The sequence below is a fragment of the Geomicrobium sp. JCM 19038 genome (assembly GCF_000698125.1).
Taxonomy (GTDB): Bacteria; Bacillota; Bacilli; order Bacillales; family Marinococcaceae; genus Geomicrobium_A.
In genome coordinates, this window is record NZ_BAXA01000002.1 from 115,344 (window position 1) to 173,014 (window position 57,671).

Below are 57,671 nucleotides of genomic sequence, written 5' to 3' on the forward strand. Positions count from 1 at the left end.
ACGGTCCAACGATTTGTAGATCAAGAAGTGAGACGAGCGATTCCATCAATGGAAGAGAATCAATTTCCATTTGAATTGATTAAGAAAATGGGATCGCTCGGGTTAATGGGGATCCCTGTACCAGAGAAGCATGGTGGCGCTGGTATGGGAATGACCTCCTATATAACGGCTATTCACGAAATTTCTAAAGCGTCGCCATCGCTCGGTGTCATTCTTTCTGTACACACGTCAGTCGGTACACTGCCGATCGTTAAATTTGGGACGGATGATCAAAAGGAACGGTACGTTTCTGATCTTGCTCAAGGAAACAAAATTGGTGCATTTGCGTTAACCGAAGAAAGTTCAGGTTCTGACGCAGGTGCTTTAAAAATGAAAGCCGTTCGTGATGGTGACGATTACGTGCTATCGGGTTCGAAAATGTTCATTACGAATGCAGGAGCGGCTGAGGTATATGTTGTGTTTGCGTCAACTGCACCAGACCGAGGGAGTAGAGGGGTTACGGCATTTATCGTAGACCGTAATACACCAGGGCTCACTGTCGGAAAAAAAGAAGAGAAAATGGGAATGCACGGTACGAACACGAGCGAACTAATCTTTGATAGTGTTCGGATCTCAAAAGAAAACCGTCTAGGTGATGAAAACAAAGGATTGAATATTGCTTTAGCGAACTTAAATGCAGGTCGAATTGGGATTGCCGCACAGGCACTTGGGATCGCAGAAGGTGCGTTACAATTAGCGATTGAATATGCGAAAGGTCGAGAGCAATTTCAAAAGCCAATCCATCATTTTCAAGGGGTGTCGTTTAAATTAGCAGAACTGGCAGCGCAAGTTGAAGCGGCGAGGTGCCTCGTCTATCATGCGGCGAATCGATATGAGAGTGGGCTTGATTGTAAGAAGGAAGTTTCGATTGCTAAACTGCTTGCATCCAAAGCTGCAGTAACGGTATCCACCGAAGCGCTACAACTGTTTGGGGGATATGGCTATATGAAAGAGTATGGCATTGAACGGTATTTCCGAGATGCAAAAGTTACTGAGATTTATGAAGGAACGAGCGAAATTCAACGTATGGTTATTGCAAAACAATTGCTCAACTAGAGGGGGAGTCAACAATGAATTTTCAACTAACAGAAGAACAACAAATGATTCAAAAAACCGTCCGTGACTTTGCGAAACAAGTGGTAGCACCAACGGCTGCTGAACGAGATCATGAAGGGCGTTTTGATCGGGAGATTTTTGAAAAGATGGCAGAACTAGGTTTGACGGGGCTTCCTTGGTCAGAACAGTATGGTGGTGCGGATAGTGGCTATGTAAGTTATGTTCTTGCGATTGAAGAACTTTCTAGAGTGTGTGCAAGTACTGGCGTTACACTTTCGGCACACCTATCATTGGCTAGCTGGCCGATTCATCATTTTGGTAATGAAGAACAAAAGCAAAAATACTTAAAGCCACTCGCAGAAGGGAAATATTTAGGCGCATTTGCACTAACTGAAGCTGGAGCCGGTTCAGACGTGGCGTCAATGAAAACGACTGCCAAAGAAGATGGCAATGATTACATCTTAAATGGATCAAAAATTTTTATTACGAATGGCGGAGAAGCGGACGTTTATATTGCATTTGCCAAAACGGAATCCGATGAAAATCACAAAAGCATTAGCGCATTTATTGTAGAAAGTGGATATGAAGGATTTCATGTCGGTAAAAAAGAAGAAAAACTAGGCATTCGTTCTTCCCCAACGACGGAAGTGATGTTTGAGAATTGTCGAGTTCCTAAGGAAAACCGACTCGGCAATAGTGGTGAAGGGTTTAAAATTGCGATGAAAACACTTGATGGCGGTAGAAATGGCATTGCAGCACAAGCGGTTGGGATTGCACAGGGAGCTCTCGATGCTGCGGTGGATTATGCAAAGGAACGCAAGCAGTTTGGCAAGCCAATTGCCCACCATCAAGGCATTTCTTTTAAGTTAGCGGATATGGCTGCCAAAATCGAAGCAGCGAGGCTGCTGACGTATCAAGCGGCATGGTTAGAAGAGCATGGTGAGCCTTACGGTCATGCTTCTGCACTATCGAAATTGTATGCAGGTGATGCTGCGATGGATGTGACGACAGAAGCTGTTCAAGTGTTTGGAGGCTATGGTTATACACGAGAATATCCTGTGGAGCGCTACATGCGCGATGCTAAGATTACTCAGATTTATGAAGGTACAAATGAAATCCAAAAAATTGTGATCAGCAAAGGATTACTCTCGGGCAAATAAGGAGGAGTGCTGATGGTAAAGCGTTACGTTCCGGCAATGGTCAAAGATGAAATACTCATTAAGAAACGACGAGAGCAAATGGTAAAAGCGGCTGTGAAACTTTTCCAAGAAAAAGGTTTTCATCGTACGACGACGAGGGAAATTGCAAAAGCCGCTGGTTTTAGCATCGGCACGTTGTATGAGTATATTGAATCGAAAGAAGATGTCTTGTACCTCGTATGTGACTCAATTCATGACGGTGTAAAAACGCGATTTACTGAAATGCTCGATCGGAACTTACCTGGTCGAAAGCGGATTGAACAGCTCGTGCGTAGTCTCATTCATGTTATGGATGAATTACAAGATGAAGTATTGATTATGTATCAAGAATCAAAAGCGTTATCGAAAGAATCACTAACGTATGTTTTGAACCGCGACCGTAGTATGACAGAAGGGATCCGATCGGTGCTCATCGAATGTCGTGAACATGGTGAAATTGAGTTATCAGACCTAGAGGCACAATTACTTGCTGAGAACATCATGACCAAAGGCTATATGTGGACGTTTCGCCGCTGGGCACTTCGAAAACATTTTACGCTTGAACAGTATACAGACCTTCAAGTAGAAGAGATAATGAGGTCGTTAAAAACGCCGAAATAAGAGTTTATGAAAGAAAGTCAATTTTTATAGCATAAAGGTTGTTTTTATGTTTATAATGGTAGGTATGCACGCCGCTAACGGTATGAGGAAGCGAGCGCTTACGAAAGGGTGTAGGTTGCATTGACCATTAAAGAACTTAGCAATGATGAAATCCTTGAAATGTCTGCCGTAGAGATTAGCTATATGATGTTGAAAGACAAAAACAATCCTGCGGAATTTCATACTTTCTTTAATGATGTTGCAGATTTGAAAAAAATCCCAAAATCTCAACTCGACGATCGCCGTACGAAATTGTTCACCACGTTAAATATCGACGGTCGTTTCGTACACCTCGGCAACAACCACTGGGGTCTAAAAGAATGGTATCCGGTTGATAAATCGGATGAAGATTTAAGCAACACATTCCAAGCTCCAGAAGAAGAAGTCGAAGAAGATCGTGAATTCGAAGACATTGAAGATGAGTTAGATGAAATTGCAAACGAAGACGATCATGATGAAGATAGTGATGAAGAGTTTGATGAATATGATGATGACGATGATCAAGAAAGCGATGAGGAAGACGAAGAAGATTACGACGAAGAAGATAATAAGTCGTAATAGAGTCTCTTGCTTAACGTCTCTTTAAACTCTTTTAGATTGATGAATTCAATAAGGCGGCCAAAGGGCCGCCTTATTTGTTTAGAAAACAATCGGGTTTGTTTGAGGAGTCGTTACAACACCAGGACCGTTAATCAGGTTGTTGTTAATGACAATTTCAAAAGGAAGTTGAGAACAATGATTGGAATGGTAATAACCACCATCTCGAATCCAATCTCTTTTTGGGTTCCACAAATGATATGGTTGTCTCATCTTTTTCACTCCTTTTTCGTGACGTACCTTTTTACTATATGTCCAAGTTCGATAAAAGCATGTTCTTTTTAACTAGAAGTTGTTAAAAAAGGCAATTTCATTAACTTATTTCGACTGCTTGACTTTTCTATAAGGCGAAGGTAGAATCAATTTTGGGCTTGTCCAAACTGCGTATAAATTTTCTTTGAATGATAGATATTAATGAGTAACAAGCGAGAAGTGTGCCCCCCAAGTTTTGGCGGAGGTGTCACTTTTTTTTATTGAATGAGGATTTTAATTATTGATTAGATGAATGATTGGGAAGGGGCTCATTAAATGGCGGTAAAGTATATTTTTGTTACTGGCGGTGTTGTTTCCTCACTAGGAAAAGGGATTACTGCTGCATCGTTAGGACGTTTGTTGAAAAATCGAGGACTGAATGTAACCATACAAAAATTTGACCCATACATCAACGTGGACCCGGGTACTATGAGCCTTATCAGCACGGCGAAGTTTTTGTCACTGATGATGGTGCAGAAACAGACTTAGACCTTGGGCATTATGAACGTTTTATTGACATTAACTTAAATCAGAACAGCAACGTAACGACAGGTAAAGTGTATTCTTCTGTGATCCGTAAAGAGCGTCGCGGTGATTATTTAGGTGGAACGGTTCAAGTAATCCCACACGTTACAAATGAGCTTAAAGACCGTGTGTACCGTGCAGGTAATGAAGCAAACGTTGACGTCGTTATTACTGAGATCGGGGGAACGGTAGGCGATATTGAAAGCCTTCCTTTCTTAGAAGCGATTCGCCAAATCAAAAGTGATGTTGGACGTGAAAACGTCATGTACATTCATTGTACGTTGATTCCGTACCTTTCGGCAGCAGGTGAGATGAATCTAAACCGACACAACATAGCGTTAAAGAACTTCGTAGCCTTGGTATTCAGCCAAATGTAATTGTCGTTCGTACAGAACAACCGGTTCCTGAAGAAATGAAAGAAAAGATTGCCCTTTTCTGCGACATTAACAAGAACTCAGTCATTGAAGCCCGCAACGCAAACCCACTGTATCAAGTGGCTTTGGATCTTCAAGACCAAAAGCTTGATGATATCGTTTGTAAGCACCTTGAAATTGACTCACCAAAGCCAGAAGCAGATATGAAAGAATGGAAAGAGCTCGTTAATAAAGTGAAGCATCTTTCTAAAAAGACGACCATCGGCCTTGTTGGAAAGTATGTATCGTTACCAGATGCCTATCTTTCAATTGCTGAGTCGTTGAAACATGCCGGTTATGCATTTGATGCTGACATTGAGATTCGTTGGATCGATTCAGAAGGTGTTACTGCTGAAAATGTAAATGATCAGCTAAAAGACGTAGATGGCGTTCTAGTACCTTACGGCTTCGGACATCGTGGGGTTGAAGGCAAGATTACAGCCATTCGTTATGCTCGTGAGAACAAAGTACCGTTCTTTGGTATTTGTTTAGGGATGCAACTCGCTTCAGTAGAGTTTGCAAGACATGCACTAGGACTCGACGATGCTGCATCGGCAGAGATGAACCCTGAGACGACGAATCCAATTATTGATTTGTTGCCAGAACAAAAAGATGTAGAAGACCTTGGTGGAACGCTACGCCTTGGACTTTACCCTTGTAAGCTTAAAGAAGGCACAATTGCTCGCCGTGCATACGGTGAAGAAGTTGTATATGAGCGTCACCGCCATCGTTATGAGTTTAACAACGCATACCGTGAAGCGTTTGAAGAAGCTGGTTTCGTATTCTCTGGAACGAGCCCTGACAATCGTCTCGTTGAGATCGTTGAGCTAAGCGACCATCCGTACTTTGTTGCTGCTCAGTTCCATCCGGAATTCGTCTCAAGACCGACACGTCCACAACCGTTGTTTAGAGAATTCATTAAGAGCTCCTTAGGAGAATAATAAAAAGCTGTTGAATTGGATCGCAATTCAACAGCTTTTTTTAATGGATTCGTGGTACACTGATTCTAAACGTTAAGCGAGCAACTCTTGGATTTGAAACATTAATGCCTGGTACGTGTAAACGATTGCAAGTTCTTCTGGGTACCCGCTTCTTGAACCATCAAGGTTCGGAATAAGGCCCCTCGATTCTATCGTAATATGGAACGGAGGTTCCATCCCATTTACATCGTGTAATGACGGTGCAGTAGGTCCAATGAATACAAGTGGTGTTTCACGATTTAATGCTGTTTGAAGTTGTTCAATTTCTTCCGTCGTCTCTTCTCCATCTGTAATGACAATTAATCGATCAACAGAAGTAAGCTGTGATGATTCTTTTTGGAGATTTAACGAAGCAACACGCGTAACTGTATCTTGGTTATATACGAGCGCTTTAGCAAGTGCATCGTAGCGAGTACCCCCCACTACATAAATCGATCCTTCACCAACGAGCGCTTGGGCGAGTAGTCTTCCACATTCATCGATTTGTTCTTCTTGTTCTTGAATTTTTGTAAACACACGTTGTAGCTGAGTTGTGTACATTTTTAACATTGAACGATCACCTTTCTAGCATATCCTTTCCACAAGTCTAACCGATTATCAATTACCAAAAAAGAGGATATTACTTTGAAGTCTAGAAACCATGTCAAAGAGAAGACGCTAAGAGGTGATTGTTAGAAAGATCATTTTTTGTTCAGAGGTGAGCAAGTTGCAAAGAGTATTAATCGTAGACGATGAAGCAGGAATTCGAAAACTAATTGAAGCTGTCCTAATGGAAGAAGGGTATTATGTTCATCTCGCAAGTAACGGCTACCAAGCATTAGAAGCGATGGAGAAGATGACATTTGAACTCGTGATGTTGGATGTGAAGCTTCCAGGGTTAAGCGGCATCGACGTCCTTAAGAAAATTCGCAAACAAGGATCAGACGTACGTGTAATTATGATGACCGCATATGAAGAGTTGAATTTTGATAAGGAATTACACGAACAAGGCGTAACAGCATCAATTGCTAAACCGTTTGACATTACCGTTATTCGACAATTGGTCGAAAAGGCAATGCTTACATAAGATATCGAAATGAATTTGGAATATGATATAATAGCGGAGAATCATTTACAGTCACTAAGGAGGAACCATTCTTATGCCATTAGTTTCCATGACAGAGATGCTGAAAACGGCTAAGGAAAACCAATATGCCGTTGGTCAATACAACTTAAACAACATGGAGTTTACACAAGCCATTTTACAAGCAGCCGAGGAGGAAAAGTCTCCTCTTATTTGCGGTGTTTCAGAAGGTGCCGCGAAATATATGGGAGGGTTTGAAGCCGTTGTTAATATGGTTAAATCCTACATGACAGCTTACAATGTAACCGTTCCTGTAGCGATTCACTTAGATCATGGATCAAGCTTTGAAACGTGTGCTCAAGCAATCAAAGCAGGTTTTACATCCGTTATGATTGACGGTTCTCACTACCCATTAGAAGAGAACATTGCCTTAACGAAGAAAGTCGTTGAAATGGCACATGCAGTCGGAGTTTCTGTTGAAGCGGAACTTGGACGCATTGGTGGTCAAGAAGACGATATTGTCGTTGATGAAGCAGAAGCGAACTACGCGATTCCAGAAGAGTGCGAGCGCCTTGTTAAAGAAACAGGTGTTGATTGCTTTGCTCCTGCACTCGGATCGGTTCATGGTCCTTACAAAGGTGAACCAAATCTTGGATTTAAGCAAATGGAAGAGATCAACAAGCTTGTTGGTTTAACACCACTCGTGCTTCATGGAGGGACAGGTCTTCCAGTTGACGATGTAAAGCGTGCAATTGAGTACGGTCACGCGAAAGTTAACGTAAACACAGAAAGCCAAATTGCTGCAACGAACGCCGTTAAAGAAGTGTTCGAGAACAGTCCGAACCAATACGACCCAAGAAAATACATGGGACCTGCACGAGATGCAATTAAAGAAACCGTTAAAGGTAAAATGCGCGACTTTGGATCAGCAGGAAAAGCAAACTAAAGGTTAGGTGTGAGAGCATGAAATTTTTCATTGATACAGCAAACCTAGAAGACATTAAAAAAGCCCACGATCTTGGCATCCTTGATGGGGTAACGACAAACCCAAGTCTTGTAGCCAAAGAGGGCATTGACTTTAAAGAACGTCTTAAAGAAATAACGTCCCTTGTAAGCGGCTCTGTCAGTGCAGAAGTGATCGCACTTGAAGCAGATGCTATGATTGAAGAAGGGAAAGAGTTAGCTGCTGTAGCACCGAATGTTACGGTGAAAGTCCCGATGACAGTTGAAGGACTTAAAGCAGTTAAAGTGTTTAAAGAACTCGGCATTGAGACGAACGTAACGCTGATCTTCTCAAGTGTGCAAGCACTTTTAGCAGCACGTGCTGGGGCGACGTATGTATCGCCGTTTTTAGGCCGCGTTGATGATATTGGTGGCAATGGTTTAGACCTTGTTGAAGAGATTGCCGATATCTTCGCAACACATGACATTGATACACAAATCATTGCAGCGTCTGTACGTCATCCTGTTCACGTAACAGAGTCAGCAAAACGCGGTGCAGACATTGCAACGATCCCGTATAAAGTTATTGAGCAACTTGCAGCACATCCGTTGACAGACCAAGGCATTGAGAAGTTTTTAGCAGACTGGGAAAAAGTAACAAACCAAAAAGGATAATGTCTACCTTCCTCTCTTTTTGACAATTCTAGTTAGAAAGAGGGGAAGGTTACGTTCATAGACAGTTGCTTAAAAATTAAGATTTAAACCGAAGGATGAGGAAGTGACGCAGCACATGGATAAGTTAATGGTTGAGGGTGGGCATCCACTACATGGAGAAGTTCAAATCGGTGGAGCGAAGAACAGTGCGGTCGCATTAATACCGGCTGCGCTTTTAGCGGACTCACCAGTGACGATTGACAATTTGCCGAATATTTCAGATGTGGAAGTATTAGCTGAACTCGTTGAGCATATTGGTGGTCGTGTGAACCACAACGGTGATGCAATGACGATTGATCCAAGACAAGTGATGCCAATGCCACTTCCGAACGGGCGAGTTAAGCAGATGCGCGCATCGTACTATATGATGGGGGCAATGCTCGGACGCTTTAAAAAAGCTTCGATTGGTCTTCCTGGAGGCTGTAACTTAGGTCCACGACCGATTGATCAACATATCAAGGGATTTGAAGCACTTGGTGCTGTCGTAACAAACGAACAAGGATCGATTTACTTACGAGCAAATGAGCTAGTCGGTGCGAAGATTTATCTTGACGTCGTAAGCGTTGGTGCAACGATTAACATTATGCTTGCAGCTGTGAAAGCCAAAGGGAAGACGATCATCGAAAATGCCGCAAAAGAACCTGAAATCATCGATGTAGCGACACTTCTATCTAGCATGGGTGCAGATATTAAAGGTGCAGGTACCGATGTAATCCGTATTGAAGGTAAGGAGAAGCTTAAAGGTTGTGCACATAGCATTATCCCAGACCGGATTGAAGCGGGAACATATATTATTGCTGCAGCTTGTATGGGTTCAGATGTAGCTGTTCAAAACGTTATTCCTGATCATTTAGAATCATTAATCGCTAAGCTCGATGAAATGGGCGTTGATGTTGATAGTGATGACGATGCCGTTTATGTAAAAGGAAGTAACAATCGTTTGAAGGGTGTCGACATTAAAACACTCGTACATCCAGGTTTTCCGACAGATTTGCAACAACCGGTTACCTCATTGTTAGCAAAGGCCCAGGGGACGAGTATTATTACAGACACCATCTACAATGCGCGTTTTAAACATATTGATGAGTTACGCCGAATGGGTGCAGACATTAAAGTCGAAGGCCGTTCAGCAATGATCAACGGCGGGAAGCGCCTCGAAGGTGCGCGTGTGAAAGCGAGCGACCTTAGAGCAGGAGCTGCTCTAGTTATTGCTGGTCTTATGGCGGATGGCGTTACAGAAATTACAGGCGTTCATCATATCGATCGAGGTTATGAATCTCTTGAAGAGAAATTAAAAGGACTCGGTGCAAAGCTTTGGCGGGAGAAGATGACTGAGGAAGAGCAAGAGCAACTAAAAAGTTCATAACAAAGGGGCATGATACAATGGAACGTAGCTTATCCATGGAACTCGTGCGTGTTACTGAAGCAGCAGCGCTTTCTGCAGCACGCTGGATGGGGCGGGGAATGAAAGAAGAAGCGGATGATGCAGCCACAAGCGCCATGCGTGATGTATTCGATACCATCCCGATGAAAGGGACCGTCGTCATCGGTGAGGGCGAGAAAGACGAAGCGCCAATGCTTTATATCGGGGAGAAGCTCGGAAATGGTTTTGGACCTCGTGTGGATGTTGCCGTCGATCCTGTTGAAGGTACGAATATTGTAGCTGCTGGCACGTGGAACGCACTTGCAGTTTTGGCAGTTGCCGACGACGGAATGTTGTTGCATGCTCCAGATATGTATATGGAGAAAATTGCTGTAGGGCCTGAGGCCGTTGGAGTCATTAGTCTTGATGCAACAGTGGAAGAGAATTTGAAAGCGGTCGCAAAAGCGAAATCCAAAGATGTTGAGGACCTCGTCGTCAGCATATTACAACGTGATCGTCATAAGCAGTTAATAGAAGAGGTTCGCCAAGCTGGAGCGAGAATTAAGCTCATTCAAGACGGTGACGTCGCAGCGGCAATTAATACGGCATTTGATGAAACAGGTATGGATTTATTAATGGGAACAGGGGGAGCTCCTGAAGGAGTAATCTCTGCAGTAGCATTGAAATGTCTCGGGGGAGAATTCCAAGGTCGTCTATTACCAAAAGACGATGCGGAAGAAGCAAGGTGTCATCAAATGGGGATTGAGGACACATCGAAAGTGTTATTTATGGACGACCTCGTCGGAGGAGATGACTGTATTTTTGCAGCGACTGGTGTTACCGATGGAGAACTATTAAAAGGTGTTCATTATAAAAGTACAAAAGCAACCACTCAATCACTTGTTATGAGGGCGAAATCAGGAACTGTACGTTTTATTGATGGTAAGCATAACGTTGCGAAGAAACCCGATTTTTTCATGAAGAATTAATTCGTAATACTAATACTTCGGAATTCGTTGTTCCCAACTCGTCCAAAAGTATGGTACGTTAGGTACAACGAATTCTCGCTTTATCTGTTTTTCCAAACCTCCCATAACATTCGAAGTTTTCCTTCTAATGTCCTGCCTTTCGTAATGATCCCAAGACAACTAACAATGAATTCAATTGAAATGATAAGTAACTTAAGAAAGTGGTGAAGACGTTTGAGTTATTCATTAGCTGAACTCGAGCAAAAGACACTTCGAGATTTATATAAGCTCGCAAAAGAGCTGAAGATCTCTTACTACAGTAAATTAACGAAGCAAGAGCTTGTTTTTGCAATATTAAAAGGACAAGCAGAACAAGATGGTCTCATGTTTATGGAAGGTGTTCTAGAGATCATTCAGACAGAAGGGTATGGATTTTTACGTCCGATCAACTATTTACCGAGCTCAGAAGATATTTACATTTCTGCCTCACAAATTCGTCGTTTTGACTTAAGAAATGGAGATCGTGTCTCAGGCAAAGTAAGAAAGCCTAAAGACAATGAGCGCTATCACGGTTTATTGCAAGTGTCGGCTGTAAATGGGGACGAGCCAGACCATGCGAAAGAACGCCCGCATTTCCCTGCACTAACGCCTTTGTTTCCGAATAAGAAAATTCAACTTGAAACAAATCCTGGGCGATTATCTGCACGTATTATCGATATCGTAACGCCAGTTGGCTTTGGACAACGTGGACTCATTGTAGCCCCACCAAAAGCAGGGAAAACGTCTTTACTTAAGCAAGTCGCAAATAGCATCTCTGAAAATCATCCTGAAGCAGAGTTAATTGTATTACTGATTGATGAGCGTCCAGAGGAAGTAACGGACATTGAGCGCTCTGTTCAAGGTGAAGTTGTTCACTCAACGTTTGATGAAGTACCAGAGAATCATATTAAAGTGACTGAGCTCGTTTTAGAGAGAGCGATGCGTCTTGTAGAACAACGTAAAGACGTAATCATCTTAATGGATAGTTTAACTCGTCTTGCGCGAGCCTATAACCTTGTTATTCCTCCTAGTGGTCGTACGTTGTCCGGGGGTATTGACCCTGCAGCATTCCACCGTCCGAAACGTTTCTTCGGGGCTGCGCGTAACATTGAAGAAGGTGGAAGTATGACCATTTTAGCAACGGCTCTCGTGGATACAGGTTCACGTATGGATGATGTGATATACGAGGAATTTAAAGGCACAGGGAACATGGAGCTACATCTTGACCGTAAGCTTGCTGAACGACGCATCTTCCCATCCATTGATATCCGCCGCTCATCGACTCGTAAAGAAGAATTGCTCGTACCAAAAGGCCACTTAGAAAGCCTTTGGGCGATGCGTAAGACGATGAGTGATTCCCCAGAGTTTGTGGATCATTTCATCCGTAGGATCAAGGATACGAAGACGAATGAAGAGTTCTTTGAGCGTATGGAACAAGACAAGGCGAGACAACGCACAAAAACAAAGTCCGGCGTTTAATGCCAATTTTTGAAAAGTCTTATTGTAGAACTTGAAAAATAGCTGTCCCATTGTTATAATCTTTTTATGTGTGAAAAGACCTCTGCGTAAGAGGGAGGAGGGAATACTTCATGAAAACGGAAATTCATCCGCAATATCAAAAAGTTGTTTTCTTAGATACAAGCACGGGCTTCAAATTCCTAGGTGGTTCTACGAAATCATCAGCTGAAACAACAGAATGGGAAGACGGCAACACGTATCCTGTCATTAAAGTTGAAATCAGCTCTGATTCTCACCCGTTCTACACAGGTAAGCAGAAGCTTGCTGATGCTGGTGGTCGGATCGATCGCTTCAAAAAGAAATACAACATGTAATGTTCAAGACAAGCCAGGGGGACTCCCACTTGTCTTTTTTTTGTTCAATTTCCTTAGATCCCCGAACATGATAACTAACACTCACGGACAAAATGATAGTGCACAATCAAAAAGATTGTTGTTGGATGACAACCTCCATTTGTAGACGTATGCCACGCCTGCAAATTTTCATTAGGGGAAACATGGGATCAGGATGAACAAGCAAGCCTTATCATAAGGCTTGCTTGTTAGCGTTCACGCCTTCTAAGCGCTTGTTGTAACGGGTCCCAAACACCGTTATAAGGTGGAGCGTAGGCGAGATCTAAATTCTCAATGTCTTCACACGTTAACTTCGAATAAAGTGCAGTAGCTGCGACATCAATACGTTTATCAACGCCTTTACCGATAATTTGTGCACCGAGAAATTGATCGCTCGTATGATCGTAGATAAGGTTCAGGTGAATCGGCTTCTTCTCTTCGAAATAACCAGCAATATGAGAGCCGGTATAGTGAACGGTGCCAACATCGTGTCCAAGAGCCGTAGCTTCTTCTTCAGATAAGCCAGTCATCGCTACATCAAGGTTAAAAAAGCGGAATATACTCGTACCTGTCATCCCTTCATAGCGACGAAGAGGGAGTCGCTCACTCATGTTGATTCCTGCAATACGCCCTTGTTTATTCGCATGTGTTCCTAATGGAGCGTAATCAGCTTCTTCTTTTAGTCGATGATATTGAAGGGCACAGTCGCCAGCAGCATATACGTCGGGCACATTCGTTTGCAAGTACTCATCTACATAAATCGCTCCTTCTTTAGAGCGTGTAACAGAGCAGTCAGATAGAAAGGTTGTATTCGGCTCGATTCCTGTTGCGAAAATGACGAGATCAGTTGATATCTCGCTTTGATCTGTTTTCACAGAATGCACACGCGTTGTGCCTTGGACGGCTTCAATTTGTTCTGATAATCGCAAATCAACATTATGGAGTCGTGCTTCTTCATGTAAGTGTTCGACGAGTTGGTCGTCAATACCAGGAGCCAACTGGTCGTTTCTTTGAATGAGACAAATATCATAACCTTGCGTAACGAGGGCTTCGGTCAGCTCAAGGCCGATGTACCCGCCTCCAACAATGGTGATGTGAGACACGTCTGGAAGGTCTTTTTGTAAGTTTTGTAAATCTGGAATTGTTTTTAATGTATGTGTACCTTTAAGCTCTTTGCCTGGAATGTCAGGAACAATCGGACTCGCTCCCGTGGCGATCAAAAGTGTATCGTAATCAATTGTTTCATGTTTGTTCTCACTTCGTACGTAAACAAATTTCTTCTCACAATCAATGGATGTGACCTCACTATTCGTGCGAGCATCGATGCCATATTGACTTCGAAATGTCTCGACGTCTCGAGCGATTAAATGATCTTCGTGTTCAATTGCTCCTTCAATCACATAAGGAAGACCACATTGAGCATAAGAATAAATCGAACCTTTCTCTATGGTTGTAATTATCGTATCTTCTTTGTCTCTATTTCGTACTAATTCCATTGCCGCGCTCATTCCTGCGGCATCTCCACCGATAATGACGTAACGTTTCATCGTACCCCTCCTAGTAATGTTTCACATGGAACAAGAGCAGAACCCGTTTTGACCAACTTACTTCCTTATACTATACTAAATTTAGAAGAAAAATGAGGTGAAGAGTGTGCTTGAAAAACTTCAAACGGTTGAAGATCGCTACGAGCAGCTAAATGCATGGTTAAGTGATCCTGAAGTCATAAGTGATACAAACAAGCTACGTGAGTATTCTAAAGAGCAATCGAACATAGAAGAGACTGTACAGGCGTACCGCGAATATAAAACAACATCATCTGAATTGAGCGATGCAAAAGTGATGTTGAACGAAGAAGATCTTGATGCGGATATGCTTGAAATGGTTAAAATGGAGATTGAAGAGCTTCAAGAACGTAAAGTTGAAATTGAAGAACGGCTGAAAATCCTCCTTATCCCTAAAGACCCGAACGACGATAAGAACGTAATTATTGAAATTCGTGGTGCGGCAGGCGGTGACGAAGCGGCACTTTTTGCAGGGGATTTATTCAAAATGTATAGCCGTTTTGCGGAGCAGAATCGTTGGAAGACGGAAATCATTGAGACGCATGCGACCGACATTGGTGGGTTCAAAGAAATTATTTTCTCTATTAATGGTGACGGTGCATATTCAAAGATGAAGTACGAAAACGGCGCACACCGTGTGCAACGTATTCCATCCACGGAGTCGGGTGGACGAATTCATACATCAACAGCGACGGTAGCTGTACTTCCAGAAGCTGAAGAAGTTGAAGTAGAGATTCACGATAAAGACTTACGAGTGGACACATTTGCTTCAAGTGGTCCAGGAGGTCAGAGTGTTAACACAACGATGTCTGCTGTGCGAATTACACATGAGCCGACTGGGATTGTCGTGAGTTGCCAAGATGAGAAATCACAAATCAAAAACCGCGATAAAGCATGAAAGTATTACGAGCCCGTGTGTATGATAAGTTCCAAAAGGAAGCGCAAGATGAGTACGCAGAAAACCGCAAAGCTGCGGTTGGAACGGGCGACCGTTCTGAACGTATTCGTACGTATAACTTCCCGCAAAGTCGTGTTACTGACCATCGCATCGGATTAACGTTGCAAAAGCTAGAACAAATTCTTCAAGGGAACTTGAATGAGATTATTGATCAACTCATTGTTGAAGAGCAAGCAAAAATGATGGAGCATACGAGCGAATGAAAGACGTAACATACGTATACGAAGCCCTAAATTGGGCTTCGTCTTTTTTAGAGTCTAAAGAAAAAGAACCGCGTGCTGCGGTCTGGATTATGGAAGACCTTCTTGGCGTAGAGGGGATTGAATTTCAACTGAAACGTCGTGAGGAGTTAAGAGAAGACCAAAAAACGTCGTATCAAGCGGCTATTGAACGGTTTAGTGCGGGCGAGCCAGTGCAATACATTAGTGGCCAAGCAAGTTTTTATGGTCGGAAGTTTAACGTAAACGAACATGTGCTCATTCCAAGACCAGAAACAGAAGAACTTATTGAGCTTGCACTCAAATTGATGCAAGAAAAAGACTTTCGTGCACCGAAGATTGCGACATTGCTACTGGGAGTGGAGCGATTTCAGTGACGCTCTCTTTGGAATGTAAAGAAGCGAAAGTTGTAGCAACAGACATCTCAAAGCGCGCACTTGAAGTGGCCAGTGGGAATGCAAAGAAGCTTGGAGCTACCCGTATAGCCTTTCTAGAAGGAGATTTGACCGGTCCGCTCGTAGGTGAGACGTATAACGTAATCGCCAGTAACCCACCGTACATTCCGATTGCCGAAGTGGAGAAACTCCATGAGCATGTCAAAAATCAAGAACCTCATTTAGCTCGCGGGTGGAGATGATGGACTCCTGTTTTACGTACGCTTAGCAGAGGAACTTCCGAGTGTATTAGCTGAAGACGGGATCGTCTTATTAGAGATTGGTTACGATCAAGGACCTGCGGTTTCTACGTTAATGGAAAAAGCATTTCCGCATGCTCACGTCCGCATACATCAAGACCTCAATGGTAAAGATCGAATCATAAGTATCACATAAGAAATTTGTCGGACGAAAACGAGTTTATCTCTCCCTCCCTCTGACCAAGCTTAACAGTAGAGAGGGAGAGTGAATGATCATGAAACAAGCACTTATTTATACATTTATCTGTTTATTTATGGTCGTCGGTACGTGGGAAAGTCAACAACAATATTGGATGGCGGAAGATAGCATTCCTGAAGATGCAATCCGTTTGCGAATCTTTTCGCATTCTGATGCACTTGTGCATCAACAGATCAAACGAGATGTTCGTGATGAAGTTGCCCTTTATACTCGTGAAATGCTAACAGGGGCGACGACGCAATCTGAGGCAAGAGCTACATTTACAGAGCAATTAACAAACATCGAAGACATTGCAGAAGACATCGTCGAGCGGCATGGTTTTAATCTACCTGTAGATGTTTCACTATCAGAAGACGTGGAGTTCCCAACAAAAGTGTATGGACCACTCGTATACCCGGCAGGATTATATGAAGCACTCGTCATTGAAATTGGTGATGGAAACGGAGAAAATTGGTGGTGTGTCTTGTTCCCGCCACTCTGTTTGACTGATTTAGGAATCGGAACGGATGAAGAAAAAGAAGAAGAGGAAGTTGAGTTATCAACAGAGGGTGTAGACAAAACTGGGGATAATTCAGAGCCGGAATTCACATTTTTTGTGGCAGAATTATGGGACAATTGGTTTGGTGGAAAATCATAAGAGTTATCCTCAACAACAAACACCTATGTGGATAAACCCCTTCGAATTGTGGATAACTAAGCAACGGTGTACACAGTGTCAAAAGCCTTGTTATAAAGGGGAAATTTACATTTTAAGGAGAAATACGTGTGAGTTACCAACATACAAACTGGTTGCCTGTGAATAACTTTCAAGATACTGAAAGCGTTTCAAAGGCAGTGGATATATGGAAAAAAGGCGGTCTTATCGCCTTTCCGACAGAAACGGTTTATGGGTTAGGGGCGAATGGGTTATCCACAGAAGCGGTGGCTAAAATCTTCGAAGCAAAAGGGCGACCGAGTGATAATCCACTCATTCTACATATTGGACACATTGGACAGTTGGATACATTGGTTGTTGAAGTAAATGAAATGGCGACTATTTTGGTTGAAACATTTTGGCCGGGTCCGCTGACGTTAGTCATGAAACGAAAACCCGGGGTACCAGATATTGTGACAGCAGGGCTTGATACTGTCGCTGTTCGTATGCCAGATCATCCATTAGCGTTAACGTTATTGCAATCTGTAAATTTACCGATTGCTGCACCGAGTGCTAATCGGTCTGGTCGCCCTAGTCCAACTCGTGCTAGTCATGTAAAAGCAGATCTTGACGGCAGGATTGATGCCATTATTGATGGTGGTGCTACAGGATATGGACTTGAATCAACGGTTGTTGATGTAAGTGGTGAAAAACCTGTCATCTTGCGACCAGGTGGAGTTACTCAAGAAATGATGGAGGATGCATTAGGGTTCAAATTTGAGCAGAATCGTTCAATCAATTCGAAAGAGGAAGCCCCTCGATCGCCAGGAATGAAATATCGCCATTATGCCCCAAACACGGCGCTCGTGTTAACGACAGGGCTTGAGCATACGAACGACGTCCTCCACGATTTGAAGCGATCAGGAAAACGTACGGCAGTTGCCGTCATTGATGAATGGCGCGAACAAATCACAGCGGATGTTGTGTTTACGCTTGGAGCGGGATCAGATTTGCATGCGATTTCTAGCAATGTTTATCGTGTCTTGCGTGAAGTAGACGATGTAGTGCCGAATGTTGATGTCCTCGTTTTTCAAACGTTTGAAGACAAAGGTCTCGGAAGAGCCATTATGAATCGATTGAATAAAGCTGCATCGAAAGTCTAAAACCCTGCTTGTCTGCATACCCTTGTACAACAGACAAGGGGGTTTTTTATGTTTGAGTGGTTTAGTTTAATTGTGATGGCAGTTGCTCTAGGTATGGACGCATTTTCAATTGCGCTCGTTTTTGGTGTTGGTCCTGGCATTAATCGATCGGGTATGTGGCGAATTGCTACGAGTGTCGGTGTGTTTCATATGATTATGCCTCTTGCGGGAATGGCGCTCGGTGCATGGATCTCTAACTTTTATGGCGCAGGAGTTGCGAGCTTTGTTGCTGGAGTTATTCTGGCGTTGATCGGTATACAAATGATTTTCACAAGTGTAAGCGGGAAAAAGGAGCAATCATTCCAATTAAGAGGGATCGGTGTGCTATTTTTTGCATTTATTGTTAGCCTAGATAGTTTTTCTGTCGGAGTATCACTTGGCGCACTTGGTGCGGAGGCAACAGCTGTCATTCTCATATTCGGCTTCGTAACGATGCTTATGACGCTAATTGGTTTAAGCCTAGGAAGCTTGTTTAGAAACCGGATTGGAGACTACGGTGAACTATTAGCAGGAATTGTTCTTTCTTTATTTGGTGTGTATTCAGCCTATCCCTTTATTCTTCAATTTATTTAACATATGATAGTGGTATAGAGTTTTTATGAGGGGATGGATAGCGTGACGCGCGTATTATTTGTGTGCACCGGAAACACGTGTCGAAGCCCAATGGCTGAAGCACTGCTCAAACACCATACTGCAACAGTCGACGTTCAATCTGCGGGAATCCATGCATTTCCAGGTTCAAAAGCGGCAGATCATTCAGCGATACTCGCAAAGGAATTCGGTCAAAGTTTGGACGATCACTCAGCGCAACAACTCGATGAATCGTTACTAGGATGGGCAGATATTGTATTGACGATGACTGCGAATCATCAAGATGCAATTGCTTCAATCTTCCCAAACGAAAAGCAAAAGGTTTTCACTCTCGGTGAATTTGCAGGTGAACCCGATGCGAACATCCAGGATCCATTCGGTGGAAGCTTAGAGCAGTACCGCATCGCAAAGGAACAAATGGAAAGACTAATACAAGCTGCAAAACCAAGATTAGTGGAGGGAAAGTCATGAAGGTAATTATCGGATCAGACCATGCGGGTCTTCGTTTAAAGAAAGAAATTTTACCACTGTTAGATGAAAAGGGAATTGAATATGAAGATGTTGGTGCTCACGAAATGGACAGCGTCGATTACCCTGATTTTGCAAAACCTGTGTCTGAAGCGGTAGCAAGCGGAGATTACGAGCGAGGCATTTTAATTTGTGGAACAGGAATTGGCATGTCGATCGCTGCGAACAAAGTCAAAGGCATCCGTTGCGCCCTCGTTCATGATTTGTTTAGTGCAGAAATGACACGTCTTCACAATGACTCGAACGTGTTAGCCATGGGTGAGCGCGTTGTTGGACCTGGTCTTGCAACATCAATCGTTGAAAAGTGGCTCGATACTCCGTATGAAGGAGGACGTCACCAACGTCGTGTTGACAAGATGATGGAGCTCGATCAAACATGACAATCACTAGTGAGGTCAGAGACTTGCTCGCTGAGTTAAATGATCAGGCGTCACTTCAAGGCGGTGACGTACTTGTGATTGGTGCAAGTACGAGTGAAATTGCGGGAAAGCACATTGGCACAGAAGGCTCTGAAGAAATTGCCAAGGCTATCGTAGAAGCGGTTGAACAATTCTGTTCAGAGACGGGGGTAATTCCTGCGTACCAAGGGTGTGAGCATATTAACCGAGCCCTCGTTGTACCGCGGTCGTTCGCGAATGCTCATTACCTTCCAATTGTAAACGTAATACCAGTACGTCATGCTGGTGGAGCGATGGCCGCTTATGCTTATTCAGAAGGGCAAGAGCGTGTCATCGTTGAACATATCGCGGCGGACGCAGGTGTTGATATCGGCCTCACGTTGATCGGAATGCATTTAAAACACGTCGCTGTGCCCGTTCGACCGTCGAACCCAAAGGTTGGACAAGCGATCGTCACGATGGCAAGAACTCGTCCAAAATATATTGGAGGTCCACGCTCACATTATAGCAATTCGTGATAAACTAGAAAAAAAGGATAGGGAAAGGGGAACAACTGTAAGATGAAACATGTCGCAAGTCAAGATCCTGCCATTTTTGAAGCGATTCAAGATGAATTACAACGCCAAAGAGAAAAGATCGAATTGATTGCATCGGAGAACTTTGTATCTGAAGCGGTCATGGAAGCCCAAGGTTCTGTTTTAACGAACAAGTATGCAGAAGGTATCCGGGTCGTCGTTACTACGGAGGTTGTGAACACGTAGATGTCGTTGAAGATCTTGCACGAGATCGTGTGAAAGAAATCTTCGGTGGCGACCATGTAAACGTTCAGCCCCACTCGGGTGCACAAGCGAACATGGGTGTCTACTTCACGATTCTTGAGCATGGTGACACCGTGCTCGGAATGAACCTTTCTCACGGTGGACATTTGACGCATGGTAGTCCAGTAAACTTTAGTGGTGTTCAGTACAACTTTGTTGAATACGGTGTAACGGAGAATGATCATCGCATCGATTACGACAAGGTTCTTGAGCTCGCTAAAGCTCATCAACCGAAGCTCATCGTCGCAGGTGCATCTGCGTATCCACGCGAAATTGACTTCAAACGTTTCCGTGAGATTGCGGATGAAGTTGGTGCTTATCTTATGGTCGACATGGCTCATATTGCAGGTCTAGTTGCTGCTGGTCTTCACAACAACCCAGTTCCTCATTCTCATTTTGTAACGTCAACGACTCACAAAACGCTACGTGGGCCACGCGGTGGTTTGATTATTTGTGAGGAACAATTTGCGAAAAAAGTGGACAAGTCGATCTTCCCTGGTCTTCAAGGCGGTCCACTGATGCACGTCATCGCAGCAAAAGCAGTTTCTTTCCTAGAAGTATTGCAGCCGTCTTTTAACGACTATGCAGCTCAAATTATTCACAATGCAAAAAGACTCGGAGAAAGCTTACAGAAAGAAGGCATTAACCTCGTTTCTGGTGGAACAGACAACCACTTGCTTCTACTAGACTTAACAGGACTAGGTCTAACAGGTAAAGTGGCTGAAAAAGCGTTGGATGATGTAGGTGTTACAACGAACAAAAACACCATTCCGTTTGATCCAGAAAGTCCATTCGTGACAAGTGGTATTCGAATCGGAACGGCAGCCGTAACTTCTCGTGGCTTTAAAGAAGAAGATATGGATGAGATCGCTGCGATTATCGGACTCACGCTTAACAACATGGAACAAGAAGAGAAGCTTGCTGAAGCACGTCAACGTGTAAAAACGTTAACGAGTAAGTTTCCGATGTACGAATAAAGAGTGAGAGGAAAGCAGGAGGCACGTATTCCTGCTTTTTCTTATGACGCTTTTATCTTGCCATAGTTTTGATGCAATTTGGATAAAATATGACTTGAATCAAGGCCTGTTTTTCTGTAGAATTTTCAAAGGCATTTATCGATTTCACTCTTTAGAGTTTAGAAATAGAACCAATAAAAGGAGCGTGTTTGCAGTATGGGTAAAGTATACGTATTTGATCATCCACTCATCCAACATAAACTTACGTACATTCGTGATGTATCAACAGGAACGAAGGAGTTCCGTGAGTTAACTGATGAAGTCGCGACGTTAATGGCATTCGAAATCACTCGTGATCTTCAACTTGAAGAAGTGACGATCAACACACCAGTAGGTCCAGCACAATCTTCAGTGATCGCTGGTAAGAAGCTTGGAATAGTCCCGATTCTTCGTGCAGGTCTAGGAATGGTAGAGGGCATCCTCGACTTAATCCCAACAGCAAAAGTAGGACATGTCGGTCTTTACCGAGATCCTGAAACGTTTCAACCTGTTGAGTACTACGTAAAGCTCCCTAAAGACATTGAAGAGCGTGACTTAATCGTTGTAGATCCAATGCTTGCAACTGGAGGATCTGCAGTTGAAGCGATTAACTCTTTAAAAACACGCGGAGCAAGAAACATCAAGTTAATGTGCCTCATCGCTGCTCCAGAAGGCGTTGCACAAGTACAACAAGATCACCCGGACGTTGACATTTACTTGGCAGCACTTGACGAAAAGCTAAACGAAAAAGCCTACATCGTACCAGGCCTTGGCGATGCTGGTGACCGTCTTTTCGGAACGAAGTAAATGACATATATGAAAAGAACCTTCCCAGCTCGGTGTGAGAAGGTTCTTTTTTTGTTGTAAAAAGTGATTGTATGATTCGGCATCCTCTAGCGCATTCTAAATGCTATAAAGGAGGTCGGTGATGAAGAATACGTTCCGATGCATAACCGCCCTTATGATGTCGATGGTTATTTTACTAACATCATTTACGAGCGTACATGCTCAGCCGTCAAAAGAAATGTATATTGTCCAAATGAGTGAGTCGTATAGCGAAACGATGAACCGAATTGAAGAAGTAATCGGTGCAATTGAACCTGAGTTTATATATGAGAATAGTATCAATGGGGCAGCTTACCGGTTTACGAGCGAACAAGCAGAACGAGTAAAGGCGATTGCTGGCGTCAGTGCAGTTGACGCAAGCGTAGATTACGAAGTGTCTTTAAAAGAAAGTGTACCGTTCATCGGCGCAGATAACCTTCGATCTGAACTAGAGGACCGCGGTGTGCGGCTGACTGGAAAAGGTGTCAAAGTCGGTGTGATTGATACAGGTATCGATTACAATCATCCTGATTTAAGCCGGAGTTATGTGAAAGGCTACGATGTTGTTGACAAAGATGACGATCCGATGGAATCGAAGATTCGAGGAAAAGCACAGACGTTTCATGGTACTCATGTTGCAGGGATTATTGCAGCAAATGGTCGTGTGAAAGGTGTAGCACCTGAAGCGGAACTATACATTTATCGCGCCCTCGGTCCAGAAGGCCAAGGATCAACAGCCTTTATTCTAGAAGCGATTGAACGGGCGATTGATGACGAAGTTGACGTATTAAATTTATCACTAGGAAGCCCAATTAACGGTCCAGATTGGCCGACGAGCTTGGCGCTAGATAAAGCGACAGAAGCAGGCATTATTACAGTTACCTCAAATGGAAATAGTGGGCCGGACCTATGGAGTGTCGGGTCGCCAGGGACGTCTTCAAAGGCGATTTCAGTCGGTGCGTCTACACCACCATTAAAAGCACCACAAATCCGAGTTTCTGACGGTGAAGAGAACATCGGTCTACACGCGATTCAAGGGTCAAAGCCTTGGGACTTAAAACGAAGTAATCTCCTCGTTGACGGTCACCTTGGGATGCCAGAAGATTTAATAAGTGTAGAAGGCAAAGTCGTACTCATTGAGCGTGGTGGAATACCAATTAAAGCAAAATTAGAGAATGCAAAAGAAGCAGGAGCAAAAGCGGTACTTTTGATGAATAATATTCCAGGGACGTTTGCAGCGGGTGTTGAAGAACCTGTAGCTTTTACTGCTGCGACAATTGATCATCATGACGGTGTGCGATTGCGTGAGTGGATTGAACAGAATGGTGAAGATGCCATGATTGAGACGAAGTACGTGGAAGAAGCGGATCATATGGCGTTGTTTAGTTCAAGAGGTCCAGTCACGCAAACGTGGGACATTAAACCGGATGTTGTTGCACCAGGGGTTGATATCGACAGCACTGTGCCGAACGGTTATATGGCGTTGAACGGTACGAGTATGGCGGCGCCACACATCGCCGGAGCGGCAGCGCTTTTGAAACAAGCAAAACCAGAGTGGGGACCCGAACAAGTCAAAGCAGCACTCATGAATACGGCAGTTCCCCTCGTGTCAGAGAATGGTGAGCGCTATCCTCCATTTGTTCAAGGATCTGGTCGTGTCGATATCGAAGCAGCCGTTCGAAGTGACACGCTCGTTTATCCTGGTGCGCTTTCTTTTGGTGTATGGGATGGGGACCCAAAACAACAAGAAAGCCAGCGGCTTGAGAAAGAACTTACGATTGAAAATCACGGTAATGAGAAGAGAACGTATCGCTTTGATGTGCCGGCATCACTCGGTACAGGCTTAAAGTGGCAAATGCCAATGCCTGTTACTGTAGAGCCGGGTCAATCGAAGGACGTGACGATTCGTGTTGAGATTGAAACCGATATAATCGACTTCAAGCGTGTTGACGGGCAAATTAAAGTAACGGGCGGACAAGAGGATATCACGTTGCCGTTTCTATTATTCAGTGATGAGCCAGATTATCCGAGAGTTAGTGCATTTCAATTCGGGAAGCTACCGAACGGTGGGGATTGGATGTACGAAGTGTTTCTACCTGGTGGAGCAGAAGAATTGGAGATCTCTCTTTATGATCCAGATACCTTTACGTACATTATGACGCTTGATCATGAAACGGATATTCCAAAAGGCGTATTTGAAAAACGCCTTCACAAGGATGCAGTGCAATTGGATCCAGGGCTTTATCACGTTCTCGTCTATGCAAAGTTAAAAGATCGAGAAGATACGGTCGAATCCAAAATTCTATTATTGGAATCTAGAAAGAAGAAGTAATGTGGATGGAGGAGCTTAACCTTAAGTTTCTCCAATCTTTTTAGGTCTTTCAAGCATAATTATCACAAAAATTGGATATTGCTGCTATGATACAAGACCTAATTTACAATTTGTCAATCTTTTGACACAAAGTAGAATTTGCCGATCGCTGTTGCGGAGGGATTTTCCTTCTATATCCCTCGTTGACATCAATGTATCCCTATTGTACGATTACTGAGGGTATGATGATTGATTATCGTGTAGTAGTACAGGTGATTAATCTTAGATTCCGAAGGGAGTAACCAAATGGCAGGAGACAACGGCAAGCGAAACCCTCATAAAGGTGTCGCAATTGTGTCGTCGGTTCTTTTTTCCATGATCGGTTCGATGTTCGGAGGTTTATTATTAGGATATTGGGCTGATGGGCATTTAGGAACAACCCCATTTCTTCTTATTGTAGGCTTGCTACTCGGTATGACAGCAGGTTTTTATGGTGCGTATCAGGTAATTAAGCCATTTTTAGGAGACGATGACAAATGATGCCTACGCCACTACAAGAACGTATGAGACTATATTTTCGAGTGGTGGCAATCGTAGCAATTGTTTGTATGATTGGGCTATTCCTAACACCTTTTGAAGCCTCGTTCCTCGGATTTCTTTTAGGGATTTTTTCCTCAATGATTAGCTTCACGTCCACGTACATTAAAACAGCCGTCGTAGGCTCAGCCGCAGTTGGCGAATCGTCCAACTTCTTCTCAAATGTAATCGCGGGTTTTAGCATGGTCTTACGGTATGGGGTCATTGTACTAGCCGTAATCATTGCACTACTTAATCCTGAGTCATTTACGCTTTGGGCAGTACTTGCTGGGTATGGGGCCTTGTATTTGTTTGTTTCGGTGGACATGCTCTTACAATTACGAAAAGTGAGGTGAAATTATGAGCGCACAATCAATATACTGGACGCCCTTTGAACTTTTTGGCACTCCGATTACGTTCAACGTTACAACGATGATAACGTTTACGATCGCCGGATTAATCGTCTTTCTCTTTACATTCTTAGGAGCAAGAAAAATGGCGATGCGACCAACAGGTCTGCAAAACTTCATTGAATGGGTCGTCGACTTCTGTCGAGGAATCATTAAAGCAAACATGGACTGGAAAACCGGAGGCCGCTTCATCGCACTCGCATATACATTACTTTTCGTAATTTTTGTGTCGAACATGATGGGGATTCCGTTCGAGATGGCAACCTATGAAACACACAGTGTTATTTGGAAGTCACCGACATCTGATCCGTTCTTAGCACTCACACTAGCGGCATTTGTCGTTGTGTTAACACACATCTACGGAATTAAGCTAAGAGGTTCGAAAGAATACTTAATGGATTATTTCCGCCCGAAGTGGTTCTTGTTTCCGTTTAAGATCATTGAGGAGTTTGCAAACACGCTAACACTCGGAATGCGTCTTTTCGGTAACGTATTTGCGAAAGAAGTATTAATGCTTCTTATCGTAGGCCTTGGTGCCTCCAGCTTACTCTGGGGAGGAATTATGTTCGCACCAACAATGGTATGGCAAGCGTTTGGTATCTTTATTGGTTCCTTACAAGCGTATATCTTCGCGATGCTTGCAATGGTTTACATGTCTCACAAAGTTGAGTCGCACTAACTTTATGAATAACGCCTGCTCGCCTATAAGAGCATGTTATCAATTATAAATTTTTAACTACATTAAAGGAGGATGTCATTTATGCATCTTGGAATTGGATTAGCAGCTGGACTAGCAGCCGTCGGTGGAGCGATCGGTGTTGCAATTATCGTTAAAGCAGTACTTGAAGGGGTAGCACGTCAACCAGAACTTCGTGGTTCTTTACAAACTCTAATGTTTATCGGGATCCCACTTGCAGAGGCAGTTCCGATTATCGCGATCGTTGTATCGATCCTCATGCTCTTTGGTGTTGGTGCGTAAGTTTTGTCAATCGTAAGAAGATGATGGATGGCGATAGCGTTCTTGTTGTAGAACCTTCGCCATTCCTTATGTATCACTGTTTAACGAATGAGCTGAAAGGAGCGTAAACGATGGAGATACTCTCAGAAGGTATTGAGTGGGGCACGATATTTTATTCATTAGCTGCCTTTACTGTACTCATGCTTATCATTGGTAAGTTCGCCTTAAAGCCTTTAATGGGCATTATGGAGAAACGTCAAAATCAAGTGAACGACGATCTTGACAATGCCGAGAAGAGCCGTGTTGAAGCAGAAAAATACTTGGAGCAACAACGTGAAGAGTTGAAAGCAGCACGTGTTCAGGCACAAGAAACTCTTGAGCAAGCGAGCAAGATGAGTGAGCAACAATCTCGTCAAGTTCTTGAGCAAGCAAAGCAAGAGGCAGAGCGTATTAAAGAAGCTGCCGTTCAAGATATAGAGCGTGAAAAAGAGCAAGCCCTTGAGTCCGTTCGTAATCAAGTCGCCAGCCTTTCTGTTGCCATTGCAACGAAAGTGATTGAGAAAGAATTGGATGAAAAAGAACAAGAGAAGCTTATTGACAGTTACCTAAAAGAGGTTGAAGCAAAATGAGTGACTTCCAAGTAGCTGGACGTTACGGAAGTGCATTATTCCAACTGGCGAAAGAAAAGGAAGTCCTATCTCGCGTAAGCGAAGAGTTGACGACAGTCAAAAGCGTCTTCGAATCACTTCCGGAACTACAAGCCATTCTTGCTCATCCGCGTTTATCCAAGTCTGAAAAACGTGCTTTGCTTCAAGACGGGTTTTCTGCAATGCATGATTACGTAAAAAACACGTTGTACGTTCTTAATGATCGTGATCGCATGGCTGCGTTGCCATACGTCATCGATGAGTTTGTAGCACTTGCTAACGAAGCTCTTGGCATTGAAGAAGCGACCGTGTATTCCGTAAGAGCGTTAACAGACGAAGAACTTCAAGCGATTAGTGCTAAATTCCAAGCGAAGATCGGCGATCGTGAACTTCGTGTGAAGAACGAAACGGATAAAGATATGTTGGGTGGACTTATCGTTCGTATCGGTGACACTGTATACGATGGTAGTGTTCGTAACCAACTTAAGAAGCTCGAACGACAAATTATGTCAGTGTAAATTGTTAATTGTGAGGGGTGAACAGTATGAGCATCAAACCTGATGAGATCAGTGCGCTGATCAAAGAACAGATTGAAAACTTTCAATCGACAGTTGAAGCCAGCGAAGTCGGTACAATCACCCAAATTGGTGACGGTACGGCACGTGTACATGGCTTAGAAAACGCAAAAGCCGGAGAACTCCTTGAGTTTTCAAACGGTGTTATGGGTCTTGCTCAGAACCTAGAAGAAAACAACGTCGGTGTTGTTATTCTAGGACCATATGATCAAATTCGTGAAGGCGACCAAGTGAAACGTACAGGTCGTATCATGGAAGTACCTGTTGGTGAAGAACTTCTTGGCCGTGTTGTAAACCCACTTGGTCAACCAATTGATGGACAAGGACCAATTGGTACAACGAAGACTCGCCCAATTGAAGCGATCGCACCAGGCGTTATGGATCGTAAATCGGTAGACGAGCCACTTCAAACTGGAATTAAGTCAATCGACTCGATGGTTCCAATCGGTCGTGGACAGCGTGAGTTAATTATCGGAGACCGTCAAACAGGTAAAACACAAGTAGCGATCGATACAATTCTTAACCAAAAAGAAGAAGACGTTATTTGTATTTACGTAGCAATCGGTCAAAAGCAATCAACCGTTGTTGGTCTTACTGAGACACTTCGTCAAAAAGGTGCTCTTGACTATACAATCGTTGTTGCCGCAAACGCATCGGACCCAGCACCACTTCTTTACCTCGCGCCTTATGCAGGGGTATCAATGGGTGAAGAGTTCATGTACAACGGCAAGCACGTATTGATTATTTATGATGACCTTACGAAACAAGCAGCGGCTTATCGTGAGCTTTCATTACTTCTTCGTCGTCCTCCAGGTCGTGAAGCCTATCCAGGGGATGTATTCTACTACACTCTCGTTTACTCGAGCGTGCGGCTAAGTTGAGCGATGCAAAAGGTGGCGGTTCGATTACGGCACTTCCATTCATCGAAACACAAGCTGGTGACATCTCTGCATACATTCCGACAAACGTAATTTCAATTACAGACGGACAAATCTTCTTGCAGTCTGACCTCTTCTACTCAGGTGTACGTCCTGCCGTAAACGCAGGTAGCTCAGTATCACGTGTAGGTGGTTCAGCACAGATTAAAGCAATGAAGAAAGTAGCAGGTACGCTACGTCTAGACCTCGCATCATTCCGTGAGCTTGAATCATTCTCACAGTTCGGTTCTGACCTAGATGAGTCAACGAAAGCAAAGCTTGCTCGTGGACAACGTACCGTAGAAATGTTGAAACAAGACTTGAACTCCCCGATTCCGGTTGAGAAGCAAGTTGCGATTATCTATTCTCTTGTTAACGGATTCCTCGATGATATTCCAGTAGCAGACGTTCTTCGCTTTGAGAAAGAATTGTTCACGTACATGGATAACAACGCTGCAGAATTGCTTAAAGGCATCCGCCAAACAGGTAACCTTCCTGATAAAGAAGAATTCGACGGCGTCATCTCTGAGTTCAAGAAGACATTTAGCACTTCTGACGAAGAGTAACGTTTTGAGTTCAGTGAAAAGGTGGTGAGACGACAGTGGCTTCTTTACGTGAGATAAAGTCAAGAATTAATTCTACGAAAAAGACGAAGCAAACGACCAAAGCGATGCAAATGGTTGCTGCATCTAAGCAGCGCCGTGCCCTAGCAAAAGCGCAAGCTTATCAACCATATATGGAGAAGATCCAAGAGGTTGTAGGGAGTATCGCAACTGGCGACACCGACATCAGCCATCCAATGATGGAGAGCCGTGAGGTGAAAAAGACCGGTTATGTAGTTATTACATCTGACCAAGGTCTAGCTGGTGGTTATAACGCAAGTCTCATTCGTGATTTGACGAAGAAACTCAAAGAACGACACAAGTCAACGGACGAATATACAATCATCATGGTCGGTAAAATCGGCCGTGACAATGCAAGACGACTCGGTCTCCCAGTGAGTGAGGTCGTAACTGAACTCTCTGATTCACCATCATTTGATGAGATCAAAACGATTACTCGTAAAGCAATCGGTATGTTTGAGAACGAGGAAATTGATGAGCTGTATATGTGGTACAACCACTTTGTCAGCGCGATCCGTCAAGATGTGACAGAGAACAAGTTATTACCGCTTACTGATTTGGCTGAGGAACTTGGCGAAAATGCAAGTGCTACGCCAAGTTACGAGTACGAACCAAATGAAGCTGTGATCCTAGAAGGTCTTCTCCCACAATACGGTGAGAGCTTAATCTATGGAGCTTTGCTTGATGCAAAGGCTGCTGAGTTTGGTGCGAGAATGACTGCCATGAGCGCTGCGTCCGATAACGCAGATAGCCTCGTTGGTGAGTTAACACTCGTGTATAACCGTGCTCGTCAAGCTGCGATTACCCAAGAAATTAACGAGATTGTTAGCGGTGCGAACGCTGCCAACTAATCGATTATAGAACGACAGCAGGATTACAAAGGAGGTCAAAAGGATGAGCAAAGGAAGCATCACTCAAGTGATGGGTCCAGTTGTTGACGTTCGCTTTAATAGTGGCGAACTTCCAGAACTCAACAACGCCTTACTTGTTGAACAAAAAGCAACATCTGAAAACGATGCTGATATTAACGTTACACTTGAAGTCGCTCTCCACCTTGGTGATGATACAGTCCGTACCGTAGCCATGGGTTCAACAGACGGTTTGCAACGTGGAACTGCAGCTGTTGACACTGGAGCGCCGATTTCTGTACCAGTAGGTGAAGCAACACTTGGTCGTGTATTTAACGTAACGGGTGATGCAATTGACTTGGACGAGCCAATCCCGGCTGACGTACCAAGAGACCCAATTCACCGTCAACCACCAGAATTTGATGACATGACAACGAAAACGGAGATTCTTGAAACAGGAATTAAAGTCGTTGACTTACTCGCTCCTTACGTTAAGGGTGGTAAGATCGGTCTATTCGGTGGTGCAGGTGTAGGTAAAACTGTACTCATTCAAGAGTTAATCAACAACATCGCTCAAGAGCACGGCGGGATTTCAGTATTCGCAGGTGTAGGTGAGCGTACTCGTGAAGGAAACGACCTTTTCCACGAGATGACGGACTCTGGCGTTATTCGTAAAACGGCCATGGTTTTCGGTCAGATGAACGAGCCGCCTGGTGCCCGTATGCGTGTAGCACTTACTGGTCTTACGATGGCGGAGCACTTCCGTGATCGCGAAGGCGCGGACGTACTTCTTTTCGTTGATAACATCTTCCGTTTTACGCAAGCAGGTCAAGAGGTATCTGCCTACTCGGCCGTATGCTTCAGCGGTAGGTTACCAGCCAACGCTTGCAACAGAGATGGGTCAACTTCAAGAGCGTATCACGTCTACGAAAAAAGGTTCAGTTACGTCGATCCAAGCGATTTACGTACCTGCCGATGACTATACGGACCCGGCGCCAGCAACGACATTTGCTCACTTGGATGCAACAACAAACCTTGAGCGTCGTCTTTCTGATATGGGTATCTACCCTGCCGTGGATCCACTTGCATCAACATCACGTGCACTTTCTTCTGAAATCGTCGGTGAAGAGCACTACAATGTTGCGATGAACGTACAGCAAACACTTCAAAAGTATCGTGAACTTCAAGATATCATCGCCATCCTCGGTATGGACGAGTTATCTGAAGATGATAAACTTGTCGTAGCTCGTGCGCGTCGTATCCAGTTCTTCCTTTCTCAGAATTTCCACGTTGCTGAGCAGTTCACAGGTATGGAAGGTTCTTACGTTCCAGTTGCTGAAACTGTTCGTGGCTTCAAAGAAATTCTTGAAGGTAAGCACGACGACGTTCCAGAGGACGCATTCCGTCTTGTAGGTGGAATCGATAAAGTTCTCGAAAAAGCACAGAAATAGTAAACCCGTTGGAAAAGGAGGACGATTACTTTGAAAACCATCAATGTTAGCGTCGTTACCCCCGACGGGAGCGTTTACGAAAATGATGTGCAAATGATTTCTGCGAGAACTGAAGTCGGAGAAATCGGTGTCCTACCTGGACACATTCCGCTCGTCACTCCACTAATCATCGGAACAGTCCGGTTGAAACGAGATGGCGGTGAAGATCAAATCTCTGTGAGCGGTGGCTTCATGGAAGTTCGCCCTGACAAAGTAACGATTCTCGCACAATCAGCCGAGCGCCCAGAAGATATAGATGTTGATCGCGCAAACGAGTCGAAATCTCGTGCCGAAGAACGTCTACGTAACGACAATGATGTCGATCAAAAACGGGCAAAAGCATCTCTAAAAAGAGCTGAAACTCGTTTACAAGTAGCAGGTAAATAATAAAAAGCTGTCTTGACCACTAGGTCAGACAGCTTTTTTGCGGGGGTCAGTCCCCCACTGCTTTAAAGCGATGGGGGACTGACCCCCGCACGAATTGATTATTCATACAACTGTCACAATTACGAATGTGATTTATTGGGTTGTTTGCATAGTAATAATCTTGGATTATCTGTGTAGTTTTACCATAAAAATGCTAGGTTTTACTTAACTATAAGGGCGATTAGGAGGGATCGTCATAAACCTGTCAAACCCTTTTAAACTGAGTCTATTCGCTCTGTCGACATGTTCAAAAGCATTTGATATAATTAAACCGTTGTGGATTTTTAGTGAGGTCCGTTTGATTAGTCGAAAGATTACATAGTAGTCGATCGAACAGAAAGGAATTTTTCGCTTGTTAATGTTTGATCATATTGGACAACATGCATTGTTACACATAACGTTTAGTTTGTTCATACTTGTGATCGTATGGTGGAGTTTACAATCGCTGAAACTTGAAAAGTTAATTCGGCACCCAAAAAGTGGCAGAGGAATGATGCTATTTATTTTGATTGCTGTTGCGATTACTCACCTTGTGACAAGCTTCTTCCTTGAGTACCTAAATCAAGCGTTAAACTTGCGTTATTTGTTTTGATCACTTTTTATGTATGGGGTCAACAAATTCGTAAACACTACAACGTAACAAGAAATAAAACGACACAAAGTAGTACAAAAAGCACGTTTTACAATGGTACACGTTGGGAATAGCACTTGTAGCCTTTAAAAAAAAATGAAATTTAATTTGTAACTTTTTATCACGCATGTCGTCTTAGTACGTGCGTTTTGAAAAGATACTTATGCAATGTACTTGTATGTAAGCGGATGACATAAGACATGACATGAATTTGGATCCAGCCAAGAATGAAATGGGCGTAACGAACGAGGCCTTGATGGGAACGCCCATCCACGCTAGTGAATAGTATGAGAACGAAGTGAGCATTCCTGTCTGGTTGCCAAGCGATCCAGTATAGCCGATCCGCGGTACAGCGGAGGCGTGTTACAGTGAAATGATTTATTTATGGACGCGGAGGGGAATACGTTGGAAAAAATTAGAGTCAGAGGAGGCAAACGGCTCAAAGGAACGGTCAAAGCGGAAGGTGCAAAGAACGCCGTTTTACCTGTGCTCGCAGCCTCATTATTAGCCGAAGAAGGAACTAGCACCATATATGATGTACCAGCACTCGCAGATGTATACACGATGAAGAGTGTATTGAATCATTTGCAAATGGATGTTGATTATAAAGACGGGACATTTTATGCAAACGCAGAAGGGTCGTTACGACCAAATGCCCCGTTTGAATACGTGAGAAAGATGCGTGCTTCGTTTCTTGTAATGGGTCCACTTTTAGCCCGTACTGGAAACGTCCAAATTGCTCTACCTGGTGGATGTGCGATTGGTTCTAGACCGATTGATCAACACCTTAAAGGATTCGAAGCAATGGGTGCAACCGTTGAGATTGGTCAAGGGTATATTGAAGCCCGTGTAGAAGGTCGTCTCCAAGGCGCGAAGATCTACATGGATTTCCCAAGTGTAGGTGCTACAGAGAACATTATGATGGCAGCAGCACTTGCTGAAGGAACGACTGTGATGGAGAACGTTGCAGAAGAACCTGAGATTGTCTGCTTGGCAAACTACTTGAATGCAATGGGAGCAAAAGTTCGCGGAGCAGGAACAGCGACAATTCGCATTGAAGGTGTCGATCGTCTCGTTGCTGCTGATCACACAATTATCCCAGACCGTATTGAAGCTGGAACGTTTATGGTTGCAGCTGCGATTACAGGTGGAGATGTGTTCGTAGAAGGTGCACTTACAGAGCACTTACGACCGCTCGTTGCCAAGATGCGTGAAATGGGTGTTGTGATCGAGGAAGAAGAGAATGGAATGCGTGTTATCGGTCCAGATATTCTTCGTCCGGTAGATATTAAGACGATGCCACATCCGGGCTTCCCGACAGATATGCAAGCGCAATTCATGGCGTTGTTAACGCAAGCGAAAGGAACGAGTGTCGTTACAGAGACGGTATTTGAGAACCGTTTCATGCACATCGAAGAGTTCCGTCGTATGAATGCGAGCATTAAGATTGAAGATCGTTCAGCGATTGTAACAGGACCTACGAAGTTACAAGGTGCAGAAGTTGCTGCAACAGACTTACGTGCGGCGGCTGCGCTAATTCTTGGAGGTCTTGTTGCCGAAGGTGTAACAGAGCTTACAGAGCTTCGCCACGTTGATCGTGGATATGTTGATATTCACAAAAAGCTTGAGGGCATCGGCGCGCGCATTGAGCGTGTGACGGTTGAAGAAGCAACAGACGAAGATTCTGTACGCTTGATCGATAACGAAGCTATCAACTAAATAGTATGATCATTAGTGCCGTAGACCGTTCGTGTCTGCGGTTATTTTTTTCTCAAACTTGACTGTTATGAAGCGTTTGCGTACGATTTTGTTACAGAATGTTGAATAGAAGGAGGGAAAGTGATGGATTGGCGTTTTAAAGTTGCAAACCGTGAAGCCTGGATCGGTGTAGCGCTTGCCGTGATCAATTTTCTCTGGTGGTACGGATTTGCCTATGGACTAGGTTCAGGACCTGTCTCGGAATATCAATTTATATTCGGGATGCCTGCTTGGTTTTTTTACAGTTGTGTTGTTGGCTCATTACTTATGATTATACTCGTCATCATCGTCGTAAAGTTTTTCCTAACTGAAGTTCCTTTAGATGAGGAGGAAGACCACTCATGAATTGGGGTGTGATGATTCCTCTTATTATTTTTTTGGCGGTTGTATTTGTCGTTGGCTTCTGGTCATCAAAGACGGTCTATGCAAAATCGGATTTTATGCAAGAATACTTTCTTGGGAGTCGAGAGCTTGGCGGATTGATTCTTGCGATGACAATGATTGCTACATATGGAAGTGCGAGTAGTTTCGTAGGGGGTCCAGGTGTTGCGTATACAGAAGGACTTGGCTGGGTGCTATTATCAATGGCGCAAGTTGCAACAGGCTACTTCGTCTTACTGATTCTCGGAAAGAAATTCGCGATTATGGCCCGTCGTTACAATGCAGTAACGCTCGTTGATTATATGAAAGTGCGCTATGACAATAGTAAAGCGGTGGTCATTTTAAGTGCGCTTAGCATTATTATCTTCTTATTCGCAGCGATGACTGCACAATGGGTCGGTGGTGCGCGTCTTATTGAAGCAATTACGGGATTGAGCTATACGACGGCACTTTTTGTGTTTGCGGCAGCAGTACTCGTTTACGTGATTATCGGTGGTTTTCGTGCTATTGCTGTAACCGATATGATTCAAGGTTTGATTATGTTTGCAGGAACGTTAATTCTTTTAGTCGCAACTGTGATTGCCGGAGGCGGCATGCAGAACATTATGACGGAACTGGCTCAAGAGAATGAAATGCTACTTACGCCGTTCGGTCACGATGGAAGTTTAACCCCACTATATGTGTCTTCATTTTGGATCTTAGTCGGTGTTGGGGTTGTTGGGCTTCCGCAAATCGCTGTGCGAGCCATGTCTTACAAAGACTCACGCGCGATGCACCGAGCATTGATTGTCGGAACGATTGTTGTGGCATTTATGATGTTCGGCATGCATTTAGCAGGAGTGCTTGCGCGTCCAATTTTACCTGGTATCGATGAACCAGATACGGTGATGCCAACACTTGCGATGACCGTGTTGCCGGCGTGGCTCGCAGGTATAGTGCTTGCTGCACCGATGGCTGCTATTATGTCGACGGTTGATGCGTTGCTTCTTATGGTAAGTTCAGCGGTCGTAAAAGATGTGTATTATAACTATGTGAATCCAAAGGCAACGGAGAAGAAGATTAAACAAGTGAGTATTGGTGTGACGAGTGTGTTAGGGATCTCAGTCGTCTTCTTTGCACTTAGTCCCCCGGACTTGCTCATATGGTTGAATTTGTTTGCGTTTGGTGGATTGGAGTCAGCTTTCGTATGGCCATTAGTGCTTGGGCTCTATTGGGCGCGTGGAAACAAATACGGAGCATTGGCCTCGATTATTCTTGGGGTTGGCAGTTACATTGCCATTTCTGTCTTTGCACCAGAACCGTTTGGCATGCACTCTGTCGTTCTTCCGGTCGTCTTATCACTCGTCGGTTATGTGCTTGCGAGTCTTCTTACGAGTTCAAAGCAGTCTCATACAATTGAAACGTCCTGATTCGATTTATTCCTGAAGTTCTATTTGTGTTTTTGACGCCATACGATGATAGTGGTTCAGTCAAGACAGATGCAAGTGGACAAGTAGGAATGGAGGGACTTCAGATTTGAAGCAAATCTTCGTCGTCATCAGTGTACTAACTAGTGTATGTATCGTCCTTCCCGCTGTACTCGTGATGCTATTCTCTGATTCGAGGGCAGCAACGGACCTTGCCGTAGACCATGTGGCAGAAGACCAAGAGGAAAGAGCTGAAGAAGAAGAAGTGGGCAAAGAGGAAGTTGAAGAAGTGTTTGTCCCTGTATACCGTGATGCAAGTGAGACGGTTCAAGAAGTGGAGCTTGAACAATACGTTGCCGGGGTCGTCGCAAGTGAGATGCCTGCATCATTTGAGATGGAAGCGTTAAAAGCACAAGCACTTGTTGCGAGAACGTTTGTTGTGAAGCAGATGGAAAATGAAGAAAGCATCCAATTACCAGAAGGCGCACTCGTGACCGATACAACTTCGCACCAAGTCTATCATAGTACCGAAGAGCTTCAAGAGTTGTGGGGCAGTGACTACGATGAGAAGATGGAACGAATTCAAAAAGCGGTTCATGCTACAAAAGGCGAAGTGATTACCCACGAAGGAACGCCAATTACTGCGTCGTTCTTTTCGACGAGCAATGGCTATACGGAGAATGCCGAAGATTACTGGGCAAATGAGTTGCCCTATTTAAAAAGTGTTGAAAGTCCGTGGGACCAAAACAATTCCCCGCGTTTTACGAACACAGTAAGGATTCCAGTAAGTGATGCAGAAGCGAAGTTAGGTGTAAGTATCCCTGCTACGGAAGAATTCGCTCCAATTACGGAAAGAACAGAAGGCGGGCGTGTGCAAGAAGTTACGATTTCAGGGGAAACATTTCACGGTAGAGAGATTCGTGAAGCGTTAGGACTTGATTCAAGTGACTTCTCGTGGCATAGGGAAGCCGATGAACTCGTTGTAAGTACAAAAGGCTGGGGTCACGGTGTAGGCATGAGTCAATACGGAGCGGATGGCATGGCAAAGAGCGGGAACAGTTATGAAGAGATCGTCGCTCATTATTATCAAGAAATTCAAATTGAAAATCATCACTCGCAGCTTGAGCAGTACGCACTAAACACTGTTGAAGAGGATGAGTAATATGGAGAGTTGTCCTTTGGGGGCAACTCTTTTTGATTGTTTTTCAAGAACTATCTAAAAATTTTCTTAATAGGTGTATATCTTTCTGTGAAAATGATCAGACTGGTTGCTGAGGTGGTGATCAAATGAAAGATCAAGAGAAAAAAGTTTCTCAGGAACAAGAAAACCGAGGCCAAATGAAACAAATAACAAAAAAACCGTGGTTTTGGCCAGCTGTTTATCTTAGCGTTTGTGCCGTGTTACTCAGTTCATTCTTTATCTTCCAAGGTGGCGGAACTGACCTTGCAGATGATGAGGGAGAGCCAGCAGAAGAAGAAAGCATCTTCGACTTTGGAAACGATGCAAATGATGAAGAAGCAATGCCGGTTGGTGTTGAAGAAGAGCACATGCAACTCCCAGTTTTTGATGAGTCTGTCGTAGAAGTTGTTGGACATTTCTATGATCATAATGCGACGGCTGAAGAGCAAGAAGCTGCACTCGTTTACTACAACCAGACGTATTACCAAAATAAAGGAATTGACCTTGCGAATCCAGATGGAGAGTCGTTTGACGTAACAGCAGCTCTTAGCGGTGAAGTCATTAAAGCTGAACAAGATCCACTTTTAGGACATGTTGTTGAAATCTCTCACGGTTCAGATCTTGTAACTGCGTATCATAGTTTAGAAGGGTTACAAGTTGAAGAAGGCGATACGGTAACAAAAGGAACAATTATCGGTTCAGCTGGAGAAAATGAGTACAATCAAGATGCAGGCGTACACGCACACTTTGAAGTTCGTCAAAGTGGTGTTGCTTACAACCCGATGGAAGCATTAGATCTACGTATGGCAGAAATGTCATTTGATGATTCAGAAGGAATTCAAGAAGGTACAACCCCTGCAGATGAAACCGACACGCCTCTGACGAAGAAGGCGAAGATGAAGCAGATGAACGTGAAGATGAAGACGCTCCCGTAGAAGATGAGTCAACGGATGAAGACGATTCAGACGACGAAGATACAGATGAATAATAAATGGCAAAACGCTTAAGTCCTCGATTTCGGGGGCTTTTTTTTGTTGTTTAAAACTGTCATCGGCAGAAAATTTTATGAAAGCGCTTTATTTAAATTTCAAAAAATTGTTCTTGCTTTTTCCTTTTTGAAGGATTATGATAATTTCCATAACGTTATATGTTAACTATATTTACATAAGGGGGAGGAGCATGAAGAAAGTTGAAGCAATCATCCGTCCTGAACATTTCCAAACGCTTCGCAAACGATTAGAGAGTTTTGGCGTGAAAGGCTTAACTGTATCTGAAGTCGCGGGTTGTGGGAAGCAGAAAGGTCAAGAAGGGTCTTTCGAGGGAATAAATTTGAAGTAACGTTGCTTCCTAAAGTTAAGATCGAAATGGTCATTGGCGAAGAACAGCTGGATGAAATTATTGAACTTATAACTGAATGTTCTTATACCGGTAAAGTAGGCGATGGCAAGATTTTTGTTTTTGATGTTCAAGAAGCGATCCGAATTCGCACGAAAGAACGTGGGGTTGAAGCAATCTCTTAAAACGAGAAAGTAACTACTAAGGAGGAACGAATATGGATGCTGTTGCAGTAGATACGATGTGGGTCATGATCGCAACGTTTTTAGTTTTCTTTATGCATGCGGGATTTGCGATGTTAGAAACAGGGTTTTCTAGATCGAAGAATGCGGTCAACATTCTTATGAAGAACTTACTAACGATGGCGGTAGCCGTTATTGCGTTTTACGTCGTTGGCTTTGCCTTTATGTTTGGCGATACAGCTGGTGGAATTCTAGGAATGAGTGGCTTTGCTTTAAGTGGTGTTGAAGACATTGGCTTCTTTGCATTCCAAGCAATGTTTGCCGCTACTTGTGCGACAATTATCTCAGGGGCTGTCGCTGAGCGGATGAAGCTTGGCAGCTACATTGCGCTAGCGGTAGCGATGGTTGTGATTATCTATCCAATGGTTGGACACTGGATTTGGTCAGACAATGGTTGGCTCGCAAACCTCGGTTTCGTTGATTTTGCTGGTTCGACAGTTGTTCACTTTACCGGTGCAGCAGCGGCTGCGGTAGCGGTGTTCATCCTTGGGGGTCGAATCGGGAAGTACAATAAGGACGGTTCGGCGAATGCAATTCCAGGACACAACTTGCCGCTCGGTGCTCTCGGTGTATTTATTCTTTGGTTCGGTTGGTTTGGTTTTAACGGGGGAAGTACATTGTCTCCGGCGGATCCGTTGTTAACGTCAATTGTCGTCTGTACAGCACTAAGTGCTTCAGGTGGAGTTGTCGCAACAGCCCTTTACACAATGCTTAAATACAAGAGGGTTGATGGTTCTCTTACAATGAATGGTGCGCTTGCCGGTCTCGTTGGGATTACTGCTGGTGCTGCCGACGTTGCACCGATTGGTGCCCTTATTATGGGTCTTGTGGCAGGGGTCATTCTTGTTGAAGCCGTTGCACTCCTTGATAACAAATTAAAGCTTGATGATCCAGTTGGTGCGATTGCTGTTCATGGGATTTGTGGAATTTGGGGAACCGTAGCTGTCGGATTATTTGCCCTCGAAGGTGGGCTGTTCTACGGCGGTGGTGTTGCACTTCTAGGCATACAAGCACTCGGCGTTGCAGCAGTCATGGCTTGGGTACTAGGTTCTACTTTCGTAGTTGTTAAGATTATTGGTGCATTAGGCGGAGGCATTCGTGTTAGTGAAGAAGAAGAGCTTGCCGGTCTCGACTTTAGTGAACACGGTTCAAATGCATACGATCAAGGTTCAACTGCCTTAGGGCTTGGGAATAGACAGAGCACAGCCGGGGTGGGTGAAGATTTAATTACCCGACTTGATTCCATTGCAACGGATAAAAAAGGTGCGAGTGTTTAAATGAATTTTTGAGGCGCGGTCTGTTGATCGTGCTTTTTTTTGCGTTTAGGAGAATAATAAGCGGTCATTTTCGAATGTACGAATCTAATTATCCCAATCGGTGCATGAGCTAGTGAGAAGCCCCAGATCTTTTCTAAGGGATTGTGTGATGGGTAGAAGACCTTTTTTAGTTAAACGCGTGATGTCACAGTGGATATCCTTGAGAGCGAAAGGGATTTTGGTTCGAATTTTTAGTGAATGCTCGACGAAACATAAGTAAGAAAGGGGAAGGTTCTTAACTTTTTTTTAGGTAAAACGGGCAGGTAGCGGTGTTTTTTGGAAGCTTTTTTTGTGCAAACCCTTGTCCTTACTGACTTTTTGGTATATCTGCCAGTCTAGGTTAATAAACTGTAACAAACCATCCAGACTGGGAGGCGAGCGGTGTGCATGACTACATCAAAGAGCGAACGATCAAGATTGGAAGGTACATTGTGGAAACCCGTAAAACCGTCCGGACAATCGCCAAGGAATTCGGTGTTTCTAAAAGTACTGTTCATAAAGATTTAACGGAGCGATTACCCGAAATTAACCCAGAACTTGCGAATGAGGTGAAAGTGATTCTTGAATATCACAAATCAATTCGTCACCTTCGAGGGGGAGAGGCGACGAAAGTAAAGTATAAGAAGAACACAGAATCTGTATCACAACGATAGTTACGTACACAACTTTTTCTGAATTTTTAACATAATTATTCAAGAGGGTTTGATCGCTTTTTCATGTCGCGATCAACCTTTTTTAACTTGACGTGAAGACAAGCTTGCCGCTAAAACTGAGTGACGATTCAGTCAGAGTGTGATAAGCTATAAATTGAATATTCTAACGAGTTGGGAGAGAGTTCGATGCTAAAAGACGCAGTAGATTTACCCGTCATTGCAGCGCCAATGTTTCTCGTTTCTGGAACAGAGTGGGTGATCGAGACTTGTAAGCAAGGAGTGATCGGCACCTTCCCGCTACTTAATGCCCGTACTGGTGAAGCGCTTGAAGAATGGATGACGGAGATTAAGACAGAGCTTGAAAAAGCGAAAGAAGAGAATCCAGATCAAACCATCGCACCGTGGGGTGTGAACTTAATTGTTCATAAGTCCAATGCGCGTTACGAAGAAGACTTAGAGCGGATTCGTCACTTTCAGCCGCCACTCGTTATTACGTCTTTAGGAAATCCAACGCCCGTCGTTGATGTCGTACATAGTTATGGTGGCAAAGTGTACTCCGATGTCATTACAGCGAAGCATGCGAAAAAGGCTGCGAGTGTCGGTGTTGATGGACTTATTCTCGTCTGCGCAGGTGCAGGTGGACACGGAGGGTTGCTCAATCCGATGGCGTTCATTTCGGAAGTGAAACAATTTTTTGATGGGACAATCGTTCTTGCAGGTTGTATCTCAAATGGGAATGAGGTGCTCGCAGCAGAGGTTCTTGGCGCAGACTTTGCGTACATGGGAACAAGGCTGATCGCAACGACTGAATCGATGGCAAATGACGGATATAAAGAAATGCTCATTAACTCTAAAGTTGATGATATTCTCTATACAGATGCTATTAGCGGTGTAAACGCGAACTTCCTCGTACCGAGTATGCAAGCAGCAGGGCTTGACCCGGCGAATTTACAGCCAGCAGGTGAATACGATGCTAACCGCTCAAGACGAGAAGCGAAGTCTTGGAAAGACATCTGGAGCGCGGGTCAAGGTGTTACATCAGTCAATCAGATTTCGAGCTTGAAAGATACGATTGATGAGTTAAAGCGAGAATACAAGCAGGCCATTGATGTAACCGCTGCCAAACGATAAACGATACCAACAAATGCGCATGCAAAAGCCTGATCTTCGACGAGTAGGAGATCAGGGCTACTTTTTCTCTGTTTATTCATTTAGTGTCCCGAATCGATTCAAAGGCCAATAACGAAGGCTTGCTTTTCCGACGATCTCGTCTTCTGAAACGAAACCACTTGCTCGACTGTCGATGCTGTTGTTGCGATTATCACCAACGACAAAGTATTCGCCTTCTGGGATTACTTGTCCTTCACCGATCACGTCGAACGTAAAGTCTTCGGTTGTATCGTCTGTGAACGGTTCGTCAATCGGTTGTTCGTTTATATAGAGAGTATCATCCGCATATTCCACTTCATCGCCAGGGAGTCCAATTACGCGTTTCACGTGGTCGTTATGTTCATCGTAATGAAAAACGATTACATCAAAACGATCAGGTTCTGAAAATGTATAGGCCATTTTATTAATGACCATACGGTCACCGTGTTCGACCGTGGGCATCATTGATGAGCCGTTTACGAGATAATTACCAAGTAAAAATGTTCGGACGACGAACAAAATGACGATAACGATAATAAATGTCTTAATCCATGACCAGAGTTCCTTCATCAATGCAAAGCCCCCTCTTTCTATATTGATTGTACACCAGTCATGTTTCAGTCTGCTACAAGGAATCTTCAAAGTTTCATTACAAATGAATGAAAGGTCGTTCTACCTTAATACAGAGTGACTGAAGAGTCGTTCAATATAGGGGCTTACTAAGTATGGAAAAGAGCAAGCAAAAAGCTTGCTCGCTATAAGTTCATAGCCATTAATCTAAATCTGCTACGTCTGTGTTGCTATGGATTCCTTCGGAAATTTGCAAGTGTAAGTCGTCTCCATTGATGTGCGCATTAACTTCTGGTTCATTTGGGGTGTTTAAATCTTCATCGTTGCAAGCGGCAAGGGCGCTAATGACAAGAATGGATGAAAGAGCACCGTACATCATACGTTTATCCATTTTTAGAACCTCCTTCTTGCTAACAGGTTTCCCACTCAATTTAAGAACATGCATCGAATGAATAAAAGGACATGACCATATACTAAGGTAATAAGCAGATTGCTGTTCATTTGTGAGTCTTTTGTGTATGGTGTCTTATAGGTATTAGATGCAAGAAGAAAGGATGTATCGAATGACTAAGCTCGCCTTGTCGGTATTGGATTTGGCGCCTGTATTGCCGGAACAAACCGCTACAGATGCGTTTCATAATAGTAAAGAACTTATTCAACATACAGATGAACTCGGCTACTATCGCTATTGGGTAGCAGAACATCATAATATGGAAAGTATTGCAAGTTCGGCTACGGCTGTTTTGATTGGTTACTTGGCAGGCCATAGTAAGAACATTCGTGTTGGCTCTGGTGGCATTATGCTCCCAAATCATGCGCCGCTGATCGTCGCAGAACAGTTTGGGACATTGGAAAGCATGTACCCAGGACGAATCGATCTTGGAATTGGGAGAGCGCCAGGGACGGACCCGATGACGGTACAAGCGTTACGCCGTGATACGAGAAATGCCGTGAATCAATTTCCTGAAAACGTCAATGAAATTTTACAATATTTAAGTGATGCTGATCTGCCTGTGAAAGCGTATCCAGGTCACGATACGAACGTCCCTGTGTACCTTTTAGGGTCGAGTACGTACGGTGCGCAATTGGCAGCGGCTATGGGATTGCCGTATGCGTTTGCCAGTCACTTTGCACCAAAGGAACTTCACAATGCGCTTAAGATCTATCACGAGCGTTTCCAGCCATCGGAGTATTTGGATGAACCTTATGCTATGGTAACGGTCAATGTGACATTAGCGGATACGGTTGAAGAAGCAGAGCGGTTAGCTTCCACAAGTAAGTTGAAGTTCTTAAGCATTATCCGTGGGAACCGCACCATTGATACAGCGCCTGTTGACAACGTTGATGACTACATGTCGCCAATGGAAAGAGAACAAGTGATGAGCATGCTGAAATACTCATTCGTTGGTGATCAAGCTAAAGTTGCCGAAGAGTTAAAAGCATTCCATGACGAAACGCGTTTCCAAGAATTAATCGTCACAACAGACATTCATGACCAAGAGAAACGACGCTACAGCTACACGTTGCTAAAAGAGTTATGGAATAATCTAGACATCTAAGCAAAAGGAGCTACCTGAACAGGGTAGCTCCTTTTGTTATTCCACAAAGCGTTTAATCGCACGTAAGTCCAAGTTCCCACCACTTGCAACAACGACGACGTTTCCACCGTGATGCGTCACTTTTCCAGAACGAAGAGCAGCGAGCGTGACACTTCCAGACGGTTCAACGACTTGTTTCATTCGTGACAAGTAAAATATGAATGCCTCACGTATTTCCTCTTCACTGACTGTAATAATTTCATCGACATGTTCCTCGATAATTGGGAAGGTCATCTCACCTGGCGTTGATGCTCTTAGCCATCAGCGATTGTATCTGCACGATCAATCGTGATCCTTTGACCCGCTTTGCGAGATTTTAACGTGTCACTTGCGTTTTCAGGTTCTACACCGATGACTTTAATTTTTGGGTTGATGTGTTTAATCGCAGTACTAATTCCAGATATGAGTCCTCCGCCCCCGATCGGAACGATGACAACTTCAGGATCGTGGACTTGCGAAAGTATTTCTAATCCGACCGTTCCTTGACCGGCCATGACCGCTTCATCATCATATGGAGGGATAAACGTGGCATTAAGTTGTTCTACGAGTTGTTCTGCGTGTTGGAGCCGCTCTGAAGAAGTCGTTCCAACGTGAACGACTTCTGCACCGTAATTACGAATGGCTTCTTCTTTCGCTGCATTTGCGTTCTCAGGAATGACAATCGTAGCTGGGATTCCGAGCTCTCGAGCGACAAAGGCAACCGCTTGACCGTGATTGCCTGAAGAAGCGGCAACAAGATGACGCGCTCCTTGATCTTTGGCGATCATAACGCAATTTGTAGCGCCGCGAATCTTAAAGGAACCGGTTTTTTGTAAATGCTCGGATTTAATATATACGGATGCACTCGTTTGTTCATCCAATGTGCGTGATGTAAGTACAGGGGTAACGTGTACAGTGTTGTGCAAACGAACCCGTGCTTCGTTTAATGCTTTGATCGTAATCATCAACGTTCACTCCTTTTGGTGGACATTCGCCATCGATAGTAAAATTCCTTTTTTTTCGACAAGTCAAACCGCAAAGTAGTGAATTCGGCATGTTTTCTCTGTCTTTGGTCATAATGAAAATAACAAAAGATTCGTTCCTTAGATTCATATTTCGACATCGTTGTGGTAAAATAAAGCATTAGTGAGTACGGATTTTGTTCGGTTCTAGATCATGTATATTGAGAGGAAGGTGCCAAATGTTTGGCAGAGATATAGGAATAGATTTAGGGACCGCAAATGTGCTAATGCACATTAAAGGTCGAGGCATTGTATTAAATGAGCCTTCAGTTGTCGCAATTGATAAAACGACAGGCAAAGCGCTGGCGGTTGGAGAAGAAGCGTTTCGCATGGTCGGTAGAACACCCGGTAATATCGTTGCGACACGTCCGATGAAAGATGGGGTCATTGCGGACTTTCATCTTACTGAAGCAATGCTTAGACATTTCCTTGCAAAAGTGAATGTGAAGTCTTCCTTTGTTAAACCGAGAATCTTAATTTGTTGTCCGACAGACATTACTTCTGTTGAGCAAAAAGCCATTCGTGAAACGGTTGAAAAAAGCGGTGGAAAGAACGTCTACTTAGAAGAAGAGCCAAAGGTCGCAGCCATTGGCGCTGGTATGGATATTTTTCAACCGAGCGGGAATATGGTCGTAGACATTGGTGGTGGAACGACAGACGTAGCTGTCCTTTCCATGGGAGGAATCGTTACGTCGAAGTCAATTAAAACGGCTGGTGACCAATTTGATAGTGATATTTTAGCTTACATTAAACGCAAGTATAAGCTTTTGATTGGTGAGCGAACATCTGAAGAAATCAAAAAGCAAGTCGGAAGCGTCTCTCCAGGAGATCGTAACGAAGAAATGGACATTCGTGGACGGGACATGGTCAGTGGATTGCCTAGAACCATTACGGTTTATTCTAATGAGATTAAAGGGGCACTGAGTGAGTCAGTCGCCAACATTGTGGCGGCAGCGAAGTATGTGCTAGAGCAGACACCACCAGAATTGTCGGCTGATATTATTGATCGAGGCGTCATATTAACAGGTGGAGGAGCGCTTCTTCACGGAATGGATACACTTTTAACCGAAGAGTTAAAAGTACCGGTCTTAATTGCTGAAGAGCCGATGCACTGTGTGGCAGTTGGAACGGGAATTATCTTAGAGAATCTCGACAAAATGTCAACGCGCCTTAAAGCCTAATGATTGGAGGAGGGTAGCTATGATCCGAGGATTTTACAATGCAGCATCAGGATGATTACCCAGCAACGTCGTACCGACGTTCTAAACGACAATTTAGCAAACGTCACAACACCTGGATACAAAGCAGATCACGCAAGCGTTCGTGCTTTTCCGAACATGCTCATTCAAGCGATGAACACGAATTCAAGGCAACCGATTGGTGAATTGAACACAGGTGTCTACATGCAAGAGCGCACGGCTGATTTCCGTCAAGGGGATTTACGAGAGACGAATGTTGGGACGGATGTAGCCTTATTGCAAGGAATCGTCGGTGAAGGCAGTCTTCTCTTTGTCGTCAGTGATGATGATGGCGAGCCGGTATATACGAGAAATGGAAATTTCACTGTAGATAGCACGGGGTACCTTACGACGAGCAACGGCAATCGTGTGCTTGGAACGGACGGAGAACCTTTACTCGTAACGAATGAATGGTTTAGCGTGAATGACATGGGAACGGTTGTTAATCACGTTGGAGAAGAAGTTGGTCAGATGAACATTGCCTTTGCTGAGGATCATCACGACCTTGTAAAAGCGGGAGATGGACTTCTTCGATATGATGGAGGCGTATTGCCGAGTGCTGTAGAGAACGAGGCGTTGCCTTATGCATTGCAACAAGGGTTTCTCGAACAATCAAATGTTGATCCTCTGCAAACGATGACAGAACTTATGAGTGCTCATCGTCTGTATGAAGCAAACCAAACGATCTTAAAAGCGTACGATCAGAACATGCAGCGAGCGGCCAACGACATCGGCAAGCTCGGCTAATGAAGGAGTTAGAAGATGCTTACTTCAGCCGTTTCAATGGGACAGCTTCAACAAGGCATTGATACGACCGCGCACAACTTAGCAAACGTCAATACGACGGGATATCAACGTCGAGAAGCGATGTTTTCAGACCTTTTATTCCAACAGATTAATAATCAGCAAGTTCCGCAACCAGAAGGCAACCGCTTAACACCACCTGGCATTCGTTCTGGATCAGGTGCAGCAATGGTCCAATCGGCATTAAGGTTTGAACAAGGATCAGTGAAAGAGAGCGAACGGGACCTTGATTTTGCATTGATTAGCCCGAATCATTTTTTTCCAGTTGAGCGAGAAGGCGAAACGTTTCTAACAAGAGATGGTGCGTTTTACTTATCAGAATCAGGGGATAATACGTGGCGGATCGTCTCAGGAGACGGTGCGGCGTTATTGCAAGCGGATGGCACGCCATTTGAAATTACCGGACAAGCCCAAAGTTTTACCTTACAAGCTGACGGTACCCTCGTTGCCCAAATGGCCGACGGTCAAGACGTGGCACTAGGTACACTTAATCTTGCTAACGTCAGCAAACCTCAAATGCTCGAGTCAATCGGTAATAACTTATTTGCGTTACCGGACGTTGAGGCGCTTGATCTTACATTGGCAGATGTATTAGAATATGAAGCGGCGAACAACGGGACGGTCGTACAAGGAGCGTTAGAGCAAGCGAATGTCGACATGGCCCAAGAGATGGTAAAATTGATGGAAATGCAGCGTTTGTATAGCATGCATGCGAGATCTCTCCGTCAAACCGATCAAATGATGGGTCTTGTTAATAGCCTCCGATAAGTACATATTTCACCGATTGTCTTGGAAGAGAAGGGGACTCTCATGGCTGGACATGCAAAGGATGAAGTGAACGAAAATGAAACGAAAGCGATGCGAAAGCAGCGACGAAAAGAAAAACGACAAGAAAAGCGTGCTCTAAAGCGATCACGGAAAGTTCGCTTAGTGCCGATTTGGTTACGACTTGTCTCATCGTCGTTCTTTTTGTTGCGATGATTGTGCTCGGACTTTTGTTCGGCTATCGAGTCATCGGTGGTGGCGAAGGGTATGATATACTGCAATGGGAAACATGGACAGATCTTTACGACTATATTAGCGGCTAAAGGACGGAGAATCGATGCTAAATACGGAAGAAATTAAAGAGATTATTGCACACCGCTATCCATTCTTACTCATTGACCGTGTACTAGAATTGGAAGAAGGCGAGCGTTGTGTCGCTCTGAAGAATGTGACTGCAAATGAAGAGTTTTTTAATGGACATTTTCCAGGATACCCACTTATGCCAGGCGTTCTAATTGTAGAAGCACTTGCACAAACGGGTGCGGTGGCCCTTTTAAAACACGAGAAATACGCAGGGAAACTAGCGGTCTTTGCAGGGATTGATAATTGCCGGTTTAAAGGACAAGTTACACCAGGCGATCAACTCATCTTAGAAACGACACTAACACGTGTGCGCGGAACGATTGGCAAAGGTCATGCTGTCGCAAAAGTAGACGATAAAGTCGTTGCAGAGCTTGATCTGATGTTTGCACTGACGGATAAAGAGGCGTAAAAACGTCTCTTTTATATATTTATATAATAAAAGATTCACAAAACATCCATGAATACGTTTGAAATGTGTAAGCAATAAGGTTGAAATGTAAGAAAACAATGACATTATGAAACAATGTCCAAAGACGTTCAAAAATGTACGCATTCGCTAGACGGTCGCGGATATCGTTGATATGATGTACACAAGTTAGCCGAAAGACAAATGGCTAACACAAAATCATGAACTCTTAAAGGGGACATTAACTATGAATAAGAAATTACTATATGGTGCACTTTCTTCAATCTTCGCAGTAGGTATGCTAGCTGCTTGTGGCGACGCTGAAGAGCCAGCTGAAGACGGCGTAGACGTAGACGACACTGAAGAAGAAGTAGATACTGACGCTGATGCAGACGTAGACGGCGAAGATGAGCTTGAAATCGATGAGCCTGCTGACGAAGAAGAAGCAGATCTTGACGCTGACGAAGAAGAAGAAGTAGACGCTGATGCAGACGAAGACGCTGAATTAGACGTTGAAGACGAAGACGAAGACACTGAAGAGTAATTCGTAATCGATAACTAAGCTGTTTCTTGGATCACTTGATCCTTGAAACAGCTTTTTTTGTATCTGAATTTAATAGATTCATTTCGTACCTTTACGTCATAGAAGGTTCTTTCTGTTCTCTCGTTGATGAAGGTATCGCAACTATATTAATGAAGGAATCGGCTAAAAGAAATAAAAAAGACGAATCTGATCCAATCAGACGTTGGAACCAGTCGAATTTTTCTAGGTCCAAGGAAAAAAGTGTCTAAGCATAAAGTTGTGAAATTAGTCATTGCTAGGAATACACTGCCAACTATAAGAGTAGATGGAGACAGTAAATTTGAAAAATATCCCAAGCTTATTTTTTGTCGTTATATGTCGAATGACCTGTGTGTGTTCGTGTAAATGTCGGATATAGAAAAGACCTATGGGGTGTAACCGTTGGTTGATAAGGTGTTTACTCTTGTAGTTGAGTGTATAGTCACGAGTAGTGAAGTGAAGGCACGCAAGAATCAGACAGTATTGACCGTGTGATTGGTCTCATGTAATAGGTCATGTCCTCACTATAGAATTAAAGTACTAGGTGTTTGCAGGGGGAGCTTATAGTCATGAGTAAAATAGCAGTGGTTACAGCAGTTTCAGCAGGGGCGTTATTCGTATCACCAAGTGCAATCGATGCAGCAGAACTCATGCGTTACGGGCAACAATCAGAGGGTGTAAAAGAACTTCAAATCGTTTTGAAAGAACAAGGCTATTTCAACGATCACAGAGCAACTGGGTATTTCGGTCAACTTACGCTAAGTGCCGTTCGATGGTTTCAAGCTGATCACCAATTAGCGGTTGATGGAATCGTAGGTCCGAAGACATTGGCCAAACTCCACGGCGACTCTCAGAACGAAGAGCTGTCGTTTCCGAATCTCAATCAACCGATGGAACTATTGCAAAACGGTAGCTCGGGGGAAAAGGTGATTGCGCTTCAAGTCAATTAAAGCAACTCGGTTACTTTAATTCAAGGATCGATGGTTTTTTTGGCAGAGTCACGCGTGATGCAGTCGTTCGTTTCCAACGGAACCACGGATTGTCAGCGGATGGCATCGTCGGACCGAAGACGAAACAACAAATTGCCATTGCAATTGGAACTGAGGCAGTTCCAGAAGAAGTCGCACCACCGTATGAACCTGAAGAGACATTAACTGAAAAGAACCTTTCATATGGTCATACAGGGGACCGTGTGATTGAATTACAACAACTGTTAAAAGACCACGGGTATTATGATGGTGCAATGACAGGCGTGTTTGGGCAAGCGACAGAGCGTGCGGTACGTGCATTGCAATCAGAGAATGGGCTCGCCGTCGATGGGATTGCCGGACCAGATACGATGAACTGGCTACAAGGGAATGGGGCTGTTGATCCTGACTTTACATACGGCATTGGAGACACCGGTTCAGTCGTGCAGAATATCCAACTGTATTTGCGAGACTTAGGTTATTTAGAAGAATATGCAACAGGTGAGTTTGACGAAACAACGAAAGACGCATTGCAAGCCTTTCAACGTGCGAACAACCTTGAAGCAACCGGAGTGGCAGACAAAGCAACGATTGCTCGCTTAGAAGACGTTCACGTGTTGCCCGGAGAAGCTGAAGAGCCTACACCAGAACGACCAGATGTCGAGGAACGGCAAGAACTTATTTACTTGGCATCAACACTTGTTGGTACACCGTTCGTCTTTGGTGGTGCGACTCCTGATGGATTTGATGCGAGTGGGTTCGTATATTATGTGTACAGCCAGAATGGCCAGTTGATTCCAAGAACGATCCGTGACCAGTATGAAGCGAGTCGTTCAGTGGAACGACAGAACGTTGGCGACCTTGTCTTTTTTGACACATCAGGGGGGCCAACCTATGTTGGGATGTATGTTGGAAATCAAACGTTTGTGCATGCGAGTCAATCTCAAGGCGTGACCGTATCAAGTTTAGAGCAAGGCTATTGGAATGAGCGTTTTATTGAAGCGCGTACGATGATTACTAAATAACGATGTAAGCTTCTTTGTTCCGTAAAGGAATGGAGGAGCTTTTTTGTGTTCCTCAATGGAGATATTCTGTGTAGCAATAGATGAAGTTGGGGATTTGTGGCATAATAGTTTCACAGAAAGGTGCGAATGGAATGACTTGGGATCTCTTGAATATTATCGGTACGCTCGCCTTTGCATTAAGTGGAGTGGTCGTTGCAATGGAAGAACGATATGACTTAATGGGCGTTTACATACTTGGATTTGTGACGGCATTTGGTGGAGGTGCGATTCGGAACTTATTAATCGGCGTTCCGGTTACCGCACTTTGGGGTCAAGGGCCGTTGTTTATGATTGCGTTTGTTGCGATTACGATTCTGTTTGTCTTTCCGAAGTTCTTAGACCGACGCGGCTCGATGTGGGGCGTGTTTTTTGATGCGATCGGACTTGCGGCGTTTGCTACGCAAGGGGCGATCTTTGCAGCGGACATGGGTCTACCTGTGAGCGCAGCAATTGCGGCAGCGGCACTAACTGGAACCGGTGGAGGAATGGTTCGTGACTTACTTGCAGGACGTCGTCCGCTCTTCTTACAAAAAGAAATTTACATCGCTTGGACATTACTTGCAGGAATTCCAATCGGATTAGGTTTCATTACTCATCCAATCGGGTATGGAGTAATCGTTGTGAGTATTGTTGTGTTGCGGATGTTATCGGTCTATTATCAATGGCGCCTGCCGTCTAGACACCTAAGTAATGCTTAATACTTAGGTGTCAATATGGACATATAGACTATTTTTGTGAAATGGAGGGAATTAAATAGTAATAGTAAGTAAAAAGTAGTAAAATACTTGTACTATGAGTAGTTCTAACAATTAAATAATATTCGACAAGATTCGACGTCGAAGAGGAGGACTGTGATGACGATCAGTACCGTGAAGAAGTTTGCGCTTACTTCGGTAACTGTCACAGGAGCAGCGCTTACGGTTCCAATGATCGCTGATGCGGCGCTTGAGAACCAGGTGTTACGCTACGGGCAACAATCAGAAGACGTTCGCCACTTACAGACATTGTTAAAGGAAAAAGGATACTTTACATATCAAACCGCAACAGGGTACTACGGAGATGTCACTGTTCGAGCCGTTAGGCAGTTCCAAGGTGATCATTCTCTAAGTGTTGATGGCATAGCCGGACCACAGACGATCGGTGCGCTCTTAAAGGATCGACCGAGTGAACAAGTTAGAAGCAGTCAGAGCACATCAGGCGGTTCTTCTGGTACACTCATTCGCACTGGAATGAAAGGGGAAAGCGTCTCGAATTTGCAACGTCAGCTTAGAGATCTAGGGTTCTTTAACTCAACGGTTGATGGCCATTTCGGTCGTGTCACACAAGCGGCTGTTCAAGACTTCCAACGATCACATGGTCTTGGGGTCGATGGCATTGTTGGTCCGCAGACACAGCGACAGTTACAAGTCGTTCAAGGCTCAGAAAGTGTTCTCGGTTCAGGGGGAGGCAACTCTTCATCAGGGAATTCAGGAAGCTCTACACCAGCATCGACAGGATTAATAAGTCCTGGTGATCGCGGTAACCAAGTGTCGGTTTTGCAACAACAGTTAAAGGACTTAGGGTATTACAATCATGCAGTCACGGGCGTGTTTGGTCCGGTTACAGAACGAGCAGTACGAGACTTTCAACGAACGAATCAAATCGGTGCGGACGGCTTAGTCGGACCACAAACGCATCGAACACTTGCCAGTAGTCCGAAACGTGCAGGGGACAGTGTTAGCACGACGCCATCGGCACCATCAGGTGGAAACGGGATTGTTCGTCAAGGGATGCAGGGCCAACAAGTAACGAACTTACAGCAATTGCTTCGTGATAAGGGCTATATGAACATTGCACCAACAGGGGTGTTCGGGGATCTTACATATCAAGCAGTACGTAAGTTTCAACAAGATCATCGTTTAGCTGTAGACGGCATCGCAGGACCGGCAACATTTGGCGCATTACAAGGAAATACAACAGCTCCGAGTAAGCGTCAACACCCCCTTCATCAGGAGGAGGCAGTGGCGGGAACTTTGTGACGAACGTTGTAAACAGCGCATCGAACCATCTCGGGGTACCGTACGTCTGGGGAGGCACGTCTCCGTCAGGTTTCGATTGCTCTGGATTCATTCAGTACGTATTCAAAGAAAACGGTGTGAACACACCACGTACCGTTGCCAATATGTTTTCTAGTGGTACGAATGTAAGTTCACCGAGTGTAGGGGACATCGTCTTCTTCGATACGACAGGGGGACCATCGCACGCAGGGATTTACATAGGAAACAACAAGTTCGTGCACGCAGGCTCTTCAACTGGAGTAACAGTCGCAGATTTGAATAACAGTTATTGGAACCCTCGCTACTTGGGAGCGAAGCGCCTTCATTAAAATTTAAGAAACTCCTAACTGCAAACGAGAGCAATAAGATACACTCTTCGGCTACCATGCATCTATATTTTATAGATGCATGGTAGCTTTATTTATTTACGACCTACACTCTTCTATCACCTAATGTATTAAAGGAAACGAATTTGAAGATCATGTTATCTCCTCTGTTTATTTTTGACGAGCGATCTTCTATCTCCAATAAGTTTTTATTGCATGAATTATTTAAAGTACTCCATCGGATGTAAATGGATTGCCCCTCACTTCGCCTACTCCTAAAGCAAGTTCCCGACTGTTTTGTTTAGTTTGGATTCGTCTTAACTTAGGATATACGTAGTTCATAGTTAAATATTGTTGGAGTCATTGAATCCATCGGAAAGATTAATTGGAAATCAGTTAACGAAGATTGAATTTTTAAACAAATACATTGACAATGTTTATTTTTAGTATACGATTAGTAGTATGTATATTACAAAACAGAGTTTTATAATATAAAACATTAGGTGGTCGATATTTGTAAACTAATAATTGAAAGGGCTTACATATAACTCTTACTAGTGTTTTCGGCAATGGTGTTGCTAGTTTTGTAAATGAATTTACGACGTTTTCTAGTACTAAAAATTGTTCCGAGGGTTAAATTAAAACCGTTAAAGGAGGATGAAAAGTGATAAACATAATGAAATGGTTGGATGCTAATCTGGAGCGATATTTACTAATAGTATTTTCAATTGTCATGGTTATTGTGATTTTTACTCAAGTGGTTATGCGTTATCTATTTGACAACTCGCTAGCTTGGTCTGAAGAGTTGGCAAGATATTGCTTTATTTGGCTCGTCTATATTGGGGTGAGCTATGGTGTGAAAGAACAGCGACATATCAAGATTGACCTAGTACTTATTAGATTTAAAGAAAAGGGGCGTATTTTATTGAGCCTTTTATCAAATCTACTATTCTTAAGCTTTGCACTTTATATTGTCGTCTTTGGGGCGGTTATAACGGAGGCAATTATGAGTTACGGGCAATCTTCGCCATCGTTACAAATTCCAATGGGGATCATTTATTTAGCTGCTCCTATTGGGATGGGATTAACATCAATCCGTTTACTTCAACAAATGATAAAACAAGTCAGAACACTTATGGGCACAGGTTCATTTGAAGTAAAAACTGAAAAGGATGAGGTTTTGGAGGATGTTGGACTTAAGCCTTCTAATAATGAAGGAGGAAAACAATGACAGCCATTATATTATTCGCTAGTTTTATTATTTTGATATTTTTGAGTGTTCCGATTGGTATTTCTCTTGGGATTGCCACTTTAATTACGATTGTTGTTTCTGAAACATTACCACTTAGTTTCTTACCTCAAGCACTAATCAATGCAGTTGATAATTTCCCAATAATGGCGGTACCTTTTTTCATATTAGCAGGGAGATTATGGGAAGAGGTGGTTTGTCCCAACGATTATTTGCAGTAGCAAATGCCATTGTGGGAAACAAAACAGGTGGAATTGCTATTGCGGCAATTATAACTTCTATGTTCTTTTCAGCAATGTCGGGTTCTGCTCCTGCTACAGTTGCGGCAGTTGGAGGACTTATGATCCCAGCCATGATTCAAGAAGGGTATGATCGTAAGTTTGCAACTGCTGTTATTGTTTCAGCCGGTTCACTAGGGTGATTTTTCCACCAAGTATACCGATGGTCGTATATGGAGTGTCAGGTGGAGTTTCAATAGGGGACCTGTTTATTGCAGGGATCTTACCTGGTTTCTTGGTAGCGTTTGCATTAATGGTCTATGCATTCTGGTATTCAAAGAAAATGGGGTATAAGGGTTCTGGTGAAGAAGTAGGACTAAAAGTATTTGGAAAAGCAGCTTGGGAAGCGAAATGGGGACTTTTAGTTCCGGTTATTATACTAGGTGGTATTTATGGAGGAGTCTTTACACCGACTGAAGCTGCGGTCGTTGCGGTTGTATATGGATTTTTTGCTGGTGTCTTTCTTTACAAACAACTGAAGATAAAAGATATCCCCAGTGTTATTTCTGATGCTGCGTTAACGACAGCGACGATTCTCATTATTGTTGGAGCAGCAACGGCTTTTGGTGGTTTAATGACAGTTGAGCAGATGCCTCAACAAATTGCTGCAGGTATTCTTTCAATTTCGGAAAATCCAATCATTGTTATATTGCTAATTACAGTCTTATTACTTATTGTTGGATGCTTTATGGATACATTAGCAGCGATTATAATTTTGACGCCATTACTGTTACCGATTGCAGTAAGTATTGGATTCGATCCCGTTCATTTTGGGATTATTATGGTCATTAATTTAGCAATAGGATTTATTACACCACCGGTAGGTGTAAACTTATTTGTTGGTTCGGGGATATCAGGCCTTTCAATTGAAGCGATAGCCAAAGCAGTTGTTCCATTTTTCTTTGCCATGCTCATTTCATTAATCGTTGTCATATTTATTCCACAGATTTCATTGTTGCTTGTACCAGAATGATAAATAACAAGCAAAATAGATTGAAAATTCATCATTTATCTAATAAAATGTATGTGTATTATAATTAAAAACAATGTTTTATATTATAAAACAAATGTATTCGGAGGGATACGCATGAATTCATGGAAAGTTGTCATAACAGATTATGAATTCTCTTCGTTAGAAATTGAAGAAGATGTATTTGATGGACATAATATAGAATTTATTAAGGCGCAATGTAAAACAGAAGATGAAGTAATCGAAGCCTGTAAAGATGCAGATGCAATTCTTAATCAATATGCACCGATTACATCGAATGTAATTGCTTCTTTAGGAAAGTGTCGGGTCATAGCCAGATATGGTGTTGGTGTAAATACGATTGATTTGAAAGCGGCTTCCTCTAAAGGAATCCATGTTTGCAATGTGACGGACTATTGTAAGGATGAAGTATCTGATCATGCACTGTCCTTAATGTTGGCTGCTGCTAGAAAAATCTCTTTACTTAATCACTCTGTAAAGAATCTTAACTGGGATTATAAGCAAAGCATACCGATTTATCGAATTAGAGGAAGAAAACTAGGGCTCGTCGGGTTTGGGAATATTCCCCAAATGCTTGCGATAAAGGCAGCCACTCTTGGTCTAGCTGTATACGCATATGACCCTTATGCTTCGAAAGAACTTGCAGATCATCATGATGTAAAACTAGTGGATTTAGATACGTTATGTGGAATATCTGATTTTATATCGATTCATGCACCTTTAACGAACGAGACAGAAGGAATGATTAGTACTGAACAATTTAAGCAAATGAAGAAGGATGCATTCGTAATCAATACAGCAAGAGGATCAATTATTGATGAAGAAGCTCTAATTGAAGCTTTGGATAATAATAGGATACATGGTGCAGCACTCGATGTAATAGAGAAAGAGCCTCTTGAGGTGAATAACCCGTTAACAGGGTATTCTAATGTCATTCTTACCCCCCATGTCGCATGGTATTCCGAGGAATCACAAGCCGAGTTAAAGCAAAAGACTGCCCAAAATGTTCTTGATGTTCTTTTAGGTAATAAGCCGAAGTACTTCGTTAATGAAAGGATGATAAAGGAAGCAGTAAGTGATGAATCGTGAGTGTCAAGTAGTAATGTTGCCTCTGTTTCGCCATTATCAGAACACGGTGTAGGTGGTTCAGTCGCGACACCCTCATTTTTTGGGAGTGTTTAGGTATTAAGGAAACGGTAGATGAAACTGGGCACAAACGCAAGATGATCCTGAGTTCAAAAAGTCTTAGAACATATAAAGTAAGTTTTATGTTAGGTGGTGATTCATTTTTGGGAGCTATTCAAGAGATATTAAAAGATATTTCAGTTCCTGAAGTTGTGGATGTTCAACAAACAT

Annotated in this window: 61 protein-coding genes and 8 pseudogenes (2 of these 69 cut by a window edge); 62 read left to right on the forward strand and 7 right to left on the reverse strand. The window is 43.6% G+C overall.

Annotated elements, in window-relative coordinates; all coding sequences use genetic code 11:
* The 4 genes from JCM19038_RS03400 to rpoE form a co-directional block, all read left to right on the forward strand.
* On the forward strand, positions 1–1,095 hold the 3' portion of the coding sequence (locus JCM19038_RS03400) for an acyl-CoA dehydrogenase family protein (protein ID WP_042414591.1). It extends 42 nt beyond the left edge of the window; only the last 1,095 of its 1,137 coding nucleotides appear in the window; the start codon falls outside the window, past its left edge; the stop codon is at positions 1,093–1,095.
* A gap of 14 nt (positions 1,096–1,109) precedes the next feature.
* A complete protein-coding gene (locus JCM19038_RS03405) occupies positions 1,110–2,255 on the forward strand; it encodes an acyl-CoA dehydrogenase (RefSeq protein ID WP_042414595.1) in 1,146 nt (381 codons plus the stop codon).
* Positions 2,256–2,267: 12 nt separating this feature from the next.
* On the forward strand, positions 2,268–2,894 hold the full coding sequence (locus JCM19038_RS03410) for a TetR/AcrR family transcriptional regulator (protein WP_042414597.1): 627 nt from the start codon (positions 2,268–2,270) through the stop codon (positions 2,892–2,894).
* Positions 2,895–3,014: 120 nt separating this feature from the next.
* Positions 3,015–3,491, forward strand: coding sequence for a DNA-directed RNA polymerase subunit delta (rpoE, locus tag JCM19038_RS03415; protein WP_042414600.1), 477 nt, complete (start codon positions 3,015–3,017; stop codon positions 3,489–3,491).
* An 81-nt stretch (positions 3,492–3,572) separates the two neighbouring features.
* Here rpoE and JCM19038_RS22590 read toward each other — a convergent pair whose 3' ends face one another.
* Positions 3,573–3,743 (reverse strand): hypothetical protein, encoded by a 171-nt coding sequence (locus tag JCM19038_RS22590; RefSeq protein WP_193745026.1) that lies wholly within the window; start codon positions 3,741–3,743, stop codon positions 3,573–3,575.
* A 315-nt stretch (positions 3,744–4,058) separates the two neighbouring features.
* Between JCM19038_RS22590 and JCM19038_RS03420 the strand changes: the two are divergent.
* Positions 4,059–5,661, forward strand: a pseudogene (locus JCM19038_RS03420) (CTP synthase).
* A gap of 72 nt (positions 5,662–5,733) precedes the next feature.
* Here the strand turns inward: JCM19038_RS03420 and JCM19038_RS03425 are convergent.
* On the reverse strand, positions 5,734–6,249 hold the full coding sequence (locus JCM19038_RS03425; protein WP_042414603.1) for a DUF2529 family protein: 516 nt from the start codon (positions 6,247–6,249) through the stop codon (positions 5,734–5,736).
* A gap of 157 nt (positions 6,250–6,406) precedes the next feature.
* On the opposite strand from JCM19038_RS03425, the gene JCM19038_RS03430 reads away from it, so the two are divergent.
* The 7 genes from JCM19038_RS03430 to JCM19038_RS03460 all read left to right on the forward strand — a co-directional run bounded on the left by JCM19038_RS03430 (position 6,407) and on the right by JCM19038_RS03460 (position 12,621).
* Entirely contained in the window at positions 6,407–6,766 is a 360-nt protein-coding gene (locus JCM19038_RS03430) for a response regulator (RefSeq protein WP_042414605.1), read from the forward strand.
* 73 nt (positions 6,767–6,839) lie between these two features.
* A complete protein-coding gene (fba, locus tag JCM19038_RS03435) occupies positions 6,840–7,709 on the forward strand; it encodes a class II fructose-1,6-bisphosphate aldolase (RefSeq protein WP_042414608.1) in 870 nt (289 codons plus the stop codon).
* A 17-nt stretch (positions 7,710–7,726) separates the two neighbouring features.
* Positions 7,727–8,380, forward strand: coding sequence for a fructose-6-phosphate aldolase (gene fsa / locus JCM19038_RS03440; protein WP_042414611.1), 654 nt, complete (start codon positions 7,727–7,729; stop codon positions 8,378–8,380).
* 115 nt (positions 8,381–8,495) lie between these two features.
* The gene (locus tag JCM19038_RS03445) at positions 8,496–9,785 is read left to right on the forward strand and encodes a UDP-N-acetylglucosamine 1-carboxyvinyltransferase (protein WP_042414614.1); all 1,290 of its coding nucleotides are present in this window, start codon (positions 8,496–8,498) and stop codon (positions 9,783–9,785) included.
* Between the two features lie 17 nt (positions 9,786–9,802).
* Entirely contained in the window at positions 9,803–10,771 is a 969-nt protein-coding gene (glpX, locus tag JCM19038_RS03450) for a class II fructose-bisphosphatase (protein ID WP_042358115.1), read from the forward strand.
* Between the two features lie 213 nt (positions 10,772–10,984).
* Positions 10,985–12,268, forward strand: coding sequence for a transcription termination factor Rho (gene rho / locus JCM19038_RS03455; RefSeq protein WP_042414616.1), 1,284 nt, complete (start codon positions 10,985–10,987; stop codon positions 12,266–12,268).
* A gap of 110 nt (positions 12,269–12,378) precedes the next feature.
* Positions 12,379–12,621 (forward strand): type B 50S ribosomal protein L31, encoded by a 243-nt coding sequence (locus JCM19038_RS03460; protein ID WP_042358117.1) that lies wholly within the window; start codon positions 12,379–12,381, stop codon positions 12,619–12,621.
* Positions 12,622–12,848: 227 nt separating this feature from the next.
* On the opposite strand, the gene JCM19038_RS03465 is transcribed toward JCM19038_RS03460, so the two are convergent.
* The gene (locus JCM19038_RS03465; protein ID WP_042414618.1) at positions 12,849–14,186 is read right to left on the reverse strand and encodes an FAD-dependent oxidoreductase; all 1,338 of its coding nucleotides are present in this window, start codon (positions 14,184–14,186) and stop codon (positions 12,849–12,851) included.
* A gap of 106 nt (positions 14,187–14,292) precedes the next feature.
* Between JCM19038_RS03465 and prfA the strand changes: the two are divergent.
* The 32 genes and pseudogenes from prfA to JCM19038_RS03620 all read left to right on the forward strand — a co-directional run bounded on the left by prfA (position 14,293) and on the right by JCM19038_RS03620 (position 42,078).
* Positions 14,293–15,365: pseudogene (gene prfA, locus JCM19038_RS03470) on the forward strand (peptide chain release factor 1).
* Complete coding sequence (locus tag JCM19038_RS21585) at positions 15,362–15,757, forward strand: hypothetical protein (RefSeq protein WP_081831578.1); 396 nt, start codon at positions 15,362–15,364, stop codon at positions 15,755–15,757. Before prfA ends, JCM19038_RS21585 begins: the two are co-directional and overlap by 4 nt.
* On the forward strand, positions 15,754–16,017 hold the full coding sequence (locus tag JCM19038_RS21590; protein ID WP_193745027.1) for a methyltransferase: 264 nt from the start codon (positions 15,754–15,756) through the stop codon (positions 16,015–16,017). The genes JCM19038_RS21585 and JCM19038_RS21590 overlap by 4 nt, the downstream gene beginning before the upstream one ends.
* A 272-nt stretch (positions 16,018–16,289) precedes the next feature.
* Positions 16,290–16,910, forward strand: coding sequence for a stage II sporulation protein R (spoIIR, locus tag JCM19038_RS03480; protein WP_238554267.1), 621 nt, complete (start codon positions 16,290–16,292; stop codon positions 16,908–16,910).
* 128 nt (positions 16,911–17,038) lie between these two features.
* A complete protein-coding gene (locus JCM19038_RS03485) occupies positions 17,039–18,070 on the forward strand; it encodes an L-threonylcarbamoyladenylate synthase (protein WP_042414620.1) in 1,032 nt (343 codons plus the stop codon).
* A 48-nt stretch (positions 18,071–18,118) separates the two neighbouring features.
* On the forward strand, positions 18,119–18,682 hold the full coding sequence (locus tag JCM19038_RS03490; protein WP_042414622.1) for a manganese efflux pump: 564 nt from the start codon (positions 18,119–18,121) through the stop codon (positions 18,680–18,682).
* 42 nt (positions 18,683–18,724) lie between these two features.
* Positions 18,725–19,171, forward strand: coding sequence for a low molecular weight protein arginine phosphatase (locus JCM19038_RS03495; protein WP_042414624.1), 447 nt, complete (start codon positions 18,725–18,727; stop codon positions 19,169–19,171).
* On the forward strand, positions 19,168–19,608 hold the full coding sequence (rpiB, locus tag JCM19038_RS03500) for a ribose 5-phosphate isomerase B (RefSeq protein ID WP_042358120.1): 441 nt from the start codon (positions 19,168–19,170) through the stop codon (positions 19,606–19,608). The genes JCM19038_RS03495 and rpiB overlap by 4 nt, the downstream gene beginning before the upstream one ends.
* Positions 19,605–20,144, forward strand: coding sequence for a TIGR01440 family protein (locus JCM19038_RS03505; RefSeq protein WP_042414627.1), 540 nt, complete (start codon positions 19,605–19,607; stop codon positions 20,142–20,144). Before rpiB ends, JCM19038_RS03505 begins: the two co-directional genes overlap by 4 nt.
* Positions 20,145–20,186: 42 nt before the next feature.
* Positions 20,187–21,421, forward strand: a pseudogene (gene glyA, locus JCM19038_RS03510) (serine hydroxymethyltransferase).
* A 195-nt stretch (positions 21,422–21,616) separates the two neighbouring features.
* Entirely contained in the window at positions 21,617–22,246 is a 630-nt protein-coding gene (gene upp / locus JCM19038_RS03515) for a uracil phosphoribosyltransferase (protein WP_042414630.1), read from the forward strand.
* A 121-nt stretch (positions 22,247–22,367) separates the two neighbouring features.
* Positions 22,368–24,596, forward strand: coding sequence for a S8 family serine peptidase (locus tag JCM19038_RS03520; RefSeq protein ID WP_052361023.1), 2,229 nt, complete (start codon positions 22,368–22,370; stop codon positions 24,594–24,596).
* Between the two features lie 285 nt (positions 24,597–24,881).
* Entirely contained in the window at positions 24,882–25,115 is a 234-nt protein-coding gene (locus JCM19038_RS03525; protein ID WP_042358124.1) for an AtpZ/AtpI family protein, read from the forward strand.
* Entirely contained in the window at positions 25,112–25,507 is a 396-nt protein-coding gene (locus tag JCM19038_RS03530; protein ID WP_042414633.1) for an ATP synthase subunit I, read from the forward strand. Before JCM19038_RS03525 ends, JCM19038_RS03530 begins: the two co-directional genes overlap by 4 nt.
* Before the next feature lie 4 nt (positions 25,508–25,511).
* Positions 25,512–26,240 carry a F0F1 ATP synthase subunit A gene (atpB, locus tag JCM19038_RS03535; protein ID WP_042358126.1) on the forward strand — a complete coding sequence of 243 codons (729 nt, stop codon included), beginning with the start codon at positions 25,512–25,514 and terminating at the stop codon, positions 26,238–26,240.
* Positions 26,241–26,321: 81 nt separating this feature from the next.
* Positions 26,322–26,540 (forward strand): F0F1 ATP synthase subunit C, encoded by a 219-nt coding sequence (atpE, locus tag JCM19038_RS03540; protein WP_042430586.1) that lies wholly within the window; start codon positions 26,322–26,324, stop codon positions 26,538–26,540.
* Between the two features lie 110 nt (positions 26,541–26,650).
* Positions 26,651–27,148: a F0F1 ATP synthase subunit B gene (atpF, locus tag JCM19038_RS03545; RefSeq protein WP_042358128.1), complete on the forward strand. Its 498-nt coding sequence runs from the start codon at positions 26,651–26,653 to the stop codon at positions 27,146–27,148.
* Positions 27,145–27,684 carry a F0F1 ATP synthase subunit delta gene (locus tag JCM19038_RS03550; RefSeq protein ID WP_042358129.1) on the forward strand — a complete coding sequence of 180 codons (540 nt, stop codon included), beginning with the start codon at positions 27,145–27,147 and terminating at the stop codon, positions 27,682–27,684. Before atpF ends, JCM19038_RS03550 begins: the two co-directional genes overlap by 4 nt.
* A gap of 26 nt (positions 27,685–27,710) precedes the next feature.
* Positions 27,711–29,224, forward strand: a pseudogene (gene atpA, locus JCM19038_RS03555) (F0F1 ATP synthase subunit alpha).
* A 35-nt stretch (positions 29,225–29,259) separates the two neighbouring features.
* The gene (gene atpG, locus JCM19038_RS03560) at positions 29,260–30,132 is read left to right on the forward strand and encodes an ATP synthase F1 subunit gamma (protein ID WP_042358130.1); all 873 of its coding nucleotides are present in this window, start codon (positions 29,260–29,262) and stop codon (positions 30,130–30,132) included.
* A 43-nt stretch (positions 30,133–30,175) separates the two neighbouring features.
* Positions 30,176–31,580: pseudogene (atpD, locus tag JCM19038_RS03565) on the forward strand (F0F1 ATP synthase subunit beta).
* 30 nt (positions 31,581–31,610) lie between these two features.
* Complete coding sequence (locus JCM19038_RS03570; protein ID WP_042358131.1) at positions 31,611–32,006, forward strand: F0F1 ATP synthase subunit epsilon; 396 nt, start codon at positions 31,611–31,613, stop codon at positions 32,004–32,006.
* Between the two features lie 397 nt (positions 32,007–32,403).
* The gene (locus JCM19038_RS03575; protein WP_042358320.1) at positions 32,404–32,637 is read left to right on the forward strand and encodes a DUF1146 family protein; all 234 of its coding nucleotides are present in this window, start codon (positions 32,404–32,406) and stop codon (positions 32,635–32,637) included.
* Positions 32,638–33,081: 444 nt separating this feature from the next.
* Positions 33,082–34,395 (forward strand): UDP-N-acetylglucosamine 1-carboxyvinyltransferase, encoded by a 1,314-nt coding sequence (gene murA / locus JCM19038_RS03580; protein WP_042414635.1) that lies wholly within the window; start codon positions 33,082–33,084, stop codon positions 34,393–34,395.
* Between the two features lie 123 nt (positions 34,396–34,518).
* Positions 34,519–34,779, forward strand: coding sequence for a YhdT family protein (locus JCM19038_RS03585; RefSeq protein ID WP_042414639.1), 261 nt, complete (start codon positions 34,519–34,521; stop codon positions 34,777–34,779).
* On the forward strand, positions 34,776–36,224 hold the full coding sequence (gene panF, locus JCM19038_RS03590; RefSeq protein ID WP_042414642.1) for a sodium/pantothenate symporter: 1,449 nt from the start codon (positions 34,776–34,778) through the stop codon (positions 36,222–36,224). The genes JCM19038_RS03585 and panF overlap by 4 nt, the downstream gene beginning before the upstream one ends.
* 106 nt (positions 36,225–36,330) lie before the next feature.
* On the forward strand, positions 36,331–37,383 hold the full coding sequence (gene spoIID, locus JCM19038_RS03595) for a stage II sporulation protein D (protein WP_042414644.1): 1,053 nt from the start codon (positions 36,331–36,333) through the stop codon (positions 37,381–37,383).
* A gap of 125 nt (positions 37,384–37,508) precedes the next feature.
* Positions 37,509–38,336, forward strand: a complete 828-nt coding sequence (locus JCM19038_RS03600) for a M23 family metallopeptidase (RefSeq protein ID WP_052361025.1) — start codon at positions 37,509–37,511, stop codon at positions 38,334–38,336.
* Between the two features lie 244 nt (positions 38,337–38,580).
* Positions 38,581–38,921: pseudogene (locus JCM19038_RS03605) on the forward strand (P-II family nitrogen regulator).
* A gap of 32 nt (positions 38,922–38,953) precedes the next feature.
* Complete coding sequence (locus JCM19038_RS03610; RefSeq protein ID WP_042414646.1) at positions 38,954–40,255, forward strand: ammonium transporter; 1,302 nt, start codon at positions 38,954–38,956, stop codon at positions 40,253–40,255.
* Positions 40,256–40,677: 422 nt separating this feature from the next.
* A complete protein-coding gene (gene spoIIID, locus JCM19038_RS03615; RefSeq protein ID WP_042358136.1) occupies positions 40,678–40,947 on the forward strand; it encodes a sporulation transcriptional regulator SpoIIID in 270 nt (89 codons plus the stop codon).
* A gap of 186 nt (positions 40,948–41,133) precedes the next feature.
* A complete protein-coding gene (locus JCM19038_RS03620) occupies positions 41,134–42,078 on the forward strand; it encodes a nitronate monooxygenase family protein (protein ID WP_042414648.1) in 945 nt (314 codons plus the stop codon).
* 72 nt (positions 42,079–42,150) lie between these two features.
* On the opposite strand, the gene lepB is transcribed toward JCM19038_RS03620, so the two are convergent.
* Together lepB and JCM19038_RS03630 are read right to left on the reverse strand one after the other, a co-directional pair.
* Positions 42,151–42,666: a signal peptidase I gene (gene lepB / locus JCM19038_RS03625; RefSeq protein ID WP_042415126.1), complete on the reverse strand. Its 516-nt coding sequence runs from the start codon at positions 42,664–42,666 to the stop codon at positions 42,151–42,153.
* A gap of 202 nt (positions 42,667–42,868) precedes the next feature.
* On the reverse strand, positions 42,869–43,057 hold the full coding sequence (locus JCM19038_RS03630; RefSeq protein WP_042414656.1) for a hypothetical protein: 189 nt from the start codon (positions 43,055–43,057) through the stop codon (positions 42,869–42,871).
* Between the two features lie 172 nt (positions 43,058–43,229).
* Here JCM19038_RS03630 and JCM19038_RS03635 point away from each other — a divergent pair, with 172 nt between their 5' ends.
* A complete protein-coding gene (locus JCM19038_RS03635) occupies positions 43,230–44,225 on the forward strand; it encodes an LLM class flavin-dependent oxidoreductase (RefSeq protein ID WP_238554268.1) in 996 nt (331 codons plus the stop codon).
* A 36-nt stretch (positions 44,226–44,261) separates the two neighbouring features.
* Here JCM19038_RS03635 and JCM19038_RS24830 read toward each other — a convergent pair whose 3' ends face one another.
* Positions 44,262–44,498 (reverse strand): pyridoxal-phosphate dependent enzyme, encoded by a 237-nt coding sequence (locus JCM19038_RS24830; protein ID WP_307189938.1) that lies wholly within the window; start codon positions 44,496–44,498, stop codon positions 44,262–44,264.
* Positions 44,499–44,518: 20 nt separating this feature from the next.
* Positions 44,519–45,208, reverse strand: coding sequence for a threonine/serine dehydratase (locus JCM19038_RS03640; protein ID WP_307189939.1), 690 nt, complete (start codon positions 45,206–45,208; stop codon positions 44,519–44,521).
* A 236-nt stretch (positions 45,209–45,444) separates the two neighbouring features.
* On the opposite strand from JCM19038_RS03640, the gene JCM19038_RS03645 reads away from it, so the two are divergent.
* From JCM19038_RS03645 to JCM19038_RS03710, 17 genes and pseudogenes are all read left to right on the forward strand, one after another.
* The gene (locus JCM19038_RS03645; protein ID WP_042414661.1) at positions 45,445–46,446 is read left to right on the forward strand and encodes a rod shape-determining protein; all 1,002 of its coding nucleotides are present in this window, start codon (positions 45,445–45,447) and stop codon (positions 46,444–46,446) included.
* A 51-nt stretch (positions 46,447–46,497) separates the two neighbouring features.
* On the forward strand, positions 46,498–47,250 hold the full coding sequence (locus JCM19038_RS03650; RefSeq protein ID WP_307189940.1) for a flagellar hook-basal body protein: 753 nt from the start codon (positions 46,498–46,500) through the stop codon (positions 47,248–47,250).
* Positions 47,251–47,265: 15 nt separating this feature from the next.
* Positions 47,266–48,075, forward strand: a complete 810-nt coding sequence (locus tag JCM19038_RS03655; protein WP_042414665.1) for a flagellar hook-basal body protein — start codon at positions 47,266–47,268, stop codon at positions 48,073–48,075.
* A gap of 42 nt (positions 48,076–48,117) precedes the next feature.
* Complete coding sequence (locus JCM19038_RS22595) at positions 48,118–48,288, forward strand: hypothetical protein (protein WP_193745028.1); 171 nt, start codon at positions 48,118–48,120, stop codon at positions 48,286–48,288.
* Between the two features lie 2 nt (positions 48,289–48,290).
* Complete coding sequence (locus JCM19038_RS21595) at positions 48,291–48,395, forward strand: DNA-directed RNA polymerase subunit beta (protein ID WP_193745029.1); 105 nt, start codon at positions 48,291–48,293, stop codon at positions 48,393–48,395.
* Between the two features lie 14 nt (positions 48,396–48,409).
* Positions 48,410–48,844, forward strand: a complete 435-nt coding sequence (gene fabZ / locus JCM19038_RS03660; RefSeq protein ID WP_042358141.1) for a 3-hydroxyacyl-ACP dehydratase FabZ — start codon at positions 48,410–48,412, stop codon at positions 48,842–48,844.
* A gap of 244 nt (positions 48,845–49,088) precedes the next feature.
* Complete coding sequence (locus JCM19038_RS03665; protein WP_052361026.1) at positions 49,089–49,385, forward strand: hypothetical protein; 297 nt, start codon at positions 49,089–49,091, stop codon at positions 49,383–49,385.
* 587 nt (positions 49,386–49,972) lie between these two features.
* Positions 49,973–50,353, forward strand: coding sequence for a peptidoglycan-binding protein (locus JCM19038_RS03670; RefSeq protein WP_052361028.1), 381 nt, complete (start codon positions 49,973–49,975; stop codon positions 50,351–50,353).
* Between the two features lie 26 nt (positions 50,354–50,379).
* Positions 50,380–50,424: pseudogene (locus JCM19038_RS25310) on the forward strand (hypothetical protein); the annotation flags it as partial.
* 18 nt (positions 50,425–50,442) lie between these two features.
* Positions 50,443–51,396 carry a peptidoglycan-binding protein gene (locus tag JCM19038_RS03675; protein WP_042414668.1) on the forward strand — a complete coding sequence of 318 codons (954 nt, stop codon included), beginning with the start codon at positions 50,443–50,445 and terminating at the stop codon, positions 51,394–51,396.
* A gap of 131 nt (positions 51,397–51,527) precedes the next feature.
* The gene (locus JCM19038_RS03680; RefSeq protein ID WP_042358144.1) at positions 51,528–52,133 is read left to right on the forward strand and encodes a trimeric intracellular cation channel family protein; all 606 of its coding nucleotides are present in this window, start codon (positions 51,528–51,530) and stop codon (positions 52,131–52,133) included.
* A 156-nt stretch (positions 52,134–52,289) separates the two neighbouring features.
* Complete coding sequence (locus JCM19038_RS03685) at positions 52,290–53,453, forward strand: peptidoglycan-binding protein (protein ID WP_042414671.1); 1,164 nt, start codon at positions 52,290–52,292, stop codon at positions 53,451–53,453.
* Positions 53,450–53,800 carry a C40 family peptidase gene (locus tag JCM19038_RS03690; RefSeq protein WP_052361030.1) on the forward strand — a complete coding sequence of 117 codons (351 nt, stop codon included), beginning with the start codon at positions 53,450–53,452 and terminating at the stop codon, positions 53,798–53,800. Before JCM19038_RS03685 ends, JCM19038_RS03690 begins: the two co-directional genes overlap by 4 nt.
* Positions 53,801–54,461: 661 nt before the next feature.
* Positions 54,462–55,028: a TRAP transporter small permease gene (locus JCM19038_RS03695; RefSeq protein WP_307189941.1), complete on the forward strand. Its 567-nt coding sequence runs from the start codon at positions 54,462–54,464 to the stop codon at positions 55,026–55,028.
* Positions 55,025–56,297 (forward strand): annotated as a pseudogene (locus JCM19038_RS03700) (TRAP transporter large permease). The gene JCM19038_RS03695 and the pseudogene JCM19038_RS03700 overlap by 4 nt, the downstream one beginning before the upstream one ends.
* A gap of 114 nt (positions 56,298–56,411) precedes the next feature.
* Positions 56,412–57,404, forward strand: a complete 993-nt coding sequence (locus JCM19038_RS03705) for a C-terminal binding protein (RefSeq protein WP_042414674.1) — start codon at positions 56,412–56,414, stop codon at positions 57,402–57,404.
* 200 nt (positions 57,405–57,604) lie between these two features.
* Positions 57,605–57,671, forward strand: partial view of a lactate racemase domain-containing protein gene (locus tag JCM19038_RS03710; RefSeq protein WP_152549327.1) — the start only. It continues 1,184 nt past the right edge of the window; 67 of the gene's 1,251 nt are visible here — the first part of the coding sequence; its start codon is at positions 57,605–57,607; the stop codon falls past the right edge of the window.

What these genes read in the sequence shown, in the direction of transcription:
- JCM19038_RS03405 (WP_042414595.1), top strand. Translation starts at nt 1,110, where the DNA reads ATGAATTTTCAACTAACAGAAGAACAACAAATGATTCAAAAAACCGTC.
- JCM19038_RS03410 (WP_042414597.1), top strand. Translation starts at nt 2,268, where the DNA reads ATGGTAAAGCGTTACGTTCCGGCAATGGTCAAAGATGAAATACTCATT.
- JCM19038_RS22590 (WP_193745026.1), bottom strand. Translation starts at nt 3,743, where the DNA reads ATGAGACAACCATATCATTTGTGGAACCCAAAAAGAGATTGGATTCGA.
- JCM19038_RS03425 (WP_042414603.1), bottom strand. Translation starts at nt 6,249, where the DNA reads ATGTTAAAAATGTACACAACTCAGCTACAACGTGTGTTTACAAAAATT.
- fba (WP_042414608.1), top strand. Translation starts at nt 6,840, where the DNA reads ATGCCATTAGTTTCCATGACAGAGATGCTGAAAACGGCTAAGGAAAAC.
- fsa (WP_042414611.1), top strand. Translation starts at nt 7,727, where the DNA reads ATGAAATTTTTCATTGATACAGCAAACCTAGAAGACATTAAAAAAGCC.
- JCM19038_RS03445 (WP_042414614.1), top strand. Translation starts at nt 8,496, where the DNA reads ATGGATAAGTTAATGGTTGAGGGTGGGCATCCACTACATGGAGAAGTT.
- glpX (WP_042358115.1), top strand. Translation starts at nt 9,803, where the DNA reads ATGGAACGTAGCTTATCCATGGAACTCGTGCGTGTTACTGAAGCAGCA.
- JCM19038_RS03460 (WP_042358117.1), top strand. Translation starts at nt 12,379, where the DNA reads ATGAAAACGGAAATTCATCCGCAATATCAAAAAGTTGTTTTCTTAGAT.
- JCM19038_RS03465 (WP_042414618.1), bottom strand. Translation starts at nt 14,186, where the DNA reads ATGAAACGTTACGTCATTATCGGTGGAGATGCCGCAGGAATGAGCGCG.
- JCM19038_RS21585 (WP_081831578.1), top strand. Translation starts at nt 15,362, where the DNA reads ATGAAAGACGTAACATACGTATACGAAGCCCTAAATTGGGCTTCGTCT.
- spoIIR (WP_238554267.1), top strand. Translation starts at nt 16,290, where the DNA reads ATGAAACAAGCACTTATTTATACATTTATCTGTTTATTTATGGTCGTC.
- JCM19038_RS03490 (WP_042414622.1), top strand. Translation starts at nt 18,119, where the DNA reads ATGTTTGAGTGGTTTAGTTTAATTGTGATGGCAGTTGCTCTAGGTATG.
- rpiB (WP_042358120.1), top strand. Translation starts at nt 19,168, where the DNA reads ATGAAGGTAATTATCGGATCAGACCATGCGGGTCTTCGTTTAAAGAAA.
- JCM19038_RS03505 (WP_042414627.1), top strand. Translation starts at nt 19,605, where the DNA reads ATGACAATCACTAGTGAGGTCAGAGACTTGCTCGCTGAGTTAAATGAT.
- upp (WP_042414630.1), top strand. Translation starts at nt 21,617, where the DNA reads ATGGGTAAAGTATACGTATTTGATCATCCACTCATCCAACATAAACTT.
- JCM19038_RS03520 (WP_052361023.1), top strand. Translation starts at nt 22,368, where the DNA reads ATGAAGAATACGTTCCGATGCATAACCGCCCTTATGATGTCGATGGTT.
- JCM19038_RS03525 (WP_042358124.1), top strand. Translation starts at nt 24,882, where the DNA reads ATGGCAGGAGACAACGGCAAGCGAAACCCTCATAAAGGTGTCGCAATT.
- JCM19038_RS03530 (WP_042414633.1), top strand. Translation starts at nt 25,112, where the DNA reads ATGATGCCTACGCCACTACAAGAACGTATGAGACTATATTTTCGAGTG.
- atpB (WP_042358126.1), top strand. Translation starts at nt 25,512, where the DNA reads ATGAGCGCACAATCAATATACTGGACGCCCTTTGAACTTTTTGGCACT.
- atpE (WP_042430586.1), top strand. Translation starts at nt 26,322, where the DNA reads ATGCATCTTGGAATTGGATTAGCAGCTGGACTAGCAGCCGTCGGTGGA.
- atpF (WP_042358128.1), top strand. Translation starts at nt 26,651, where the DNA reads ATGGAGATACTCTCAGAAGGTATTGAGTGGGGCACGATATTTTATTCA.
- JCM19038_RS03550 (WP_042358129.1), top strand. Translation starts at nt 27,145, where the DNA reads ATGAGTGACTTCCAAGTAGCTGGACGTTACGGAAGTGCATTATTCCAA.
- JCM19038_RS03575 (WP_042358320.1), top strand. Translation starts at nt 32,404, where the DNA reads ATGTTTGATCATATTGGACAACATGCATTGTTACACATAACGTTTAGT.
- JCM19038_RS03585 (WP_042414639.1), top strand. Translation starts at nt 34,519, where the DNA reads ATGGATTGGCGTTTTAAAGTTGCAAACCGTGAAGCCTGGATCGGTGTA.
- panF (WP_042414642.1), top strand. Translation starts at nt 34,776, where the DNA reads ATGAATTGGGGTGTGATGATTCCTCTTATTATTTTTTTGGCGGTTGTA.
- JCM19038_RS03600 (WP_052361025.1), top strand. Translation starts at nt 37,509, where the DNA reads ATGAAAGATCAAGAGAAAAAAGTTTCTCAGGAACAAGAAAACCGAGGC.
- JCM19038_RS03610 (WP_042414646.1), top strand. Translation starts at nt 38,954, where the DNA reads ATGGATGCTGTTGCAGTAGATACGATGTGGGTCATGATCGCAACGTTT.
- JCM19038_RS03620 (WP_042414648.1), top strand. Translation starts at nt 41,134, where the DNA reads ATGCTAAAAGACGCAGTAGATTTACCCGTCATTGCAGCGCCAATGTTT.
- lepB (WP_042415126.1), bottom strand. Translation starts at nt 42,666, where the DNA reads ATGAAGGAACTCTGGTCATGGATTAAGACATTTATTATCGTTATCGTC.
- JCM19038_RS03630 (WP_042414656.1), bottom strand. Translation starts at nt 43,057, where the DNA reads ATGGATAAACGTATGATGTACGGTGCTCTTTCATCCATTCTTGTCATT.
- JCM19038_RS03635 (WP_238554268.1), top strand. Translation starts at nt 43,230, where the DNA reads ATGACTAAGCTCGCCTTGTCGGTATTGGATTTGGCGCCTGTATTGCCG.
- JCM19038_RS24830 (WP_307189938.1), bottom strand. Translation starts at nt 44,498, where the DNA reads ATGACCTTCCCAATTATCGAGGAACATGTCGATGAAATTATTACAGTC.
- JCM19038_RS03640 (WP_307189939.1), bottom strand. Translation starts at nt 45,208, where the DNA reads ATGATTACGATCAAAGCATTAAACGAAGCACGGGTTCGTTTGCACAAC.
- JCM19038_RS03645 (WP_042414661.1), top strand. Translation starts at nt 45,445, where the DNA reads ATGTTTGGCAGAGATATAGGAATAGATTTAGGGACCGCAAATGTGCTA.
- JCM19038_RS03650 (WP_307189940.1), top strand. Translation starts at nt 46,498, where the DNA reads ATGATTACCCAGCAACGTCGTACCGACGTTCTAAACGACAATTTAGCA.
- JCM19038_RS03655 (WP_042414665.1), top strand. Translation starts at nt 47,266, where the DNA reads ATGCTTACTTCAGCCGTTTCAATGGGACAGCTTCAACAAGGCATTGAT.
- JCM19038_RS22595 (WP_193745028.1), top strand. Translation starts at nt 48,118, where the DNA reads ATGGCTGGACATGCAAAGGATGAAGTGAACGAAAATGAAACGAAAGCG.
- fabZ (WP_042358141.1), top strand. Translation starts at nt 48,410, where the DNA reads ATGCTAAATACGGAAGAAATTAAAGAGATTATTGCACACCGCTATCCA.
- JCM19038_RS03665 (WP_052361026.1), top strand. Translation starts at nt 49,089, where the DNA reads ATGAATAAGAAATTACTATATGGTGCACTTTCTTCAATCTTCGCAGTA.
- JCM19038_RS03670 (WP_052361028.1), top strand. Translation starts at nt 49,973, where the DNA reads ATGAGTAAAATAGCAGTGGTTACAGCAGTTTCAGCAGGGGCGTTATTC.
- JCM19038_RS03680 (WP_042358144.1), top strand. Translation starts at nt 51,528, where the DNA reads ATGACTTGGGATCTCTTGAATATTATCGGTACGCTCGCCTTTGCATTA.
- JCM19038_RS03685 (WP_042414671.1), top strand. Translation starts at nt 52,290, where the DNA reads ATGACGATCAGTACCGTGAAGAAGTTTGCGCTTACTTCGGTAACTGTC.
- JCM19038_RS03705 (WP_042414674.1), top strand. Translation starts at nt 56,412, where the DNA reads ATGAATTCATGGAAAGTTGTCATAACAGATTATGAATTCTCTTCGTTA.